This window comes from Peribacillus sp. CSMR9 (assembly GCF_033141925.1).
GTDB classification, from domain to species: Bacteria; Bacillota; Bacilli; order Bacillales; family DSM-1321; genus Peribacillus; species Peribacillus simplex_A.
In genome coordinates this window covers 1-57,671 of the sequence record NZ_JAOPHO010000023.1, presented here as the reverse complement: position 1 = coordinate 57,671, position 57,671 = coordinate 1, and the positions used below count along the sequence as shown (strand labels likewise).

The window sequence follows — 57,671 nt, the reverse complement described above, 5'->3', positions numbered from 1 at the left end:
TGATGGAAGAACTTTTCGAGGAACAGTATGGCCAAAATGATAATGATGAGTTCTTTAATTTGGTTGATGCTTTTACGAGCGATCGAAATGATGATGCACTTCAGAATATAGTTCGATCGCTGTATGATTTTTCGCAATCAAATCCTGATCCGGACAGATGGCTCAATGGTGCAGCAAGCATGTATGAGTTGGCTGATGATGATGGGATTGATGACCTTTCGTTTATCGATTCATTGAAATTCGATATTGGTTTACAACTGGACACTGCCAGGGATTTATTGGAACGGTCGCTTGCGTTGACAAAAGTCCCTGGGGGGCCGGCACCAAGGGCTGAGAACTATTTAGCCGATTTGACCCTGGTTGCTAAACTTTCGGAAGTGAAAGACCAATCCTGGAATTCTCTTTATGAAGAAATCCAAAACGTGAAATTTGGAACGGCAAAACGGCTTACTGGTGAAGATTTTATCAAGGAAGTATCGGATGAGGCTACCAAGTATCGCGATAAGGCGAAGAAGATCATCAAATCGTTACAGGAAGAGTTATTTTCCCGAAAACCGGAAAGCTATCTGCGCGATATAAGGGAGCTCAAGGGTTATGTCGATACACTTGTAATGCTTGTTAAACAGTTTGACGATCGATTCTTTGCTGCAAAAGCAGAAAAGAACTTAGTTGACTTTGCTGATTTGGAACATTATTGTCTTCGGATTTTGACAGGGGAGATTGTGGATGGCGAACGAAAACCTTCAGCGGCAGCTATCGAATACAGGAATCAGTTCAAGGAGGTTCTCGTAGATGAGTATCAGGATACGAACCTTGTTCAGGAATCCATTTTAAAACTGGTGACGGCTGACGGCGAATATAATGGGAATCTGTTTATGGTAGGCGATGTCAAGCAGTCCATTTACCGCTTTAGGCTTGCGGAACCGAATCTCTTCCTTGGAAAATACACACGTTTTACCCATGATGGTGTTGAGTCCGGACTTAAAATAGATTTAAACCGCAATTTCAGGAGCCGAAAGGAAGTTCTCGATGGGACGAACTTCTTGTTTCAACAGTTGATGGGCATTACAGTCGGTGAGATTGATTATGATGAAGATGCCCAATTGAAGAAAGGTGCCCCATATCCCGAAGACGATCCAAACCCAATTGAACTCCATTTAATTGATGGAACAGCCGATTCGGGAACTCTTTCGGACATGGAAGGATCGGATGGCGGGTTTGAGGCTGAGGAACTTGAAAAAGCGCAGCTTGAAGCAAGGCAAATGGCTAAGCTCATTAAAAAGGCTATAGGCGAAAAGCATCGGATATATGATACGAAAACCAAAAAGTACAGATCTGCCACATATCGTGACATGGTCATTCTTCTTCGCTCGATGCCATGGGCACCGCAAATCATGGAGGAATTTAAAAAGCAGGGGATTCCAGTCTATGCCAATTTGTCGACAGGGTATTTTGAAGCGACCGAAGTGGCCATCATGATTTCCTTATTGAAGGTGATTGATAATCCGCAGCAGGATATCCCATTGGCTTCCGTTCTCCGTTCACCTATAGTCGGGCTGGATGAAGAAGAAATGTCACAGGTGCGTTTATTCCATACAGGGAGCTACTACGAAGCATTAGCTGATTTTTACAGAAAGAGTGACCCGGAAGAACATCCCGGGCTATATGAAAAAGCCTCAACTTTTTATAAAAAGCTAGTAAAGTGGAGGAAGCTTGCCAGGCAGGAAGCATTATCAGATTTGATCTGGCTTCTATATCGCGAAACGCAGTTTTATGATTTTGCAGGAGGGATGCCAGGTGGTAAACAGCGCCAGGCCAATTTAAGAGCTTTGTATGACAGGGCAAGGCAATATGAAGCAAGTTCATTCCGCGGTCTGTTCCGTTTCTTGCGTTTCATAGAAAGGATGCAAGAACGTGGAGATGATCTAGGGGCAGCCCGGGCTTTAGGGGAACAGGAAGATGTAGTCCGCCTGATGACGATTCACTCGTCAAAGGGTCTTGAGTTCCCGATCGTGTTTCTTGCCGGTCTTTCCAAGCAATTCAATATGATGGATATACGCAAGCCGTATTTACTGGATAAGGATTATGGCTTTGCGGCTAAGTATGTGAATTCCGAATTACGGATAACTTATCCATCCCTCCCTCAATTGGCTTTTAAGAAAAAAAAGCAGCTTGAATTAATTGCCGAGGAGATGCGTGTCCTCTACGTGGCACTTACTAGAGCTAAAGAAAAGCTTTATTTAATTGCCAGCATCAATGATGCAGAAAAAACGCAGCAGAACTGGGAAAGTAATGCGGCACATGGAGATTGGCTTTTAAAGGACTATGTACGGGCAGGTGCAAAAAGCTATCTTGATTGGATTGGTCCATCCCTTGTCCGGCATCGGGATTCCCTTGGTGCTGCAGGCCTTGGCTTGGAAATGGAGTCGCATCCATCGAATTGGTCCATTTCCGTCATTCCGAGTGAAGAACTTGCTGTCCTGGATGAGGAAGAGGCACTGGTACAGGAGCAAATACTCGATCATGTCCAAAAATCAGAGAAGGTCGCGATGGTTTCCGAATTTTATGATGATATCAAAAAACAGCTCGAATGGGAGTACCCCGAGCATGAGGCGACGGTGTATCGTTCCAAACAATCCGTTTCTGAACTAAAACGTCAATATGAATTGAAGGACGAGCAAAGCTCCACGGAGTTGTTACGTAAATTTAAACGTCCCATCACGAAGCGTCCGACTTTCATGCAAGAAAAGTCACTGACACCTGCTGAAAGGGGTACGATTACACATTTAGTCATGCAGCATATTGATCTATCTAAAGAGATTACCATTCAATCGATTCAGGAACTGATGGTAGACTTGATTCAACGAGAGTTGTTGACGGAGGAACAGAAAGAAGCTGTGGATCCGGAAACGATTGTCGATTTCTTTGACAGTGAAATCGGCCAAAGAATGCAGAGGGCCGGGAGCATTCGCCGTGAAGTGCCATTTACGATGTCGGTGCCTGCAAAAGAGGCTTACAGCGATTGGGCAACTGGCGAAGAGGAGATCCTTATCCAAGGTGTGATTGATTGTATCTTTGAGGATGAACAAGGTCTTGTGCTACTCGATTATAAAACGGATACAATCACTGGCCGTTTTGCTAGCGGGTATGAAGGGGCTAAAGAAATCCTTGCCGATCGATACCGGATGCAGCTTCAGCTATATACGAGGGCTGTTGAAGGGATATTGAATAAGAAAGTAACCAGCCGTTACTTGTTTTTCTTTGACGGATCGCATTTATTGGAATTATAAGAGAGACAGAGTGTCCCATTTATGCGGGACACTCAGTTTGTAGACAAAAGGGGTTCGGAATTAAAACATTCCGAACCCCCTTTTGAAATTCCCTTTGAATTTTGCTCAATATTAAGGAATTGGATCTCTACGAGCCTACTATGTTAGGCGATTTTTGGACATTGCCATGTCCAATTGGCCATCTTCTTTTTATTCATGGCAGCGAAAGTGAGCATCGCCTGCATCGACAATTTTTTAAGTCCCCTTAAAGTAGTCCAACGCATGCCATGGTTTTCTTTTGCATCTGCGAAAACACGCTCAATCGTTTCATTACGTTTCGCATAGATAGGTTTTACATCTTGATGATGACGCAGATGATCTGCTTCTTCCATATAATCTTGCCAAATATGACGTGTCACTACTTTTTGATGGTCTTTACTTTGGGTACACTTTGATAAAAATGGGTTTTGGTGATTTGTACTCACGATAGCCCTCTTTATTCGTTGTTGTGTACTTTAATATCTCGCCCGATGGGCAAAGGTAACAATCAAAATGTTCATCGTAAACATAGTCATATTTGCAGAAGAATCCTTCTTTTGTTCGAGGACGTGTATACGGTAAAGCCGGTGTTATTTTATTACCAAATAGATAGCTTGTAATCGCGGGTGTTTTATAAGCTGCATCTGCGGCAAAAGCTTTTGGTTTTCCAGCTTTTTCAATTACTTGTCCAACAAGTGGCTCTAAGATGTGACTATCATGCGTATTTCCAGGTGTTACAATTGTCCCCAGTACAAAACCGTTGCTGTCGGTAGCCACAAATGAATAGGCAAACTGTTTTGTTCGTTCATCTTTGACATAGTAGCCACTCTCACGGTCAGTTGTACTTTGTTTAATTTCTTTGGTTTCTTCCTTATTAAGTTTATCCGGTGGAAAAGGTTTTTTATTATGGTTTTCACGGTTTGATATATTTCTTCTTGAAGTCGTCCTTGATACGCACGTGTTTCCTTGCGAACGATTTTTTTTTCAAATTTCCGCTTATTCGCACTGGCGCATTTCAAATTGATCTCGCTGAATAAAATCATGTTTAGAAAGCATCCTCATCACCTTAAGTTTTAATACTCAAAGTTGATTGGAGCGGAAGGTACGAGACTCCTGCGGGAAAAGCGCGTCTAGGGGAGACCACACAGGCGCAAGCCGAGGAGGCTCACTGACCGCCCGCGGAAAGCGAGTGCCTGGATTGGAAATCAACGTTCAAATTGTACAAGCAAAAAAAACTGTAGACAAACTCGATTTTCACCAAATAAACAGAATAGTTTGAAAAAATACAAAAAATTACTATATACTAGAGGAGAAAAATACCTTTTAAAGGAGTAGAGAAGAGTATGACGAGTGAGATCAAGAGCAGGGGATACTTTGGTGAGTTCGGTGGGAGCTTTGTACCGGGTGAACTACAGGAAGTTATGGATATTTTAGAAACGGAGTTCCTGAAATATAAGGATGACCCGGAATTCATTGAGGAGTTTCAATATTATCTGAAAGAATATGTCGGACGCGAAAACCCGTTGACCCTTGCACAGAATTTAACGAAAAAGATTGGCGGGGCAAAAATATATTTGAAGCGTGAAGATTTGAATCATACAGGTGCTCACAAAATTAATAATGCGATTGGACAGATCCTGCTCGCTAAACGGATGGGTGCTAATCGCATCATCGCAGAAACTGGCGCTGGACAGCATGGTGTAGCGACTGCAACAGCATGTGCGATGTTCGGCTTAGAGTGTGTAATCTATATGGGTAAGCTGGATACGGAGAGGCAGGCATTGAATGTCTTTCGGATGGAATTGTTGGGGGCAAAAGTTGTAGCGGTCGAAAAGGGACAGGGGCGATTAAAGGATGCCGTTGATGAGGCATTAAATGATTTGGTGCAAAACTATGAAAATACTTTTTACTTGCTTGGTTCAGCAGTGGGCCCGCATCCCTATCCAACGATCGTTAAGCATTTTCAAGCAATCATAAGTGAAGAATCAAAACGCCAGATCGTTAAAAAGGAAGGAAAGCTCCCAACTGCCATCATTGCTTGCGCAGGAGGGGGAAGCAATGCGATTGGTGCTTTTGCACATTATATCAAAGAAGAAAATGTCCGTTTAATTGGTGTAGAACCAATTGAAGCCCCTAGTATTTCGCAAGGTGTCCCGGCAATATTGCACGGATTCAAAAGTTTGACGTTAGTGGATGAGCATGGGCAGCCAAAACCGACATTTTCCATAGCGGCCGGCTTGGATTACCCAAGTGTTGGACCCGAGCATAGTTTTTTGAAAGATAGCGGACGAGCGGAGTATGTGACGGTAAAAGGGGAAGAAGCTCTTGAGGCTTTTCAGGTGTTATCCAAAACAGAGGGGATCATCCCAGCTCTCGAAAGCTCGCATGCTCTAGCTTACGCCATGAAGTTAGCAAAAGAGTTAACAAGAGATGATATCCTGATCGTTAATTTATCAGGACGGGGTGATAAAGATGTGGAGCAAGTATTTAACATGATAGAAAAATAGGCCAAATTTAAAAGTCTCCCGGATTTGGGAGACTTTTTCTTTGACTAATTATTCCCTGCAATGGGTTGGTCGACCCCATTGACATCAAGGACATTGCTTCCATTCAGCCCATTGGCCGTAAAGACGATCGCACCAGTGTTAGATGAACCGGATCCGGTGACAGTTTTGTTGGAAGACTTCGGCGAAATGACGGCTGCATCCCCGAATAACAGGTTTCCATCCGCGACATTGAATATTTGGACTGGACCGACAATAGCTGGCATATAAATTCCTCCTTTTAACATTTAAGGGGTGTGGGTTGAATCCTCAATTGGTGTCTTTTCGGTTTTTTTAGGAATCTCCCGAATGTGTTTCACTCTGGATTCCATACGTATATGACCGACATTCCCCACACCGACAACAGCTGAAGATGATACCCCAATTACGTCGATGTTGCCAACATGAATAAAAGGATTCGGATTTGAAAATCTTGATATGACGGGTTCATTCAATCTAGGGATATAAAATGGTTTCTTAAAAATGTCATAGTCTTCGAAATGAACATCCACTGAATCGAAAGTGTCGCTTTTCTTCTGGAGTGCCAAGGCAAATGAGTTTCCGTCAATATAAGAACAGTCTCCAATCTGCATGGTGGAGCTAAAAAGGACTGTCTTGGCAGATAAAGACTTTACTTTTGATGTTCTTGAAAACATCTCTTTTATCCTTTTGGAGCAAATGGGACGGTTGGTCCGATGATAAGGGATTCCGGAGGTGTATCGAATGCGGAAGATAGTTGGACCGTTTGCACATCCCCTATTAGAAATAAAGCAGAGCTTGATACACCGATAATTTTGATATCACCTACGCAAAGCTGGTGATTGATTACATTAAACTCCATTTGGATTTCCTCCTGTCTCGGTTTGTGAATGGGTAATGAATTGAAATAAAGCAGCTTGAATATCGGATTTTACCTTTTCCCTGACTTTTTCCTTGATATTATCCCGTTGCTCTGGTGCACGTTCCGCATAATTAAGATTATCGAAATACATATTGATTCGTTGATGAAGCTGGCGTTCGACGTCCTGCTTAATGAAGTCATGATAAGAGGGTTCCAATGATACTTTTAACTGGGTTTCCGCATCGTGGATCATATTTTCCAAGTCTGAAAGTATATCGTTGTAAATTTCCTGGACAACGATTTCTCTGCCTGGAAATAGGTTCGGTGCAGGTGGAACGGGTTGGTTGTTGACGGCAAATTCATCAATGTTGTTTAGATCATTGGGGTTTAAGCCGATATTCAACGTTCCATCTAAAGATTCGACTTTTAATTGATCGAATTTATATTCAATTTTATCTACATGGATTGGCGGTTTGCTTTTCAGTTGGGCAAGTTCATCTGTCAGGCGTTTGAGTTCGCGTTCAAGTTTCATGATCCGTTTATCCTGGGCTTCAAGATAACACTGCATTTGGATGGAGTACGAATATAGATCCTGATTCACGATTCAACACCTCACCTTCACAATATGATAAATTCATTTATGACAGTATATGAAAAATATGGAAATAGGTGAATGCCTATGAATTAGGACGATTAAATGGGACGAAACTGGTTAATGGGGTTACATCAGCTTCAATTCCGGGAGCAGGCTCAGTGAATCCACCGGTATTGGCTAATGTGGAATATGGTTTAATCACCCCGGCACTTCCTATTTGAAAAACGGATGAATTGGCGATGCTTTGAATTTTTATCATATTGATTTGTATGGTCTGGTGAATATTGAAGATCATGCTGACTCCTTTCTTAAAAACATTAGAGATTTAAGACCAGTGGCTGATCAATACCATCTGTATCATTTGTATTTGTGGTGCTATAGGCATTATATAGTGATATGGATTCACCTGTATTGAACGAGCCAGCACCCGAAAAAGTTTTCGCAGTGGAATATGGACTAATTTTAAAGACGTCACCAACATGGACAACTCCACTGTTACTGACATTGATGACTTGAACGATTCCTACGATGGCCGGCAAGAAAATCACCCTTTTTTATTCTGGTGTTACCCTTAAATCAAGGCGATGAGCCTAAACTGAAGGGAGTATCAATGTATTGTATGTCAACTCAAGAGTGATGTGATTCATCTGCCTATCAATTTGTTGTTGTATAACAGGTGAGAGTGTCATTGGATGAATGGGAACAGATATGGTAAAATGTTTACTAATTCAGAATTTTTAAATAAAACGAGGGGTGAGGAAATGAACGTACCATTAGTATTATCGCATTTCTTAGATCGAGCAGCCTTACTATATGGCGATAAGAAAGCCATCATTGGAGATGACAAGGTTTTATCCTACTTAGAGTTGAACGGCCGTGTAAACCAGCTTTCAAATGGTTTAAGGGATCTTGGAGTCAAAAAGGGTGATAGGGTGGCATATTTGGCACCTAACTCAATTGAAATGCTTGAAGGCTTTTATGGAGTATTTCAACTTGGGGCCGTAATCGTTCCATTGAATATCCGCTTGAAGCCTGCCGATTATTTATTCATTTTGAACCATAGTGAGTCCAAGGTTCTTTTCGTAGATCAGGAATTGTATCAACTAATTTATCCTGTCAAGGATGAACTTGAATCGGTGGAACACATAATTGTACATTATAAAGGTGAAGAGATAAATGAAATCGATTACAACTATTGGCTGGAAAGTTATGATAACAGGAGTTTTAATCGGGAGTCAGTGGATGAAAATGATGTTTCGAGCCTTCTTTATACAAGCGGGACCACAGGAAATCCCAAAGGGGTGATGCTGACTCACCGCAACAATTACCTGCATGCCCTAGGCGCGATGCATCACTTCAGAGTCAATGACCGCGATACATATTTGCATGTACTGCCGATGTTCCACGTAAATGGTTGGGGTGCCCCATTTTATTATACGGCAAATGGTGCCACTCAAATTTGTTTGAGGAAAACTACACCCGAAACAATATTTGATGCACTTGAAAAGCATAAGGTTTCCATTATGCATATGGCACCAACGGTTCTGAATTCTTTGTTTCAATATTATGAACGGAATGTTCCGGTGATTGAGCAAGATATCCGAATCGTTGTTGCGGGTTCCGCTCCGCCCCCTGCATTCGTTACAAGGGTAGAAAAAGAGTTAGGCTGGGAATTCATTCAAATTTATGGAATGACTGAATCAACACCGGTAACTTTGATATCGCTGATTCGTTCTGAATTCGATGATCTTTCGGAAAAGGAAAAACATAGAATGAAGGCGAAAGCCGGATATCCCATCATAGGCAGTGAGGTAAGGGTTGTACATGAAAATGGTGAGGAAGTAGCCCATGATGGCGTGGATATCGGGGAGCTCATCGTCCGCAGTCATGGTGTGATGTTAGGTTATTGGAAAAATGAAGAAGCGACCAACCAGACACTGAGAAATGGATGGCTGCATACTGGGGATATGGCAACAATCGATGAAAATGGAAATGTTGATATCGTTGACCGCAAAAAGGATATAATCATAAGTGGCGGAGAAAATATCTCTTCCATAGAAGTGGAAGGAATACTCTATGAACATCCGGACATTCTTGAAGCGGCAGTCATTGCCGTTCCGCATGAAAAGTGGGGAGAGACGCCGCATGCCTTCATTGTGCTAAAAAGGGGTGTGGAATTAACAGAGGATGATATAAAGACCTTCACACGAGAAAAAATGGCCCATTTTAAATCAGTCACCAGTGTGTCGTTCGTCGATGAGCTTCCAAAAACGGCATCGGGAAAAATCCAAAAAATCCATCTTCGTAACGATTACTGGGAATCTAAGGGGAAAACAGGCAGATTCGTCAATTGAGCTCGCTAACGCTGATCAGAAATGATCAGCGTTTTTGTCCATTTGATCTGGTGTGATATGGATCCTGACGGGAAATGAAGGTGGGGGGCTCCCTTTGACCATGATGAATGTCCACTTTCGTAATCACAGCCACAGGAACTCATGCCATTGTTTGATAAAGGCCATCATAATCAAATCATTCATTTTGACTTTTTAAGATGATGAATGGAATTTGTTTCGATAAAAAAACTTCCTGTTTAACGATAAAGTGTTACTATTATAAAATATTTCAAATTATTATGATTTTTCTTTTTTCATCATGTTTACTTTTAGAGTTTTTGGATTGTGGGGGAGAACATTGAAACGTATTCATTATAGCTGGGTGATTCTAATCATTACGTTTTTCTCGATTATTGTAGCCGGAATCGTTAGATCATCATCAGGAGTATTCATCGTACCATTTGAAAATGAGTTCGGGTGGGACCGGTCCGTCATTTCTTTAGCCTTTGCTATAAGTCTTTTTCTTTATGGTTTATCGGGTCCATTCATGGCTGCTCTAATTGAAGTGCTTGGATTAAAGAAAATGATGGTGTTGGCCATGTCAACTTTATTGACAGGGATTTTCCTCACTTTTTTCATGGAGCATGAGTGGCAGCTCATTCTAATTTGGGGGATTATCATTGGCTTGGGGTCTGGAGTGTTTTTAACGGTATTGGGCCCATATGTGGCAAATCGTTGGTTCGAGAGGAGGCAGGGGCTGGCAGTCGGGATACTAACGGCAAGTACGGCCACAGGTCAGCTCATTTTACTTCCGGTTTTAGCAATTATCATTGAGAATTACTCTTTTAGATGGGCGATTAGTTTAATTTTGGTCCTTTGCTTAATCATGCTTGTAATCATCCTTTTATTCATGAAAAACGATCCGAAGGAAGCTGGGATTCTTCCATATGGATTAGTAGAGGAAATCCAAGAGGCTGTTCCAGTCCAAAAGAAGAACCCCATCGGTATGGCTTTTCAGTCGTTAATTGAAGCAGTGAGAGTAAAGGAATTCTGGTTATTGGCAGGAAGCTTTTTTATATGTGGACTTTCAACGAGCGGGCTGATCGGCACACATTTCATTTCTTACTGCATTAGTTTTGGATTACCGGTTGTTATGGCAGCGTCACTGTTATCTTTCATGGGGATCTTTGATTTGATTGGTACGACTGTATCGGGGTGGTTATCAGATCGTTTTGATAACCGTTGGTTGTTGTTTTGGTATTACGGTCTAAGAGGTGCTTCCCTCGTATTGCTCCCGTTTGCGCTAAATGAAGGCTCAATCACGCTATTGATCACCTTCTCCGTTTTTTACGGCTTGGATTGGATAGCTACAGTGCCTCCGACCATAAGCATTTCAAGGCAAGTCTTTGGATTGGAGAAAAGCGGGATTGTATACGGTTGGATATTCGCGGCGCATCAGGCGGGTGCAGCAGTGGCGGCATATGGCGGGGGGCTTCTCTTCAAAATATTCAATTCCTATACATGGGCATTCTTCCTTGCAGGAATCTTTTGCTTATTGGGTAGCTTGTTTGTCATACTAATAAAAAAGCAAAAATCGGCAACAGTGGTTAAAGATGAAGCAATGAGGTTATAGAAGTGGTGTTAAATCTGTTATGGATGAGAGAGGTGAATCTATGAAGGGCACGTTTGTACCTATACAGGAAAGTAAACGGATCGTAAGCATCGATATTTTACGTGGGTTAGCCATTTTAGGTATTTTTTTAGTGAATATGCCTTCTTTCCACTCCCCGCTCTTATACATAGATGGTGCTGAACGATGGTCCGAAGGATGGGACGGGATTTTGTACAGATTCAGTGATGTGGCCGCACAAGCCAGCTTTTATCCTTTATTTGCGTTCCTGTTCGGTTTCGGGGCCGTCATACTGGCTATTAAGAGTGAAGAAAAGGGCATTTCATTTCCTATACTATTTACGAAAAGGCTAGGTTTCCTACTGGTACTTGGGTGCATTCATGCCTTCTTCATCTGGCATGGGGACATCCTTATTAATTATGCTGTATTTGGGTTTGCATTTTTGTTTTTTTATAAGATGAAGGGCAGGAATTTAATTCTGATAGGCTCGGTTTGTTATGTTCTGCCTTTTGCTATATTGGGTTCATTATTTCTTATAATGGGCATATTTGATAGGGAAGGAATGGAAATGACGACTGATTCGGCGATGATGAAACAGTCTTTGGAAGTTTATCAATCTGGTACATTTACGGAAATAATGACTCAAAGGGCACTAGATTGGTATATGGTGAACAACCCTTTTAATGCCATTATCCTTTTTTTATCGATTTTTCCGTTTTTTTTAATTGGAGCAGGCGCTGCAAAGCAAGGCTTTCTCCAAAATATTAATCAATATAAACGACAGTTGAAAGTGATATTGATCGTAAGCTTGCTGCTGGGTTTGTCGATTAAGATCCTGCCATATGTGACGGTATACCATTTTGGTACGATATTCGTTCAGGATTATTTTGGCGGACCGCTACTTACGATTTTTTATATCACGGCAATCGCGCTTTTGGCGGAACAAGCAGGAGATTCCCGCCTGTTCCGGCCCCTTTCGTATATCGGAAGGATGTCGATGAGTAATTACTTATTCCAATCGATCGTATGTACGGCCATTTTTTATTCATATGGCCTTGGTTTATATGGAACAGTCTCATATACGACTGGATTTTTTTTCCTTTTAGCCCTGTTTTGCCTGCAAATGCTGCTTTCCTTATTGTGGATGAGTCTGTATAAATACGGACCGGTTGAATATTTATGGCGTTTTGTTACATATGGTAAAAGACCGGTTATGCGTCGATGATGACTAGATGAGAAGAAATGTAAATGATGTTCATTAAATTGTTGATTTTACCTATTCAGCTGAATCCTTAGTTTTGTTTTTTTGTAAAAGCCTATGATATGATGAAATGGAAACTGAACGAGGGGGCAAAAAAATGACTACACATATTCATATTACAGCTTGGGTTATCGGAATCATTCTTTTCTTTGTCACATATTCGATGCTTAAAAGCGGAAATCCGAAAGCAAAAATGCTACATATGATAACACGTTTATTCTATCTATTGATTTTCCTTACAGGCGGAATGCTGATCACGGACTTTGGTGTTTACGCAGTGAAAATGATTGTCGGAATCATCGTGATTGCGGCGATGGAAATGGTGTTGGTCCGTACGAAAAAAGGGAAAAGCACAGGTGCCATGTGGATATTGTTCATCGTTGCGTTTGTATTCGTCCTTTATTTAGGGCTTTCCCTGCCACAGGGAATGGACTTTTTTTAATACAGAATGGAAACGGGTAAATGAGGAAATCTCATTTACCCGTTTTTTTACAAGTTATTGTGAATTCACTTTCTCAATGACGATCCTTTTTCCAGTGTTAAGTGTGAATTCAAAACGATCGTGATCCTTTTTACCATAAGAAAAATGGTGCTGAACGAGACATATTTGGCTCTCGTTATCAAAGGTGAAGAAATTCACGCCGGACTGGTTAGGGACTGCCCTTAAAAAAGTGAGCTGATTATAGCTATATATACAATCATAAATAGAAAAATCAAGTGAATTCAAGGTCGTTACAAATTGGAAAAAGGAATCGTCGTTCAATTCTTCCAATAAACGTTCAAAAGAGTAGAGCAGTTTTTTGCGAATCCGAATGGGCTCATTTTCCCTTAAGAAGGTGATTTCCCGGTGAAGCAGGATTTTCCCCTCTTCTTCAATAACTCCTTGCCGCCAGCGCCCACCCCTGTACACTTCAATGATGCTATCAACGTGGTCTTCAATGGAGCACGCCTCATCAGTTTCATCATCGAAAAAAATCCATTGTTGATTGATATTTTCCACTGTTCCTTCGGTAAAGCCTCTTGTTTGCCTGTTCATTAACTTGATTCGTTGTTGCTGACTCATACATATACCTCCAATAGTGGAATCCTCACCTACTTTTTAGTCAAAATCCAATGAAAATATAACTGTATATTTTAAAATATTATGGACAAATAACCATCTTTCCGTCTTTGCATAGGCTATGTTTAAACACGGGATACTTTGCTCAACAATTCATTAACAACGTCGGGCGTTGTGGCAGGGGGTCTTACGGAATGATGCTGATCGATACTTAAATCTTCTTTGCAATGGTCTTCGAATTTACAAATATGGAACTGTAAATCTTTTTAAGACAGGGAGCCAATATTTTTTTGATAGTCCGGATAGAAAGGATGAATTTTAAAATGTGTGGGATAACAGGCTGGGTGCATTTTCAAAAAGATTTACGGACAAAAACGAAAACACTGGAAAACATGACAAAAACGTTGGCAAAGCGGGGGCCAGACGAGGAAAATGTTTGGTGCGAAGCCCATGTTGCCTTTGGTCATAAACGGTTAACGGTTGTCGATGCGGAAGGCGGAAAACAGCCGATGACGAAATATCACGAAAACGGCAGGTATACGCTTTGTTATAACGGAGAGCTATATAACACCGAGGATATTCGTAAACAGCTATTATTAAAAGGATATTCCTTTAACGGTCATTCTGATACAGAAGTTTTACTAACTTCTTATATAGAATGGAAAGAAAAATGCATTGACTTGTTCAATGGGATTTTTGCGTTTGGGATTTGGGATGAAAAGGAACAGAAATTATTCGTTGGAAGAGATCGGATGGGGGTAAAACCATTCTTTTACGCGGAAAGGGACGGCGGGTTCATTTTTGGATCGGAATTGAAGGCGATTCTAGCCCATCCCGATGTTAAAACGGAGATCGACCGCAGTGGACTATCTGAAGTTTTTGGTGTTGGTCCATCCAGAAAGCCAGGTTCAGGAGTATTTCATAATATCCAGGAGTTAAGGCCTGCCCATGCGCTTACCTTATCAAGGAAAGGCCTCCGGATTTGGAGATATTGGAATGTGAAAAGCGAAGAACATCGAGATACCCTTGATGAAACGGCCGAGAAGGTCCGCTTCCTTGTCGAGGACGCAGTGACGCGGCAACTGGTATCTGATGTTCCACTTTGTACTTTCTTGTCAGGAGGGCTTGACTCAAGCGCCATAACAGCCATTGCAGCAAACGTCTATCAAAAAGAAGGGAAAGGCCAGCTTCATACGTATTCCATTGATTATGAAGATAATGAACGCTATTTTAAGGCAAATGATTTTCAGCCTAACTCTGATGGGCATTGGATTAATAAGATGTCTGAAACCTTTAACACGGTTCACCATTCATCGATCATCACTCAAGAACAGTTAACGGATTATTTAACAGAGGCTGTCCTTGTAAGGGACCTTCCAGGCATGGCGGATGTCGATTCTTCTTTACTTTGGTTTTGTAAGGAAATCAAGCAGGATTTTGTCGTAGGCCTGTCTGGCGAGTGTGCGGACGAAATTTTTGGCGGTTATCCTTGGTTTCATCGTGAGGATGATTTGAATCGTGCCGGATTCCCATGGATGAGATCGACCGATGAGCGGGTGTCTTTATTGAAATCGGGATGGCGTGAGAAATTGAAGCTTGAGGAATATGCGCAGGAAGCCTATTTTACCACCCTTGCCGAAACGCCCAAATTGGAAGGGGAAAATGGTGTGGCAGCAAAGCGGAGAGAGCTTTTCTATGTGAATTTATTATGGTTCATGACGACGCTTCTTGACCGGAAGGACCGGATGAGTATGGGGGCCAGTCTAGAGGTCCGCGTCCCATTTGCCGATCATCGCCTTGTTGAATATGCATGGAACATTCCTTGGGAAATGAAAATGGAAGGCAACCGTGAAAAGGGTATTCTGAGGAAAGCGTTGGAGGGGCTATTACCTGATGAGGTATTGTATCGCAAAAAAAGTCCATACCCAAAAACCCATAACCCTATATATACAGACCGTGTGCAGGCGTTGTTGAAGGACTTGCTGAAGGATAAAAATTCGGTCCTGCATGAGTTCTTTGATAAACAGAAGCTCACGGATATAGTAGATTCCAAAGGTGCCGCTTTTAAAGTGCCATGGTTCGGGCAATTGATGTCAGGTCCACAGTTGCTCGCTCACTTGGCACAAACCCATGTATGGTTCAATGAATATGATATCCAAATAATCGATTGAAAAAAACGGGGCCGATGATTTTCATTGCCCCGTTTTCATTGTCTCAATGATTGAATGCGAGAATTTTATATTGATAACCGCCCAATTCAAATTTACCTTCCAGTGTGGTTTCTTTTGTTCTTAAATCGGTTAGTGTACGTCCTTTCAAATCAAAAGGGAGGGTAAAGGATTGCTGGACATCCGTCGGATTGATGAGGATCAGAACAGAACGTTCTCCATTATATTTTTGGTATGCCACAATATTTTCATTTCCGGCTGTATCAAGGAATTTGAACTTTCCGTCATTGGCAAGTAATCGTTCTTCTTTTCGCAAGAGGATCAATGTCTTAATTTCATTGAAAAGCTCGGTATTTTGTTTTTCTTCTTCCCAGACCATGCATTTTCGGCACCCTGGATCCATGCCTCCGGTTAAGCCTATTTCATCTCCATAGTATATACAAGGGCTGCCATTGAATGTCAAAAGGATTGCGTGGATGAGCTTGGTTCGAGCTAGATCTTCCCCGCAATCCGTGAAAATCCGCGGTGTATCATGGCTTCCAAGAAGATTGAATGTCACGTCAAAAACATTGGTAGGATAACTGTGATAGATGGCTGTCATTTCTTCTGTGAACTCGCGTGCATTGATGGTTTGTGAAGCGACCAAGCGAAAAACTTGGTTGGTAAACGGGTAATTCATGACCGCATCGAACTGATCGCCGCGAAGCCATGGCATCGAGTCATGCCAAATTTCCCCAAGAATATAAAGGTCAGGCTTTATATTTTTCACCGTTGTTCGAAATTCACGCCAGAATGGCTGATCGACTTCATTTGCCACATCGAGCCTCCAGGCGTCTATATCGAACTCCTTGATCCAATAAGCCGAGACCTCGAGCAGATATTCTTTCACCTCAGGATTCGCAGTATTCAATTTTGGCATCGATTCAAAAAAACCGAATGTTTCATAATTTGGCCTTTCCCCTCCTTTAAGAGGAAAGCTGTGTGGGTGGAACCAATCCTTATATTTTGATTTCTCCCCTTTTTCGAGTAAATCCTGAAAAGGGGGGAAATAGTAGCCACTATGGTTAAAAACGGCATCCAGCATGACCCGGATATTCCGTTTGTGGCATTCGATTATTAGTGTTTTCAATGTTTCCTTCGTTCCGAATTGCGGATCGATACTCCGATAATCAATCGTATCGTATTTATGATTGGAGTAGGCATGGAAGATTGGCGTGAAATAAATTCCGTTGATGCCGAGCTTCTCTAAGTAATCCAAATGTTCAATGATTCCTTGGAAGTCCCCGCCAAAAAAATTATCCACGGCCGGTTCTTCACTTCCCCAAGGTATCACACCTTCCGGATCATTGTCTGGGTTTCCGTTCGCGAATCGTTCAGGAAAAATTTGATACCAAATCGTATCTTTGACCCATTCTGGTGCTCCGAATATTTCATTTTGATGTAGATAAGGAATCGCGAAATAGCTCCCGGGATCTCTGGGGGGTTCTTTAAAGAAACCCTTTTCCGTGTAAATGGCACTTTCATCTTCTGAGGATACCTTGAACCCATATCGAATTCTTCTGTAGGGGGGCTTCACATAAATATGCCAATAATCATAACGGTTATCGCTGCCTGATAAACTCATGGGAAGTTCTTCGTACTGCCATTGACCATCATTATCTGAAATGTATGGATCCCCAAAAATCAATCCGGCTGAGGAAATATCTTGTTTTTTCGTACGCAGGCGGATATGTAGGGTTTCCGTGTTGATGGGATAGCTATAATTGTCATTAGGTCTATGGTGTATGGATGAAAATTCCATTGAAAACACTCCAATTCTATAAGTATTTGAGGAAGTGAATTGAAAAAGGGAACTTCAGGCTGTTTATGAGGGAGGGCTCTATGTAGTTATAATTAGCCGGGTTTAAGTGTTTTTTTCAATATGGTCATATACCCAAGTTTAATTGAAAGAAGCACTTATTAACTAAAAAATAACAAAAAGTGTTCATCACTACAAGGAAATAAATACGTCGAGGAAAATGTTGTAAAAAACAAAGCTGTTCATATAATGATAACAATAGGTTTGGTGCCGCTTTCATTTAGGAACTTTGTTTGATTGGCTGAACTGAAAAACAGTATTATTTGGTGCTTTTGGACATGATAAAATAAACATTTTAAAAAGGAGAATGAAAATGAAGAAGCTGATTTTTCATTTTTTCATGTCCATGTTCTTGATCGTTATTGTAAGTGCTTGTGGATCCAGTTCAGATTTGGAAAATAAAGTAGTGAAAGAAAATAAGAAAAACGAAGAAGCCAGTAATGAAGCGAAGCCGAAAAAATTGATCATTTGGGAGGAAAAAGGTAAAGCCGAGGCCCTAAAGCCAGTAATTGAGGCATTTGAAAAAGAATATGGAATCAAAGTTGAGCATAAAGAGCTGGAAATAGCTACTGAGATGTATCACCGGCTTCGTCGTGATGGGCCAATCGGAAACGGAAAAGCCCCGGATGTTGTTACTTTTTCTCATGACAAAGTCGGGCGTATCGTGAAGGAAGGCCTAATTCAGGAAGTGAAGGTGAATGAAGAAGTAATAAATGCCTTCATTGAATCTTCAATCAGGGGGGAAATGTATCAAGATAAGGTATTTGGATTGCCGAAATCCGTAAACACTTCCGTTTTCATTTATAATAAAAAATTGATGGCTAAAGCTCCTGAAACGATGGATGACCTATATAAAATGGCGAAGAAATCAAGAAAAGGGAAAGTGTATGGTTACTATGCCAAATGGAATGATTTCCATGATGCGTATGGAGTGATGGCTGGAATGGGAGGTTATGTATTTAAAGATAAGGATGGAAATCTGGACCCTTCGGACATTGGTTTGAATAATAAGAGTGCAATAAAAGGGGCTCGGTACATCCAAAAATGGTATAAAGCGGATCTGATTCCAAAAGGCGACGAGGCAGCGATCGGGAAGTTATTTGATCAAGGGAATTTGGCTTCTTTCATGAGTGACGGTAACTCATTTTCCAAGAGAAAGGATACAGGAATTGCCCCTTTGCCAAAATTGCCAAATGGTCAGCCAATGAAAACGTTCATGGAAATCAAAGGCTGGCATGTAACAGCATTCACTAAACATCCTTACTGGTCTACGAAGTTAGTGGAATATTTGACAAACGATGATAATGCAATCCAGCGTTATGAAAAAACAGGGGAAATCCCCCCAAATAAGGCAATCAAACAAAACCCAGCAATCAATGAAGATAAAAGGGCACAAGCCTTAAGCATACAAATACAATACGCTGAACCTGTGCCGAATATTCCGGAAATGAATAAGGTATGGGGACCGATGAATTCTGCCATGGATGATATATCCACTGAAAAAGCAAAACCAAAAAGGGCTTTGGATAAAGCTGTGAAGACGATAAAAAAAGAACGTTAAAATCGTGTTCTGCTTATTCCATTCATTAAGCGTAACCAGTATCTCCAATTTGTCCCTTTAGTGTAAAGTTTTTTATAATTTGGATTTGACGTTAAGGGGGCAAAAGGCTAATCTTAAAGGCGTAAAGAGATAGCTAGGAGGAGAGCGGATATGAGAAAAAGAGTGTTATCACTCGCTTTAATTCCGTTGCTTCTTTTTTACGCCATTCCAGTAGGAGCAGCTGAAAAAGAACAACGAACTTGGAAGGATGAAATCGTATATTCATTATTAGTCGACCGATTTTTCGATGGTAATATACAAAATAATGGAGACGCGAATGTCAATGACCCTTCTGCGTTTAATGGTGGGGATTTTGAAGGTGTCACGAAGAAACTGAATTATTTAAAAGATATGGGTTTTACCGCTATCATCCTTTCACCGATTTTCGCTAATGATGAAAATGGTTATCATGGTGATTGGGTGACCGATTTTTATAAAACGGATAAACACTATGGGACAATTAAAGAGTTTAAAAAACTCGTGAATGAGGCACATAAACGCGATATGAAGGTGATCATTGATTTTCAAGCAAATAATGTGGGTCCTGAATCATCATGGCTGACAGACCCTGAAAAACAAGGTTGGTTCCATGAAGAAAAAAAGATTTCCAAGGACGGAAATCAGGATGATTTGGAAACAGGATGGGTTGATGGTCTTCCGGATTTGAATCAAGACAATGATGAAACGCGGAAATATTTACTTGATGCGGCCAAATGGTGGATTACGGAAACCGATATTGATGGATACCGTTTAAATAAAGTCCAATACGTAGCAAAAGATTTTTGGAAGGAATTTGTGGATGCAGTCAAATCTGAAAAATCAAACTTCTATACAATAGGAGATGTACAAGGTGATGCCGATTTGATTTCAAGCTACAAGCAGACGGGTATCGATGCTTTTATGGCTTATCCGCAAAATGCCGAGCTACGGAAAGCATTTGCTGCACCCGATAAAGAATTTAAACCTGTTTTTAATGCATTTGCGAAAAGTGAAGATGAATTTGGGGGAAATGCTCCTCAGGCATTGTTCATGGACACTCAGGGAATGCCCCGATTTACCAAGGATGCAGCCGATCATAACGAAAATCCAGGTTCCAGATGGAAAATGGCTCTGTCATATCTCTATACGGTGCCAGGAGTGCCAATCGTATTTTATGGATCGGAAATAGCCTTAAATGGCGATAGTGCCCCGGATAATCATAAATTGATGAATTTTAAGACAGAACAGGAATTGGTCGAATATATAACAAAGCTTTCCGATCTCAGAGACATGTACCCAGCATTGATAAAAGGGGATTTGGAGCTTTTATATGAAAAAGGTGGAGCTTCGGTTTTCAAGCGTGTGTATGGTGATGAAACGATTGTCGTCGCCATGAACAATACGACTGAAACTCAAACGATAAACCTTACTGAAAAGGAACTTGAAAAGAATAAAGAGTTGAGAGGTATGCTGAATGGGGATCTGGTCCGCAGTAAGGACAACAGCTACTCTATCGTAATCGACAGGGAGACGACGGAAGTCTACACACTTTCACCTAAGTCGATTATTAATATTCCTTACCTGTTAGTTATAGGATTGGTTCTTCTCATTTTTGGTATATTCATTGCTTTGGTTATTAAGCGTTCAAAACGGAACCAACCAAAATAATCATATACCTCTCGATGTCGGTAGCTGCCAAACATTGTCCCTAAGGCTTTGTGGAAAACAGGATCGGGAGGGTACAGCATGAATAAGACCTGGTGGAAAGAAGCGGTTTGCTATCAAATTTACCCGCGCAGTTTCATGGATAGTAATGGTGATGGCGTCGGAGATATAAAAGGATTGATTTCAAAGCTCGATTATCTGCAGGATTTAGGGATAGATGTTATTTGGATTTGTCCATTTTACAAGTCCCCCAATGCTGATAATGGCTATGATATTAGTGATTATCAGGCCGTATCCGATGAGTTCGGTTCAATCGAAGATATCGAACTGTTATTGAAAGATGTTCACGCACGTGGGATGAAGGTGATACTCGATCTTGTTTTGAACCATACAAGTGATGAGCACCCATGGTTCGTCGAGTCACGTTCGTCCCGCGATAATCCTAAACGGGATTGGTATATATGGAGGGATGGGCAGGACGGAAGGGAGCCTAATAATTGGGAAAGTATCTTTTCCGGAAGTGCCTGGAAGTTCGATGAAAGGACCAATCAATACTATTTACATTTATTTGCCGAAAAACAGCCAGATTTAAACTGGAAAAATACTGATGTACGACATGCATTGTATGAAATGGTAAATTGGTGGCTCGACAAGGGAATTGATGGCTTCCGGATTGATGCTATCACTCATATTCATAAGCGTGAGGGCTTGCCCGATATGCCCAATCCTTATTGGCATCAGTATGTACCTGCGTTTGAAATGCACACCAATCAGGATGGGATTCTGGATTACCTTCAGGAGTTGAAAGAAGAGACTTTCTCTAAGTACGATATCATGACGGTCGGTGAGGCCAATGGCGTCAGGATTGAGCAGGCTGAAGATTGGGTTGGGGAATTGAATGGGAAATTCAATATGATATTTCAATTTGAACATCTTGGACTTTGGAATAGGGGACAGAATCACGATGTTGATGTTCAGGGGTTAAAACGCACAATGACCAAATGGCAAAAAGTGATGAAAAACAAAGGCTGGAATGCTTTGTTTTTTGAAAACCATGACCAGCCGAGAAGTGTATCGACATGGGGAAATGATCATCAATATTGGTTGGAAAGCGCAAAAATGATTGGGGCTCTATACTTTTTCATGCAAGGGACACCTTTTATTTATCAAGGTCAGGAAATAGGTATGACGAATGTCCAATTTGATTCGATTGATGATTATGATGATGTTGGAATGAAAAACTTTTACCGGATTGAGACCTCCAAAGGCCGTCCGCATGATGAAATCATGAACATTATCTGGCATAGCGGCCGTGATAATTCACGAACCCCGATGCAATGGAATGAAAATGAAAATGGTGGGTTCACGCACGGAAGACCTTGGATGAGGGTTAATTCCAATTATCGCGCCATTAATGTAGAACAGCAGAAGAATGACCCATCATCCATTTATCATTTTTATAAAAAGATGATTGAACTTCGAAAAAAACATCAGGTCCTTGTTTATGGGGAATATGAATTATTATGGGAAGATCACCCTGAGCTTTATATTTATACAAGAAGTATGAATGAAAATTCAGTGATGGTAGTATGTAACTTTAGTATGAATCACCACCAAATCAACCTTTCCCATTGGGGTAAGATGGAACTTTTACTAGCTAATTATGATGATTGTCCTGAAGGGTCCGTTATTGATTTACGGCCATATGAAACGAGGATTTATCGTTATTGACCTTTAAATGACTTCTTGTATATTACCTTAAAACCCTATGTGGTTAGTCGTCTGACTTCTTTCCTTCCAAAAGACTTGTCTTTTTTTAGAAGCTGATCGAAAATCAGCTTCTTTTTAATTTTAAAAAAAGGGGTGAAAAAAACGTAAAAGTCAGTATTTTCTGAAATATGGACGAGTGGAAAAAAAAAGTATGGATATATCTGTTGGACTGAGTGTATTATGAATACATACAAATGTATAATTATAAAATCTATTAGTGAAGTGTTTATTGGTATTCACCTTTTTTGGAATGAAGTCAATAAAGGCTAAGAGGGGAGAGGGGAAATGCATGGCCATCACGATAAAAGATGTGGCACAGCTGGCGAATGTTGCTCCTTCAACAGTTTCTCGGGTGATTGCAAATAATCCTCGAATAAGTGAAAAAACAAAGGTAAGGGTACGTAAGGCGATGAATAAATTAGGGTACCATCCAAATTTCATTGCACGTAGTCTTGCCAATCAATCAACCAGGATCATTGGCTTGGTCCTGCCAAGTTCGTCAAATGATTATTATCAAAATCCATTTTTTCCAACGATTCTCCAGGGTCTTAGTGAGGGAGCTCAGGAAAACCATTATTCCCTGTTGCTAGGCACGGGAAAAACCGAAGATGAAATCTACGAAGGAGTCGTAAACATGGTGCAGGGGGGGATGGTGGATGGAATAATCCTGATGTATTCCAGGATGAACGATCACATTCTGACCTATTTGAGGGCAAGGGATTTTCCTTTTGTCATCATTGGGAAACCCTATGATTTTCTCGAGGAGATAACATATGTTGATAACGATAATGTCTTGGCAGCCGAACAGGCAACAGATTATCTCATTCAGCTAGGACATGAAAGGATTGGATTCATCGGAGGCGATGTAACCCTTGTGATGACGCTCGATCGCCTATTAGGATATGAACGGGCTTTGAAGAGGGCTGGGATCGATCGAAGGAGGGAATATACCCTGCATGAAGACTTTTTGCATGAAGGTGGACAAGCAGCTGCAAAAAGATTGCTTGCCATTGATGAACCGCCAACTGCTTTGGTGGTTAGTGATGATCTTATGGCACTTGGCATCGTGCATTCACTTCGCGAGATGGGCGTTCGCACTCCAGAAGAAATGTCCATCGTCAGCTTCAATAACGTTATTTTCTCTGAACTATCATTGCCTGCCCTGACTTCTGTAGATATTAATATTTTCGATTTGGGATATCAGGCCGCTAAGGGCATCATTCAAATGCTGCAAACTGGAGATACTCCTGTTGGGTCCATCATTCCACATCATTTCGTGGAAAGGCATTCTTGCAGACCGATCAAGCAAGGTGCGATGGCCTTGACTTATTAAACGAAAGGGCATTACGTAAAAGTAATGCCCTTTCAGTCTGTAGACAAAACTAGATGAAAATCGAGTTTGTCTACAGTTTTTTTATGGCTTGTACAATTTGAACGTCGATTGGAACGTAGGGCTCGCTTTCTGCGGGCGGTCCTCACTTTCGCTGCCATGAATGTAAAGAAGTGGCCAATTGGACATGGCAAGGTCCAAAAATGGCCTAACATAGTGGGCTGAGCAAAATTCAAAGGGAATTTCAAAAGGGGTTCGGAATGTTAATTCCTAACCCCTTTTGCTAGAATTGCACGCTGAAACTTTTGAATGTATGTACACCGGTTCCGTGTCTGATTAAGTTATTATCTCTAAGATATTGAATGGCTTCGAGGACTTCCTCAAGAATCCTTGGTTCGAGGCCGAGCTTGTTGTGTCCGCCATAGATTTTGGAGACTTCCTGGAGCTTAGCGATTTTTTCTAACGAATTCACAAGGTCTTCAGGGCTTGTCGATGGGTAAAATGCATAAACTGGTGTATCTGAATAAAGCAGGTCACCAGTAAATAAATAACCTGTTTCATTATCCAAAATAGAAATGTGGCCAGGTGAATGCCCAGGCGTGTGATAAATGCCTAAACTGCGGTTCCCAAGATCAATGGTTTCCCCATCTGTTAAGAGCTTATCAGGGTACCCTTGGAATGGCTTGTATGTAATAGGGTCGAATGATTCCGGGACGGGTATGGTGATATCCCGAGCCATTTCTTTTCTTATTTGTTCCAAAGACAAACCTTTAATGCCATTGATCAGCCAATCGGCATTATCACCATGAACATAAATTGTATCAAAATCCCCATGACCGCCAATATGATCCGCATGCACATGTGTGGTCAGGACGATAATAGGAAGATCGGTAAGCTGGTCCGTAATTCGCTTAATCGAATCGATGCCTAACCCTGTATCGATTAACGCAGCCCTGGTCTCCCCAAGTAGTAAAAAGGAGTGGACGTTCTCCCAATGACCATATTCACTAATTGCGAACGTTTCTGAGTCCAATTCCTGAACGGTGAACCATGGATCTACAATATTTTTCAAATGGCACAGCTCCTTCTCATACATATATTTCCGTTTAAACTGGAAATATCCTGCTTGAAAAAGTAAAAGCAGTGGATTTCAATTTGCGAAGTCCACTGCTTTTGTCGCTAAGGAAGTTAAGGCCTTATCCATTTACAACGGTCCCGCCGTTTACATGGATGACTTGTCCGCTGACATAAGATGAATCATCACTTGCCAAATATACATAGGCTGGTGCTAATTCCTCAGGCTGCCCTGCGCGACCCATTGGAGTATCCTGACCGAATTTGGCAACATCCTCTTCACCGAATGAGGCAGGAATCAGTGGGGTCCAGATAGGGCCTGGCGCAACACCGTTCACTCTGATGCCATCTTTAGAAACGGAGTTCGAAAGGGCTCTTGTAAATGCTAGAATTGCACCTTTCGTTGAAGAGTAATCGATTAGTTTTGGGTTTCCTTGATAAGCTGTGATAGAGGTTGTATTAATGATACTGCTTCCTTTATTAAGGTGCTTTAATGCAGCTTTTGTTAAGTGGAACATCGAGAAAATGTTAGTGCGGAACGTTTTTTCCAATTGTTCAGCAGAAATGTCAAGGATGCTTGTCTGCACATGCTGTTCTCCAGCGTTGTTGACTAGAATGTCCAAACCGCCGAATTCATCCACCGTTTTATTGACGACATCTTGGCAGAAGGCTTCATCACCGATATCCCCGGAAATGAGTAAACATTTCTGTCCTTCTTTTTCGATCAATTCTTTTGTCGTTTTAGCATCCTCGTGTTCATCCAAGTATGCAACTGTCACATTTGCTCCTTCTTTAGCGTAATAAATGGCAACAGATTTACCTATTCCGCTGTCTCCTCCTGTTATGATTGCGGTTTTCCCTTTTAATTTACCGCTTCCTTTGTAGGCAGATTTAACTGAATCAGGGTTTGGTTCCATTTTTGTTTCCACTCCAGGTTGGTGCTGTTGATGTTGAGGTGGAAATCCTTGTTTGTTTTGATTTGGGTTTTGACTAGTCAAGATTAAAACGCCTCCTGTTTAATTATCTACACTATTTCTATTCCTTCTTTTCGGAAAAACAAAACATGTAAAAAATGGTTAAAATTGTCCTTAGGTATATTATTTAATGTTTTAACTGAGGGGAACATGACTAGTCTTTCCATGTTCTATGAAGGAGATTCATTTGAGGGGAAAGAGGGTATTAACAAAAAATAGAGGCAGCAGCTGCATATAAAAAAAGGCCTACCTGAGCAGGTGAGGCCTTATTACTACCGGTAATTTAAGAATTGTACATCAATGGACAGATCAGCGCCTCGTATCGCGGAAATAATTCCTTGCAGATCATCCCGGTTCTTGCCGGTAACCCGGATTTGATCATCCTGGATTTGGCTTTTCACTTTAAGACCGCTATTTTTAATGATGGTATTGATCTTTTTTGCTTGTTCCTTATCGATGCCTTGAATTAACTTGGCCCGTTGGCGGACGGTTCCACCAGAAGCACCTTCTAGCTTACCATAGTCCAGATTCTTGATCGGTACGTCACGTTTAATGAGTTTACCAATGAGGACATCCTTCAACTGGTCAAGCTTATATTCATCGTCTGACACTAAAACCAGGTCTTCTTTTTCAATGGTGATACTGCTTATGCTCCCTTTAAAATCATAGCGGGTCTTTATTTCCTTCATAGCCATGGTAACTGCATTCGTTACCTCTGAAAAGTCTACTTTTGAAACAATATCAAATGAGTTTTCCTTTGCCATCACTTACCTCCAGCAGGGTTTATTTCCTTTATTATAGAGAAAGTGTGATAGGAAGACAACTATATAAATCATATGGTAAAGCGGTGACAGCCTATTAAAAAAGCAAGGGGACTAGCCCCGCGCTTCATTTATGGTCCGTTTTCTTCGAATAGGAATGCTTGCCTGCAGCGAGGTTTTCCTGAAATGCGCTATTTTTTTCAGCATTTATCGCTTGGTTATCTTTTGGCCTTTTATTGTTATCAGTTGTTTTTGACAAAGTGAAAACTCCCTTCCATTATCATGATCAATATATATTGTTCACAATAATGGAAGGGAGTATGTATGTTTATGATTTCTCAGGGGTATCGTTTAAGAAGAAGAGGGCAATTGTACCAGGACCGGCATGTGCACCGATGACGGAGCCAATTGTATGGATCATGAAATCGGTTGTCCCGAATTCATTTTGAATGGCTTCCTTCCATTCCAAGGCCGTTGCTTCATCATCACCATGACTGATGGCAATCGTTTGGGTTGTTAAATTTTTGCCTCTTTCATGCATTAATTCGATTACACGTTTAATCAATTTCTTTTTGCCGCGTATCTTTTCAAGCGGAACAAGCTTTCCGTCTTCAACATGCAATAACGGTTTAATGTTTAATAAACCGCCTACAAGGGCAGAGGTCTTGGAGATGCGACCGCCACGCGCCAAATATTCAAGATTATCTACAGTGAATAGATGCTCCATATGTCTGGTGCGTAATTCGATGTCAGCTAGGATTTCTTCTTTAGAGGCACCGTTTGCTGCTAGGTCGGCTGCTTTCTTTACAATTAAACCGACTCCCATCGAAGCGCATTTGGTATTGACGATTTCTATGTCAAGGTCAGGGTATTCTTCCTTCACCTGATTAAGAATCATCACTGCCGTTTGATAAGTTCCTGATAACTCAGAGGAAAAGGCTATATATATTCCTTGTTTTTTCTCCTTAGCAAATTGTGTGAAGAGTTCTATAAAGTATTCTGGAGAAGCTTGCGATGTTTTCGGGGCTTTTCCCTCAATCATTGCCTGATAGACTTCGTGAGAATTAATAGTAAGTAAATCTTCATAATTTCTCCCATCAAGATGGACTTGTAGAGGGATTAATGATACATTGTTTTCCTTATAGAAAGACAATGGCAAATCACATGCACTATCTGCAAGAATTGTGATAGCCATAATACACCTGCTTTCTTTTTACAATTTTTAGAAAATGAGTGACCACTCTACTTTTTAGTGTAGCACGTAACGGTAAAAATTCAATCTCTACATAAATAGAATAAATAATTAAGGGTAAAAAGATAATAGGATAAGGGTGAAATGGAGGTTTTTAGGATGTACAGTGGTGAAATGAAGAAAATTATCATAGTTGTGGTCGGAGCATTACTAAATGCTATCGCGATGAACTTTTTTCTAATACCGGCAAACGTATATGCAAGCGGCTTTACAGGAGTGGCTCAGCTACTATCGAGGATGATAGGTTCTTTTGCACCTTTTGATGTATCGACAGGCATTCTATTGCTTTTATTGAACGTTCCAGTAACGATCATTGCTTGGCGAAAAGTTGGGAAGTCCTTTACCTTTTATAGTTTTCTCAGCGTTGTCTTGATGTCCTTTTTTATGGAAATCATTCCGATTACTCGCTGGTCACCTGACATATTATTGAATGCGGTGTTTGGCGGAGTCATAGCTGCAGTAGGTGTGGGAATCACCTTGAAGTACGGGGCATCGACTGGCGGAATGGACATTATCGCCATGCTTCTATCACGGAAGAAAGATAAACCTGTAGGTACTTATTTATTTCTGCTGAATGGTGTGATCATTGTTACGGCAGGCGCTGTTTATGGACCTGAAAAAGCTTTGTATACACTCGTTACCCTTTACACATCGACCCGTGTTGTGGACGCGATACATACTCGTCATGAAAAGCTTACAGCGATGATCATTACAAAGAAAAGCGAAGAACTTAAACAGGCAATCCACGCGCAGTTAGTCCGTGGAATTACAAGGATTCCGGCAAAAGGGGCGTTTACTAACGAAAATAAGGAAATGTTATTGATTGTCATTACAAGGTATGAACTTTATGAGCTTGAAAAGATCATCAAGGAAGTGGATCCACACGCTTTCACAAACATAATAGAAACTTCAGGCATCGTTGGTACCTTCCGCAGGGAATGAAATTAACAATTAAGGCCATTACACTACTTTTACAAAAGGAAAGTTTTCGGCGTTTTAAGTTTATTGCGTGTACAAATCGGCTAAATCTTATATTGAAGCGCCAAATTAAAACCTTATGAAGAAGTGACAAAAATGGCTAACGAAGAAAAAATGAGAGACAAGAAGAAGGACGTAAAGGCGGGGAAGGACTATAAATCACTACAAGCCGGGAAATTGGACAAAAAGGCGGAAAGGAACAAAATAACAATTCACGTTTAACATAATGAAAGCCTCCAGGAATCCTGGAGGCTTTCACTTTATTTCGAGTGGTTTTCCAGGTCATCCTGGAGTTCTCGCAGTTGTTCTTTTTCGGCCTCGGTCGTATTGGCAAAGGCCGATGAAAGAGCGTTTTTAGCGACATCCTCAGTCTTATGCTGGTCCCCATCATGCTCAGAGTGGAGAGCTTCTTCAACAAATTCTCTAGCTTTCTGGAATAATTTGTTTCCCATTAGAAGCCACCATAGCTTTGTTCAGACATAATTCTCAACCTGTCTTTTTCAGCTTCTTCAAACGTAGTGTGATAAGGGATTTTTTCGGCATGCCTGGCAACACTTTCTTTGCCCTGCTGTACAAATCGTTTAGATTTACTGCTTTTACCCATACTTATCTCCTCCGATTCTGAGCGTTGTCGACAACAGAAGGAAGCTGCTGTCCATATTAGTTTGAACTTGTAAGAGAGATATTATGAAGGTAAAAAATGTCGTTTTACGGTTTTATATTGAATTTTTCTTCGAGGAAGACTGCTATGCCATCTTCTTCATTCGTCAATGTAGTTGTATTTGCTACCGTTTTTACTGGTGAGATTGCATTCCCCATAGCAACCCCGGTTCCCGCGTAATCGAGCATTTCCAAATCATTATCTTCATCACCGAAAGCGATTATCCTGTTTTGAGGAATTTCCAGATAGTTGGATACCCGTTTTAGACCCACGGCTTTACTTAACCCGCTCTTAATGATTTCGATGATATGAAAAGGCTCTGCCCAGCGGCGATGATCGACCAATTCTGCATGGACATCGGATAAATGCTGGCGAATCTGGCCTACAAATTCACTATCTGTATGAATTAGCATCGAAGTTGGGGAATCCTGAAGGAAATTGCGCAAGTCACCCGTCTTCATGTTGGGGTTTCCTACATTGAACATGTCCATCAACTTTTCATCATGATAATGGACATAAACGTCATCACGGACTTCGGCGATGATATTGTGATATTGAAAATGATCGCACGCTTCAACAATCTCTTTCGCAACATTTATATCCAATGGGGAGTGATACAGCCCCCAGCTTGTCAGCAATGGGTGATGGACGAAAGCGCCATTGAAATTAACGATGGGTGTAGTCAATCCCAATTCCCGGTAATAAAGTTCACTTGAGCGAAAGGGACGACCGGTGGCGATCATAACTTCATGCCCATCTTTTTTTAGTTTCAGTAGTGTTTGTTTAGTCCTTGGAGAAATTGTTTTTTTATCTGTAAGTAAAGTACCATCAAGATCCAAGACGATTAAATGTTTCTCAGTCATGTAAACACCTTCTGTTCTTTTTATTTCATTATATGCGAATATTGTTAAGGCTATTTTAAAGTAAATGTAAATCTTTTTCATTCTTTATGCATTCCTGTATGATATTACTATATATGCAGGATTATAATACTTAAAGCGAAGTATAGGTTTAAAGGAATGGAATGAGGAAACCTAAGCCTTTTTGAGAAGGTAGTGAAACTTCTTTAGGTAAAGATCGTAACAAAGCATCCGGAGGGTTTAAATTGATAATAATTGAAAATGAGCAAATTGGACATATTCCTGTATTACACTTAAGTGAGCAAACCACTTTCCATCAGGAATTGCCGCTTATTATTTTTATACATGGTTATCAAAGTGCAAAGGAACACAATCTTCACTATGCTTATTTATTGGCTGAGAAGGGGTTTCGTGTTCTTCTTCCCGATGTAATTCATCATGGGAAAAGGGGAGCTGGTTTGAGTGATTCTCAAATGATGCCCCGGTTTTGGGAAATGGTTTTACAAACCATCCAGGATATATCTTTGATGAAGGATGATTTATTATCCAGAAAATTAATTGATCCTGACAGAATTGGTGTAGCGGGTACCTCCATGGGGGGAATAGTTACGAATGGGGCTATGGCTGCTTATGAATGGATATCCGCCGGAGTAAGTTTAATGGGGAACCCATCATATGTCGCGTATGCAGAGCTCCAAATGGAGGAAATTAAGAAAAGGAAAGTTAATTTCCCCGCTACTGATGAGGAAGTAGCCAAAGTGATTGAACAGCTCAAGCCATATGATTTGAGTCTTAATCAAAATAAGCTTTCCAACCGCCCGCTTCTTTTTTGGCATGGAGCTAAGGATCCAGTTGTGCCTTATCAACATGCATATCACTTTTATGAAGGGGTCAAAGCAGGGTATAATGATACAAATGAAAGAATTGATTTTATCCTCGACCCTAAGGCAGGACATAGGGTCAGTAGAGAAGGCGTGCTTATGACTGCAGACTGGTTCGCGAAATATTTGCTGCCAACAGTGCAAAAAGCTTAAGTGCTCATTCAAAATCTGTTATGATTCTAATATGGAGATAGGTTAAGGTCCAAATGGACAACGACTATCTAAAACGGAAGAAATTTTCCATAAAGGAGTGATTGAAGTGGATCAAGATACAAAAGACATTATTTTGGGGGCTTTGGAGCAGGTAATTGACCCTGAGCTTGGTATAGATATCGTGAATTTAGGTTTGGTATATGATGTGGATATGGATGAGGAAGGTTTGACTACAGTATCGATGACATTGACTTCAATGGGCTGTCCACTTGCTGGGACGATTGTCGATCAAGTGAAATTGGTTCTGGAAGATATTCCAGAGGTCAAGGAAACGGATGTGAAGATCGTCTGGAGTCCGCCATGGTCGAAAGACATGATGTCCAGGTATGCTAAAATTGCATTAGGAATCAAATAATGACCATGTTGTAATAGAAATATAAAGCCAGTCAAAAAACAGTGAATCCATTCAATGGAGCCACTTTTTATGGTCTGGTTTTTTTCTAATACTTATGGCTAGGAGTGGTTAATTGAACAGTCATATAAAAGATTCATTGGACAGGCCACTAAGGGATTTAAGAATTTCAGTCATAGATCGGTGTAACTTTCGCTGTCAGTATTGCATGCCAGCTGAAATTTTTCATGAGAATTTTCAGTTCCTGCCTAAAAGTGAGCTTTTATCTTATGAGGAAATTGTAAGGCTTTCAAAGATATTTGCAAGCTTAGGAGTGAAAAAACTAAGATTGACAGGCGGGGAACCATTACTCCGGAGAGATCTTGCCACACTGATTTCAGAGCTCATTAAAATTGAAGGTATTGAAGATATAGGATTGACCACGAATGGTGTGTTCCTGAAAAAACATGCCGCGAATTTGAAGGCAGCTGGTTTACAGAGGGTGAATATCAGTTTAGACAGCCTCGATGATGAACTTTTTAAGAAGATGAACGGCAGAGATATCGGGATAAAGCCGGTTATTGAAGGCATAGCTGCTGCCAAAGAAGCAGGGCTTGGCGTTAAAGTGAATATGGTAGTGAAAAAAGAAGCCAATGAATCTCAAATCCTGCCGATGGCCCGTTTTTGTAAAGAAGAGGACGTCCAATTACGCTATATTGAATTCATGGATGTCGGACATACAAATGGCTGGCAGCTGAAGAATGTCATTACGAAAAAAGAACTTCTTGAGATGCTCCAAACCGAATTCGAGCTTGAACCGGTTGAAGAAGATTATTTCGGAGAAGTGGCAAAACGCTTTCGTTATAAGGGCACTACTGCAGAAGTGGGCTTCATAACATCCGTATCAGAGTCTTTTTGTTCCAGTTGTACACGTGCACGCCTTTCAGCTAATGGAAGTTTATATACATGCCTGTTCAATGGAAAGGGGCAGGACTTGAAGTCATTAATCCGTTCCGACATGACAGATGAAGAATTGACTGGATTCATCATAGCGCTTTGGAACCATAGGGACGACCGCTATTCAGATGAGCGTGAAGCCGGGACATTGAAGAAACATGCAAAAATCGAAATGTCATTCATTGGAGGGTAACAAAACAATAAGGACTTCCGTCTGAATGAATGTAAAAAAATGAAGGGATGGCACTATGCCATCCCTTCATTTAATATGTATAGTCGATAAGAGCAACTGATGCTTGCCAAATTGCTTAAAAGGATTTTTATGCTTATTTTATGCATTTTTAGATGATTGTGAAATTATTTTATTCGAATCCCATAATAATGAAAAAAATTCAATGGTCCTAGGGATGAATGAGCCTGAAAATTAATCCGATCATTTTAAGATCGTAAGGCATTATGTATTTCGCTGCTTATTATGGGAGGATTTAATCGATGGTACAGTTTTCTATTGGACAGTTTTCACAATCGATTTCCTGTTTCAAATAGTCTAAGTCAAGAATCGTAATGCGGCCCTTTTTAATGGAGATGACATTATTTTTCCTTAATTGAGCGAGCATCCGATTGACTACCTCGCGGGATGTGCCGCAAAAATTGGCGAGTTCTTGATTTGTAAATGGAAGATTGATAACTTTACCGTCTTCAACTTCAGTTCCATGGCTATTTGATAAACGGATGAGGGTGGAGTATAATGCACCTTTCTTACCGTGCAGGAGCATATCGCGGAATTTAGCCTGGTTTTTACGGTTTTGAGCGGATAACCATGTCATCATTTCAACTGCAAGCTGGCTATCGGAGGCGATTTTCCCCTCTAATGCCTCTTTGGAAATAACCGCAACAGTTCCATCTTCCAACATTTTTGCATTCACCATATATTTAGGATTTGGAGAAAAAAGGACTGTTTCCCCAACCAAATCATTCTCCGAACAAATTCGTATAGTTAATTCCCGGCCGTCGGGAACAACCTTACTCAATTCTACTTTGCCTTTCAAAATATAATACAAATCACTTGCTGGGGTGCTTTCCTGAAAAAGGAAGCACCCTTTTTCCAAATGTTTAATTTGCTGTCTATTATCTAAAATTGCATGCAGCCGATTAGATAACGAAAAACCATTCATGTGTATGACCACCTTTCAGATACCGTTATTACACTACCTTTGATTTAAACGGAAAAAACACTAGTAGTCAACAACTTTGGATAATTATAGAAGTTGAAATAGGTAATTTTTCATTTGGAAGTTAAGTTTAGAAATTTATAAAAATACATTTGATTTTATTTTTATTCAGTCATATAATAGTATAATCAAAGAATGACAGGTACTTGAAATATAGGAGATGGTTTTATGAACGTATCAATAGTAGGTGCAACGGGTTATGGAGGAGTGGAACTAATAAGGTTTTTGAATAATCATCCGCAATTCAAGATAAAATCATTGCATACTTCATCCCAATTTGGTCGAAATTTATATGAAGAAAATGCACATTTAATGCATATGAAAGATAAATTAGAAGAAATTGATCCGGAAGCGATTGCAAAAAAATCCGATATTGTATTTCTTGCAACTCCTTCTGGTGTTTCCTCACAATTGATTTCGGAATTTTCGGACCTTGACATTAAAGTAATCGACCTATCAGGAGACCTGAGGCTTCAAACCCCAGGTGAATATGAACACTGGTATAAAAAAACAGCCGCGCCACAGCATATTATTGAAGAAGCAGTATACGGTTTGGCTGAATGGAATGCTGAAGCGATAAGGCAAGCGGCGATTGTTGCAAATCCAGGGTGCTACCCAACCGCATCACTTTTAGGCCTTGCCCCTCTATTCACAGAAGGATTGGCCGGAGCAGCTGCAGAAGTGATCATCGATGCAAAATCCGGGGTTTCAGGGGCGGGTAAATCACTTTCGGCTGTTACACATTATAGTGAAATGAATGAGAACTTTAAGATATATAAGGTAAATCAACATCAACATATACCGGAAATCGAACAACAGCTTGGACGATGGTCAGCTGATTTACAACCTATTACCTTTAATACCCATCTGGTTCCAATGACACGAGGTATTATGGCAACGATGTATATAAAGGTAAATCGGGAAACCTCAAATGTTGAATTAAAGGATTTATACGAAACAGTATACGAGAAACATCCTTTTGTCCGGGTACAGCCGCTCGATCGCTTCCCATCCACGAAACAGGTATATGGATCGAACTTTTGCGACATTGGTGTCGCATATGATGAAAGAACAGGTAGGGTAACGGTAGTTTCGGTTATTGATAATTTAGTGAAGGGTGCTGCAGGGCAGGCCATTCAAAATGCAAATATATTAATGGGACTAGAAGAAACGGCAGGACTATGGAACAGTCCGCTATATCCATAAACTTTGGAGGGAAATAATGAATACACTACAGCCAGTTGAAGAAATCAAACAAATTCAAGAAGGAAACATTTTAATGCCTCAAGGATTCAAAGCGTCAGGTGTCCATGCAGGATTGCGCTACTCCAAAAAGGATGTTGGCATCATTTTTACCGATGTTCCAGCGTCGGCCGCCGCGGTTTATACACAAAACGTTGTTCAAGCCGCTCCAATCAATGTAACGAAAGATAGCATTGCCGCTTCTGGAAAACTTCACGGCATTGTAGTGAATAGTGCTTGTGCGAATGCTTGTACAGGAGTTCAGGGTCTAAAAGATGCATATGAAATGAGGAAGCTTGCGGCTCAAAAGTTCGGTATGGAGGATTATTCATTTGCAGTGGCTTCTACCGGAGTAATAGGGGAATTCATGAAAATGGAAAAAGTTAGAAAAGGGATAGAGTCATTGCAGCCAGAAAATTCACCTGAAGCTGCCGATGATTTTGGTAACGCCATTTTAACAACGGATATTGTAACGAAGAGCTGTGGTTATGTAACAATTATAGACGGTAAAACCGTGAAAATGGGCGGAGCAGCGAAGGGTTCGGGAATGATTCATCCAAACATGGCAACAATGCTCGGTTTCATTACAACGGATGCCGTCATCGAACCGAATGATTTACAGCAAGCACTATCTTCCATAACCAACGATACATTCAATCAAATTACGGTTGATGGTGACTGTTCAACGAACGACATGGTGTTAGTGCTTGCGAATGGAGAAGCGAAAAATGAACCTTTGACAGCTAACCATCCAGAATGGTCTGTCTTCTTGGAATTATTAAAACAAACATCCGAAAATTTGGCAAAACAAATTGCGAAAGACGGAGAAGGTGCCACAAAACTGATAGAAGTGAATGTTCATGGCATGCCTACGAAGCAAGATTCACAGATGATGGCGAAGACGATCGTTGGATCAAATCTAGTGAAAACGGCAGCTTTTGGCGCGGATGCAAACTGGGGACGAATCATTGCGGCGATGGGAAGAAGCGGAGTGGGATTCAATCCGGATCAAACGACGATTGTTTTTGGTGATATTGTCGTACTTAAAGATGGTGAGCCAGTACTGTTTTCTGAGGAAGAAGCCAAAGCATATTTGGAAAATGAAAGTATCATCATTCATGTTTATTTGAAAGATGGCAATGAATCCGGAACGGCATGGGGCTGCGATTTAACCTATGATTATGTAAAAATAAACGGAAGCTATCGTTCGTAAGGGGGGGAAAATAATGAACATATTAGTCATAAAGTGCGGCGGCAGTATCATCAATGAGTTATCGGAGTCGTTTTTCAATAGTGTTATAGAGTTACAAAACCGCGGCTACCAAATTGTCTTTGTTCATGGAGGCGGCCCTGATATAAACTCGATGCTTGAAAAATATGAAATTGAACCAGTCTTTGAAAATGGTTTAAGAAAAACGACCTCTGAAGTGATGGGAATTGTGGAACTTATGCTGGCAGGCAAATCTAACCGCAGTCTCGTTCATAAATTGGAAGCACACGGAATTAAGGCTGTCGGTTTAAGTGGTTCTGACGGCGGGATTCTCACAGGTGAGTATATCGATGAACAGAAACTTGGAGCTGTAGGCGAGATACAAAAAGTCAATACTGAATTACTTGGGATATTATTCGAAAATGGTTATTGTCCCGTATTGACGCCAATTTCAACTACCGAAGAAGGTACTAAATTAAATGTGAATGCTGATATGGCCGCTGGGTCTGTAGCGAAGGCGCTATCTGCAGACATGTGTTTATTTGTGACCGATGTTAAAGGGGTCTTAAAGAATGAACAGATCATTGAGGAATTGACTGAAACGGAAACGAAGGATTTGATAAAGGATGGAAGTATCCATGGAGGAATGATTCCGAAAGTCAATACTGCGTTATCGGTGCTGAATAAAGGGGTTGAAGAAGTGATGATCGTTAGTGGAAAAGATCATTTTTATCAAGGCGGACAATTCATCGGTACGAAATTTCTTCAGGAAGAAGGGGTATTTCAATGAGTTCTTTATTTCCAACATATGCAAGGTGGAACATTGAGCCTAGAAAAGCGTCAGGAATGAAGATTACGAGTACAACAGGTAAAGAGTATCTGGATTTCACATCCGGAATCGGGGTTTTGAATCTTGGTCATTGTCACGAGTTGGTAAAAATGGCAGTCACCAAACAGCTTAATAAATATTGGCACGTATCGAACATGTTTCAAAGTTCCATACAGGAACGGACAGCACAAATGCTGGCAGATGCCTCCGGTTTAAGCCAGGTATTTTTTGCTAACAGTGGAGCCGAAGCGAATGAGGCAGCTATCAAACTAGCGCGTAAAGCTACTGGGAAAAGCAAAATCGTCACATGTCTGCAGTCTTTCCACGGCCGTACGTTTGCAACGATGGCAGCAACGGGACAGGAAAAAATAAAGTCTGGTTTCGGACCGATGCTAGCTTCATTCGAGTATGTTCCATTTAATGATAATGATGCTATGGCAGCAGCCATAGATGAAAATACGGCGGCTGTAATGATTGAAATAGTTCAAGGTGAGGGCGGCATCCATGTTGTACAGCAATCCTATCTGGATGCGATTCAAACTCAATGCCAAGAACACGGAGCTCTTCTTATCATTGATGAAATTCAGACTGGGATAGGACGTACAGGGAAACCATTTGCATTCCAGCATTTTAATATCCAACCCGACATCATCACTTCAGCAAAGGGGCTGGGAAATGGCCTGCCAATCGGCGCGATGATTGGAAAGGAAAGGCTGTCGGATTTCTTTAACCCTGGAAGTCATGGATCCACATTTGGAGGTAATCCCATTAGTGTTGCAGCAGCAGAATCCGTTTTAAAGGAAATTTTCCAATCAGGGTTTTTAAAAGAGACCGTGAAAAAGGCTGAATACCTTGAGAGTGAATTGACAAAAGCGTTAAAGGAATCGGAAGAAGTTAAAGAGATTCGCGGACTGGGGTTGATGGTCGGGATTGAATGCAAACAGGATGTTCAGGGGTTTTTAATGGAACTTCAAGAAGAGGGCTTACTTGTGTTGAGTGCAGGTCCTAAAGTGCTTCGTTTACTCCCATCTCTGACAGTTACTGAATCGGAAATCGATATGGCGATAAGTAAAATTGAAAAAATATTGGCAATAAAACAAACTATTTAAATTTAATGAATTTTTATAGAACAAAATGAATAATTATGCTATTCTATATATAAATATACAGCATCTAAAGAGGTGAAGATCATGAAAAACTTTCTATATTTAGAGAATGGTTCCGTCTTTGAAGGGGAACTGCTGACTAAATCGACTGAAAAAGCAATCAATGGAGAGATTGTCTTTTTTACAGGGATGACCGGATATCAAGAAGTATTGACAGATCCTTCATATAAGGACCAAATTGTCGTTTTCACATATCCTCTAATCGGAAATTATGGAATCAATGAAAATGATTTTGAGAGTAAGAAGCCACATGTTGCCGGTGTTATTGTATATGAAGGGAATATGAGCCATTCCCATTATCAAGCTAAATATTCACTTGGTGAATATTTAGACAAGTGGAACATTCCGCTTTTAAGCCATGTTGACACAAGAGCGGTCGTTAAAAATATAAGACAGGAAGGTTCCATGCAGGCTGTCATCACAGCCGAAGAAAAATTTTCTATCAAACCTGGCCAGGTTTGTTTATCAGCCCATGTATCTGAGGTATCCACAAAGGTGGTCGAGAGCTTTGGAGAAGGCGACAAGCATGTGGTGATGATTGATTTCGGTTATAAAAAATCCATATTGGATTCTTTGATTGAACAAGGCTGCCGAGTTTCAGTCGTTCCATTCGATACTGAGTTCGAACAAATCAAGGACTTGAAGCCGGATGGTATTTTGCTTTCAAATGGGCCTGGGGATCCAAAACAGCTTGAATACCTTTTAGGAAACATAAAGAAGGTCATTACGAATTTCCCAACGATGGGCATATGTCTCGGTCATCAATTAACGGCCCTAGCCTTTGGGGGAAATACAAAAAAAATGCTGTTTGGACATCGGGGTGCGAATCAGCCCGTGGTCGATTTGAAAACGAAACAGGTGTATATGAGTTCTCAAAATCATAGTTATGAGGTTGATGAACCGAGCTTACAAGGAACATCTCTTCAAGTGAGATTCAGGAATGTGAATGATAGCACAGTTGAGGGGCTTATGCATGAAAACCTGCCAATATTCACTACCCAGTACCATCCGGAGGCTAATCCAGGACCCATCGAGAGTTCACTTCTTTTTAACGACTTTTTACAAATGATAAATGATTATAGCGGGAGAGAAAAAGCCTATGCCTAAGGACAACACGATACAGACCATTTTAGTGATTGGTTCGGGGCCAATTGTCATCGGGCAGGCCGCCGAATTTGATTATGCAGGTACACAGGCCTGCCTCGCTTTAAAAGAAGAAGGATATAAAGTCATACTGGTCAACAACAATCCGGCAACAATCATGACTGATGATATGAATGCGGATGCTGTCTATTTCGAACCTTTAACAGTTGATGTACTGGAAAAGATCATTTCCAAAGAAAAGCCGGATGGCCTGCTGGCTACATTAGGCGGTCAAACAGGATTGAATCTTGCTTATCAATTGGATGATGCTGGAGTACTTGAAAAATATAAAGTCAAATTATTGGGAACTCCGATCGACTCCATCAAAAAAGGGGAGGATCGTGAACTATTCCGTGAGCTGATGTTTGAAATAGGTGAACCCGTTCCCGACAGTACAATTGTCCATACTCTTGAAGAAGCGATAGCTTTTGCCGAAAAAATCGGTTTCCCGATCATCGTTCGTCCCGCTTATACACTCGGCGGCACTGGCGGTGGGATTGCTGATTCATTGGATACCTTTAAGGAACTTGTCCGGGGCGGACTCCAAGAAAGCCCGATTACACAATGCTTGATTGAAAGAAGCATAGCTGGATTTAAAGAAGTCGAATATGAAGTAATGCGAGATGGCATCAATACGTGCATCACTATCTGTAATATGGAAAATATTGATCCGGTAGGGATCCATACTGGTGATTCCATCGTTGTGGCACCATCACAGACCTTATCGGACGATGAGTTTCAGATGCTTCGTTCCGCTTCAATTAAAATCATCTCTGCTTTAGGTATCATAGGCGGCTGTAATATTCAATTCGCACTTGATCCGAAAAGCAAACAATATTATCTAATTGAAGTAAACCCACGCGTCAGCCGTTCATCGGCATTAGCTTCCAAAGCAACAGGCTATCCCATAGCACGCATAGCTGCAAAGCTTGCTGTCGGCTACCATTTATCAGAAATCGTCAATCCTGTAACGAAAAGCACATATTCAAGCTTTGAACCTGCTCTTGACTATGTAGCGGTGAAGTTCCCGAGATGGCCATTCGATAAATTCAAGACCGCCAACCGCAAATTGGGAACACAAATGAAGGCGACAGGTGAAGTGATGGCTTTACACCGCAGTTTTGAGGGGGGAGTCCAAAAGGCCGTCGATTCTTTGGAATTAAAAACGAATGGACTGCAGCTATCATCGCTGAAAAATAAAACCGTTCCTGAGCTTTGGGTCAAGCTTGCCGAAAAATCTGATGAGCGAATATTTGTCATTTTTGAAATGCTTAGAAAAGGCGTGACGATTGAAGAAATCCATGAAGCCACAACCATAGATTATTTCTTCCTTAAATCCTTTGATTCATTGATCCAAAACGAAATGAAGATTGAAGCTAGGAGAATCGATCAGGTAACAAAGGAAGAACTGCAGTCATATAAGGAAAAGGGCTTTTCAGACCGCTATCTTGCTTCCGTATGGAATGTTAGCGAGCTGGAAGTGAGAGCACACCGGAAGTCACTTGGTCTTACGGCTGTCTACAAAACGGTTGATACATGTGCAGCCGAGTTCGAATCACATACTAACTATCACTATTCAACATATTTCGGTGAGAACGAACAGAAAAAAACGGATAAAAAGAAAGTCTTGATGATTGGCAGCGGCCCTATCCGGATTGGACAGGGAATAGAATTTGATTACTGTTCCGTTCACGGGGTTTATGCACTCCAGGATGAAAATGTTGAAACGATCATGATTAATAATAACCCGGAAACGGTAAGTACGGATTTTGCCACGGCAGACCGCCTTTATTTCGAGCCGTTAACTCTGGAATACGTTCTTAATGTAATAGAAGCGGAAGGTATTGAAGATGTTATCGTCCAATTTGGTGGGCAGACTGCGATAAACCTGGCAAAAGGCCTGGAAGATTACGGTGTCAACTTGTTGGGGACTTCCTTCGATACACTCGATCAATTAGAAGACCGTGATCGTTTTTATCAGCTTCTTCAAAAACTGGATATTCCTCATGTACCCGGTTCGATGGCTAATGGTGAAGAACAATTAATTGACCGTGCAGAGGCTATCGGTTTTCCAGTACTCTTACGCCCATCATATGTAATTGGCGGCCAAGGAATGGAAATCATCCGCTCCAAGGAAAGCTTATTGAATAGAATGGAAAATGGGACTGCACTTGCATACCCCGTATTGATCGATTCTTATATTCCAGGGAAAGAAGCCGAAATCGATTTGATTGCTGATGGAAATGATGTATATATTCCAATCATTGCGGAACATGTAGAAAAAGCAGGCGTCCATTCAGGGGATAGCATGGCATTACTGCCAGCCCAATCATTAACCAATGAAATCAAAGATAAAATGACCCAATATGCGAAAAAACTAGTAATCGAGCTTGGTTATAAAGGACTTATGAACATTCAATTCGTGATTGAAGGAAATAGTGTATATGTATTGGAAGTAAACCCTCGCGCCAGTCGGACAATTCCAATCATCAGTAAAGTCACCGATGTACCCTTGGTGCAAATAGCGACAAAAATATTGCTTGGGAAATATTCATTGTCGAATGTGTTCGAAAAAACGGGCTTAATGGAAGAAATTCCATATGCAGTCGTCAAATATCCAGTATTCTCTACATTTGCACTAAGCGGCCTAGATTCGAAGGTAGGTCCGGAAATGAAATCAACTGGTGAAGGAATCGCCATCGGAGTAACGGTAAAAGAAGCATTGACAAAAGTATTCCATGCTCAAAATGCTAATCATAATTCAGGTGTTTATCAATCCAAATCAGTCAAATTAAGCGAAGATTTGCTAGTGCAAATCAGTGAAGCAGGTTTGACACTGGGGGATTCAAATTTTGATAAATGGTTAAATGAAGGGAATGCATCGGTCGTTTTGGCATATGGAACAACAGAAGAAGATAAGAAGCTAAGGTTAATGGCAGCAAAATATCGCCTTCTGGCATTTACGGAAGAAGAGACTTTCAAAGCCTATCTACAATCGTTAGAAAATGCTGATCCAGGGGTTATCTCGCTTCAGGAATGGCTTGTATCATATTCGGAAGGAGTGTCACAAGTATGAGTTCAATGACGACACCGACACAAGCGAAGATTTTAAATGGAAAAGACTTTTTGACCATGAAGGAGTCAACACCCACTGCGATAGCGGATTTATTAAAGCTGGCACAGACCATTAAAGGCAAATTGCAAGCTGGCGAGGAATATACACCTTTAAAAGGGAAAACGCTGGGGATGATCTTTGAAAAATCGTCTACCCGTACCCGTGTTTCTTTTGAAGTTGGCATGATGCAGCTTGGCGGACACGCTTTGTTCTTAAGTGGTAATGACTTGCAAATTGGACGCGGGGAAACTATTTCCGATACTGCAAAAGTCCTTTCCGAATATATTGATGGGATCATGATTCGTACCTTCGAGCATGAAAAAATCCTAGAGTTGTCGGAAAATGCTTCTATCCCAGTCATCAATGGGTTAACAGACCTTGCACATCCTTGTCAGGTACTTGCTGACTTCTTGACGATCATCGAGATAAAAGGGCAGCTAAAAGGCCTGAAGATGAGTTATATCGGAGATGGCAATAATGTTGCCAATTCATTGATGGTCGGCTGCGCAAAAATGGGAATGGATTTTTCCATTGGATGCCCTGAGGCCTACAAACCTGATGAAAAGGTCGTTGCCTATGCTCAAAAAGTGGCAGAAGAGACTGGCAGTGAAATTGTGGTGACAACCTCAGCTTCAGAAGCTATAAAAGATGCGGATATCGTCTATTCCGATGTTTGGACCTCCATGGGGCAGGAAATCGAGAATAGTATTCGCTTAGAAGCCTTTAAAGATTATCAAATCAATAGTGAACTTGTGAAACATGCCAAAGAAGATTATTTATTCATGCACTGCCTCCCTGCTCACAGGGAAGAAGAAGTAACAGCTGAAGTCATCGATGGACCGAATTCCGTCGTTTTCCACCAAGCAGGAAATCGTCTTCATGCCCAAAAGGCGGTTCTAGTGGATTTAATGTCTTAACCAAAAAAGTGTCTGCTCAGAGAGAAGTCGCTCAGTTTGTAGAAAAAAAGGTTTCGGAATGGTCCCATTCCGAAACCTTTTTGATTTTATTTGTAGCAGTTAGAGAAATAATAACTGGATGGATCAATACTTGGGTCTACCAGTCTAAGTGTCTGCTCAGAGAACAGACGGTTTTTTAATTCAGCCGAATTTCCTGTATTCCTTAATTTTTCAGACATGAAAGAAAGTAACCTGGTAATAATAACAAGGAAAGCATGTAAAGGGGTGAAATCTATGGGGCAAAATCGTCAATTTAAGCCAGGCCAGAAGGCACCTAATAATGGGACCTATGTAGAAATCGGTGAAACGGGCAGCACGGTAGTGAATCCGAAAATGGTTAAGCTTGATGCAGGGGATGCCTTTCCTGAAACGTCTAATCATAACCGGATATGGACATATCAGCGAAAGCCATGAAAAATTAAAAAGCAGGAAAAAGGAATGATCGCCATCCTTTTTCCTGCTTTTTTCTATTCAGCGGTAAAACCGAAAATTTTCGAAATTTCCAAATAGCTCTTTCTTAAATAATGGCTTAAGGGATCTTCGTAATGATTTGGAATGCTTTCAGTGAATCCAACGGCAGTGATCGCTCCCAATAATTCTGAATTATAATTAAAAACTGGAATGGACATGGAGGAAACAGATGGTACAAGAGGCTCTTTGGCAAAAGCTATTTTGTATTTCCGAATTTCATCATATTCATTTGTTTCTTTAAGGAACGAGCCTGTAACATGACGATCTTTTTCAATCCAGTCCGCTGTCAAGGAAGGATCTTGAAATACTGTGAATACTTTTCCTGAAGAGGATGATGGGGGGAGACGCGTACCTAACTGGGCCCCGATGTTTAAGTTTTGGTTGGAATTCCATATTTTTGCCGTGATTGGTCCATCGTATGTCCAGACGGAAAAAAGGACTGTGCAAGAGGTATGGTGACTGATTTCCTGTAAATAAGGGGTTATTCTGTTCGTGACGTCCTCATTTCCGATGGCTGCCATGCCGTATTGAATCAATTTGCTCCCAAGGTGATACATACCTGTTGTCTTATCACGATAAAGTAACTCGAGTTGAGTCAAAGTATTCAAATATTTATAGAGATTACTCTTCGTTATTTCCGTTAATTCTTGAATATCAGAGAATCTTAAAGGATTTCTTTGGGAAGCAAGTAAATCTATAATGCCCATACCTATTTGTAATGATTGGATTGTCGAACCAGATTTTACGATTTCCATATGTCAATCTCCCTAATCAGTTTAATTTAGGTCTAGTATATCAGAATCTTTAAAATTTAAATGAAATTTAGCAAGAAAAACCGGAGGCTGCTTGAAGCTATCAATATACTTTCCTTTTAAATAAATAACTTTAGCGGACCATTTTATTGATTCCGAAGTAGTCATAATGGTGTAGATGATAACATTTGCACAAAAATTTGCAATACTTTCTTGACAATATTCCGAAAATTAAGTTATTATTTATATAAATAGTGAACAATGTTATCTATAAGTGAAATTTGTAGATGCACAGTCATTCATATTCTGGTTTGTGAAGTAAATATAAAAGAATTATCCCGCAAATTAGGATCGTGGCATCAAGAAGAGGTTTTTTAAAAAATCGAGATTAATAAAGGAGAATGAAATATGAGATTAGTAACTTTCAGCATTCAAGGATTTAAACGTATTGGTGCAATTTACCCGAATAATGTAGTAGTTGACTTGAACTATGCCTATCAAGCGCTTCTGGAAAGCGAAGGGAAACTTCGCAGTGAACAAATCGCTGAGGCATATGTACCTGCAACAATGGAGGCATTTTTAGAGGGAGGGAATGAAAGCCTTTCCATCGCTAAAAAGGCTGCTGACTACGCAATTAACAATCGTGATTCATTCAGACATAAATTGATACATCCAATTGAAGATATAAAGCTTGAGGCACCTGTCCAAAAGCCAGGTAAAATTATTTGTGTAGGACATAACTACCGTGAGCACATTGCTGAAATGGGCCGCGAATTACCGCCATTCCCTGTGGTATTCGCAAAGTTCGCCAATGCAGTAATCGGTCCGCAGGATGACATTCCGTTTTTCCCGATTTCTGAACAACTGGATTATGAAGCGGAATTCGCTTTTGTAGTCGGACAAAAGGCACGTAATGTTTCACAAGAAGATGCACTTGATTATGTAGCGGGTTATACAATTGCCAATGATGTTACGTATCGTGATATCCAAAGGCGTACACTTGAATGGCTTCAAGGGAAAACGGTTGAAGGAAGTGCTCCGATGGGTCCTTGGTTAGTCACATCCGATGAACTATCCGATCCATCTGGCTTAAATGTCCGATTAACTGTAAATGGTGAGGAACGCCAAAAAACGAATACATCCAACTTCGTATTCGATGTGAAATATTTAGTTGAATTCTTATCGAATTTAATGACGCTTGAACCTGGTGACATCGTTCTTACAGGAACACCTGGTGGGGTAGGAGTAGCCCGTGATCCACAAGTGTTCTTAAAAGATGGTGACGTTGTCAAAATCGAAATCGACAAAATAGGTTATCTTGAAAACCGTGTTCGACGTGTCGGGGAGGGAAAATAAAATGGCTTATCAAGAGATCGGGATATCAATCCAATCGGTTCAACAATCAATCGACCACATTCTTGAGACAGCCGCAAACCTTCCGGAAGGGACGATCCGATTAAAGCCTACAGAGGAGGAATGGTCCATCATGCAGATACTTTCCCATTTAGCTGAAGCCATTCCTTATTGGTTAGGTGAAGTGGAAACGGTAATAGCAAAGCCTGGGGCCAAATGGGGGCGTGGATTGCAAGATCCAGCCCGATTGGCAGCAGTCGGTGATATTGACAAACTTGATGTTGATGATGTCTTGAAGCAAGTGGAGGAGCTTAAATATGAAGTAGAGAGCAGGCTTGGGAATTTAGAAGAAGAAGCACTCTCTAAAGAATCGCCACACCGGAATTTCGCTAAATTCGGAAACAAACCAGTTTCTTATATTGTGGATCACTTCATCGATGAGCATGTTTCAGGACACTATGATCAAATCAAGCGAAATCTTTCTAAAATCAAGTGAGGAAAGATAAAAAAGAAAGTAGGGATTAATATGGCTGAAAAATCGGAATACATGAACAGTACAATCGTAAAAGATTTTACAAAGGATATCCAGCAGTATAACCTTGGGCCTCTGTGGGAAGCCATTCCCGCCCTGATGGACCATGAACCTAAACCTCATGCCCATGCTTATTTATGGAAAGAAGAGCTTTTGACAAAAAAGTTGATGGAAGCAGCAGAAATCTTCACACCTGATCGAGGAGGGGAGCGCAGGGCCATTTATTTTCAAAACCCTGGCTTAACTTATCGTCAGCCATGGGGATGGGCTTCGACAACACAAACGCTTTACGCAGCTGTTCAGCTGTTGTTGCCAGGTGAAGTGGCTCCTTCCCACCGCCACTCTCAAAGTGCTCTTCGTTTCATTACGAATGGTGAAGGTGCCTACAGCATCGTGCAGGGAGAAAGGATCTTCATGGAAGAAGGAGATTTCTTGATCACGCCGAAAAACCTATGGCATGGTCATGGTCATGTTGGCGAAAAACCGATGATTTGGATGGACGCCCTTGATATTCCAACTATCTATTCCATAGGTGGCACTTTCTTTGAACCATACCCAGACCGGATTGAAACGCCTAAACGGCCGGATAATTTTTCGGAGCTCCGTTATCAAGGCGGGATGGTTCGTCCAGTATCCGATCGTTATTCACAAGTGGCACCGCTTGCCAACTACAAGTGGAAAGGAACCAAAGCAGCGATAGAAGGATTAATGAACTTTGAACCAGATCCATATGAAGGTTTTGCAGTGGAATATATCAATCCTTCAAATGGACAAACGGCCAATCCGACGATGGGGGCATGGATGCAGAAACTTCCAAAAGGTTTCCATACCAAAGCACATCGCCATACCCATTCCACAATCTATCAAGTGCACCAAGGTTCAGGCTATACGGTCATTAATGGAGTGCGTTTTGACTGGTCCAAGGGAGATTATTTCGTCGTTCCGAATTGGGCTTGGCATGAGCACATTGCAGAAGCGGATTCTTACTTATTCTCGGTAAACGACCTACCGATAATGGAGAGATTCGATTTAGAACAGCAACAGGCATTTGACGCAAACAATGGTTACCAAAAGGTTGAAAGTGAATTCAGGCCGGTTTTGGTTTGAAAATAATCTGTTTGCAGCTTTCATCTTGTTCCTGATGAATATATATGCCAGTCGAATGAAAACGCTTACTTATATATTGTTTCGCAACTTTGGCTAAAAGCAACTAATTTAGGGGGAATTGAAGATGAACACAGAAAAAAAACCATTCATCGTTATCGGTGGGGGAATTGGCGGATTGGCAACTGCTTTAGGAATCGCAGAAACAAAACAGTATGTAAAAGTCTTGGAGCAAGCTCCCGAATTTGGTGAAATTGGTGCAGGGATTCAGCTTGCAGCAAATGCCACCAACGTTTTACAGCGTTTAGGCGTCATGGATAAAATCAATGAAATTGCAGTATTTCCAAAAAGATTGGTGCTGATGGATGCCTTTTCCGGCAAAGAGCTTTCCGCTTTGGATTTAGGTGATGTTTATAAGGAAAGATATGGAGCACCGTATGTTGTTTTGCATCGTTCCGATTTGCATAAAGTACTGGCTGAAGCCTGTGAAAATAACCCGTATATCGAACTGGTAACGAACCAAACGATTATTGATACAGTGGAAAATGAAGGGGAAGTGACGGTTACTTCTGCCAATGGGTCCCAACATTCAGGAACGGCTGTCATCGGAGCTGATGGATTATGGTCCAAAGCACGGAAACTTTTTGTCGAAGATCAACCGGCCTGCTCGCAATATGTTGCATACAGAGGAGCGATCCCGATGGAAGAGGTTACGAGCCATGGAGATTTAGATGATGTATATATGTGGATTGGACCAAACCTTCATCTTGTTCAGTACCCGGTTAGAAGGGGGGAACTATACAACCAAGTAGTCGTGTTCAAAAGTTCTCAATACACGGTAGAAAACGAAAAAACAGATCAATGGGGAACCCCGGAAGAAATGGACCGTATATTTGCCGGAACTTGTGAGCTTGTTCAGAATGCGATTTCATTTATTCAACGACAACGCCGCTGGCCGATGTATGACCGATTCCCAATTGATAATTGGACAAAAGGAAGAATTACGCTTACGGGCGATGCTGCACACCCGATGCTTCAATACTTGGCACAAGGGGCTTGCCAGGCGTTAGAAGATGCAGCTTATTTGTCGGATATGCTTCATAAGCATGGAAATAACATTGAACAGGCATTTTTGGAATATCAAGAGGAACGCATTCCGCGTACGGCTAATGTTCAAACAAGCGCAAGAATGTGGGGGGAAATCATTCACAATACGACCGATGCAGGCATTCTGCTCCGAGATACGATTCTTACAGGTCGCACGGACAAGGATTTCCAATTCGTCGATCAATTTCATGGTTACAATAAAACGGCCGTGAAAGCATAATCCGTTTTGTTTCATCTAAATACTGTGCTAAGGGATTTTATGCATTTTACAAATGGGTCTGCCTTTCTTCTATATGAAGAAAGGTTTTTTTCGTTTATCCTCCATACCTCCCTGCATTTTTTATAACTTTCCTTTACATGGGGGAAATTAGAAGTATAATGAAAATATAAAGGTCAAAGTTGGTCAAACCAAGTGTGAATTCGTTCATGATATAGATGAATGGGAGGTTTTAAGATGGATATGAATAAAATGACGGAGAGAACCCAACAGGCATTCATTGGCGGCCAGGAACTAGCCAAAGATAGAGGGAATCCCGAGCTGACGGAGCTTCATTTATTAAAGGCCTTAATGGAACAGGACGAAAGTTTATTGATCAGGATTTTATCGGAATCTGATAAACCGATGAATCAGTTTGATATAGGGCTTAATAGAGAATTGGATCGATTACCGGAAGTGAGTGGGAGTGTTTCCGAGGTTTACATGTCATCCTCCTTACAAAAAATTTTGACGGTTGCCGAAAAAGAAATGCAGAAGTGGGAAGATGAATATTTATCTGTGGAACATTTGCTGCTGGCGTCCTTGAAAGGCAATAACACGAATATAAACAGACTATTCTCATCACATGGAATCGATTACGAAAAAGCAAAACGGATTATACAAGATGTAAGGGGGAATCAGCGGGTGACTAGTCAAAATCCTGAAAGCACATATGAAGTACTGAAAAAATACGGCAGAGATCTTGTTGCTGAAGTTAAATCAGGGAAGGTCGATCCAGTCATCGGTCGTGATGCGGAAATCAGAAACGTCATCCGGATCCTATCACGTAAAACAAAAAATAACCCCGTATTAATTGGAGAACCTGGTGTTGGTAAGACAGCGATTGTCGAAGGATTGGCGCAAAGGATCGTCAGGAAGGATGTCCCGGAAGGATTAAAGGACAAAACCGTTTTTTCACTAGATATGAGTGCACTTGTCGCAGGGGCAAAATTCCGCGGTGAATTTGAGGAACGTCTTAAAGCGGTATTAAATGAAATTAAGAAGAGTGATGGAAAAATTCTTTTATTCATCGATGAACTGCATACAATTGTCGGTGCTGGCAGAACGGATGGCGCACTTGATGCAGGGAATATGTTAAAGCCGATGCTTGCGCGTGGCGAGCTGCATTGTATCGGTGCAACAACCCTTGATGAATATCGACAATATATTGAAAAAGATCCGGCTCTAGAACGTCGTTTCCAACAAGTTCTGGTTCCGGAACCAGATGTGGAGGATACGATTTCAATTTTGCGTGGGCTAAAAGAACGGTTTGAAATTCACCATGGTGTCAGGATTCATGATCGGGCGATCGTGGCTGCCTCTGTCCTTTCGAACCGATATATAACGGAGCGATTTCTGCCGGATAAAGCAATAGATCTTGTGGATGAAGCCTGTGCGATGATCAGAATGGAAATCGATTCAATGCCATCTGAGTTGGATGAAATCACGAGAAGGGTCATGCAACTTGAAATTGAAGAAGCGGCCTTGAAGAATGAAGAGGACCCTCAAAGCAAAGCTAGACTGGAAGTGCTTCAAAAAGAACTCTCAGAACTCAAGGATCAAGCGAATGGCATGAAAGCCAAGTGGCAAATGGAAAAGTCGGCGCTTCAAAAAGTGCAGGATCAACGTGAGGAACTTGAGAAGTTGCGTCATGAACTGGAACAGGCAGAGAATGACTATGACCTTAACCGAGCAGCGGAACTTCGGCAATGAAGGATTCCACAGCTTCAAAAAGAGTTGGATGCCATGGAAGATGAATTGGAAAAGGAAAAACAGGAATCACGGTTGCTTCGCCAAGAAGTGACGGAGGAGGAAATTGCCTCGATCGTTGCAAGGTGGACGGGGATTCCTGTAAGCAAGCTGGTGGAAAGTGAAAGGGAAAAGCTGCTTCGACTATCTGAGATCCTTCATGAACGCGTAATAGGTCAAGGGGAAGCGGTGGAACTCGTATCCGATGCTGTATTAAGGGCAAGGGCGGGAATTAAAGATCCAAACAGACCGATTGGTTCATTCATTTTCCTGGGGCCGACGGGTGTGGGTAAAACAGAACTCGTAAAAGCTTTGGCAGAAACGTTATTCGATAGTGAAGAACATATGATTCGTATCGATATGTCGGAATATATGGAGAAACATTCCGTGTCCCGTCTTGTTGGTGCACCTCCTGGATATGTTGGATTTGAGGAAGGAGGCCAACTAACGGAGGCAGTTAGGAGAAACCCATACTCGGTCGTATTATTGGACGAAATTGAAAAGGCGCATCCGGAAGTCTTCAATATTTTGCTGCAAATGTTGGATGACGGGAGGATAACAGACTCCCAAGGTAGAACCATAAACTGTAAAAATACAGTGATCATCATGACTTCAAATATCGGTTCCCATTTCTTGTTGCAGTCCAACCGAGTGGATGGTGGAATTGAAGAAGAGATAAAAGATCAAGTCTTTAAAGAATTAAGAGGGCATTTCCGTCCGGAATTTTTGAATCGGGTAGATGATATTGTTTTATTCAAACCGCTTACTAAACAAGAAATCGTTGAAATCGTAGAAAAAATGGTTTTTCAATTACAGGTAAGGTTAACTGAACAAAATATAAACCTTAATGTCACTGAAGCGGCCAAGGAATTCATTGCGGACCAGGGATATGATCCTGTATATGGGGCCAGACCGTTGAAGCGATTCATCCAAAAGCATCTGGAAACGAAGATCGCCCGTAAAATCATAGCTGGCACAGTTGGACTGAATGAAGAAGGAATAACGATTGATTATGATGATGATGAATTGGTCCTCATATAAAAAATTTGAAATGGAGTTTAACCGTAAGCAAAGTACGGTTAACAAAAAGGACATCCTCAATGGATGTCCTCTTTTGCTTCTTAATGTTGATGAGAGTCTTTTGCTGGCCCAGCAGGCAAAATAGCAGGGATGATGCAAATCAGGATAGCAGCAGCTAATCCTAAAATCGTTCCCTGTTTAGCATCGTATGAAACTCCGATCATGGAAGAAACAACATATACAGTCATATGCACTAATAAGAATGTCCAAAAAATTGCCCAAGCATAACGCATCGAATTTCACCTCATTCCACTACATTCATTTTTATCTTACCATAATTAATATACAGTTAAAACGTGTTTTTAATAATAACCTTTAAATAATTCATACATTAAATCATAAGAGAACTTTTCAGGCACAGTCCAGTTGGTAGCAAACGTCAAATGGAAAATCATAGGACCCAATATAAAACAAAATCATCACCATTTGGTTAATTTGGGATAAGAAGTTAGGTATTTCCACTGACCCTTTCTATTTTTCATCATAAATTAATATAGTAGTAGTAATATTCCTTAAAGGAGTTTGACCGATGGAACAACGAACTTTTCAAATTGATGACCAATGGAATATCATCTATTATCCAGAGCGGCCCAGTGGTTTTTCCGTATTGGTAATTGGAGACCGTAGTCATTTTGTCGAAAAAGACAGCAGCTTTTGGCTGCAGCATCCTGGCAGGTTGGAGATATTGGAATATTTAAAGGAATACGGATACACGCTATTTTCATCCAATTTTTACGGAGCCAACTGGGGAAGCCCAAAAGCATTGAACCTTTCCCTTAACCTATATATTCTCTTCATGAAAAAAGAAATAGTCAATCAAAGGGTTCATATATTGGCAGAGGGGTCAGGAGCGCTCCTTGCCTTAAAGCTAATGAATGAACTTGGAAATAAAATACGTTCAGTTGTATTGATTGATCCGGTTTTTTCCTTGAAAGCACAACTGGAGAAGGAAAAGGAAAATAAGTTCTTCTATAAAAAATGGCTGTCCGAGGTCGCTGCTGCATACGAGCTCGATCCACCAGAATGTGAACAGCATATTATGGACACTGAAGATCCAGTGATTGCTGAGAAAATCCCCATGAAAGTTATTCAGGTTTTTGGAAGCATGCGGAAAGAGCAAGCCTCCCTTTATCGGCAAATCCAACTGGCTAGAAAAGCAGACTTGCAGCTGACGTATTTATTACCGGAAAAACGGTATAAAATACCCTATCAAATACAGAAGTTTTTCAATGAGAATGAAGAGTCTTTATGAGAATGGATATATTTCTACAATAGTTTGCATACGATACAGCATCTAAAAAAACTAGACGTGCCGGATGAAGTGGGCTGGATGGCATACGAGGGGGCTGTATTTATGCAAACATACATTGTAATAGGCGCTTATCAATTTGTGGGATTCTATGTGGCTCAATACTTTTTGAACCAAGGGGAAGAAGTAATCGGAATTGATTGGACTGATTCCGAAGCAAGTAAATATATTATGGAAGAAAAGGAACTTGAAATAGGTAGAAGTTCAAATTATATTTACTTTCCGATAAATAAACTTAAATTATTGGATATTACAAAGCAGGACACTGTGTTCATATCTTGTTACGATATTCAAAGCGGAAAGATGGGTAAAATCGATTTTCTTATAGACGAAATCGTTTTCTTTATTGAGAAATGCAAAAAAAATGGCTCGAATGAAACGCCAAATTTTGTTGTTTTCATGCCAATTGAAGAAGAGATCAGTATTTTTCAATCCATATTAAGCTCGATTCGTGGAATTGATTCTGCAAAAATCATATTTTTACCCACGATTTATGGACCTTGGCAATCGGAAGGCATGAGCTTTGAAGCTGGGATCAATCAACTTGGTCAGTCTGATATCAAACCGGCGATTGCTAACGAATATACTGGGGATGCTCTCTTCATCACTGATTTTGTGAATGCTTTGGAAGAAGTGCTTGCTTCTTCTTCCGATAGGGATATCCAATTGTGCAGCAGTATAGATGATCATTGGAATAAATGTGCCAAGCTAATATTTGGTGAAAGTTTGGGTTCATTCAATTCCCGATCAACAACTAAAATCAATAAAGGATCAATATTTGAGGTGCCTAGCAAAATAGATCCAGAAGAAGGCATTGCTTTACAAAGAAAACATAATAAACGATTAAACTTACTTAAAAAGTGGAGAAAGCGTGATTGAAGAGGGAATGGCTGGTTAATCCGGATAATCAAATTTGAGGGCAATTATTAACAAAGAACATTCGAATCACAATTTTTTTGTGATCGAGAACTTTCGTTATTTAAGAAGGTCAAAACTGTATATTTGCCTCTAACTTATATGTTTTGTACTATAATGTTCAAGGACCGAAATTAATATCAAATGATATTCATGATTTTATATTTATGCCCTTTACGAAAGGGACATCTGGAATTATGATAATATTGATATTCAAATGATAGGGGGAAACACAAAATGAGTTCAGATAAAACTCTTGAATTTATGGGGATCGCCATGAAGTACTTCCCTGAGGCTAAAGCGAAGCTTGAAGCAAACGGGATTCCATTCTCAATGGAGATGGCAGAGCCATTCATGGAGCTCTTTAAAAACGTAATGCAAGAAGCTTATGAGCTTGGGAAACAAGATGCTCAGCGTTAATTAAACGTAGGCTGTCCAAATAAAAGGACAGCCTGCATTTGTTTATTCTTTTTTCAAGAACTTGGCGATCAAAGGGTTCAGATTAATTTTATCAATGGCCGGTTTGTATTGACCGTATAAGCCCATCAATGTTTCAACGCTCTCCATCAATTGCATGTAATCAACATTCGATTCCTCTTGTTGGGGTTCACTTTTCCTGCCAAACATCAAATTCGAAAAATGATCATCCTGGTTACTCCGGTTGTTGTGATTGAAGATGTCCACAATAATTCCTCCTTTTCTCCTTTTATTTATAATGTATGTCCCTAAAATCCCTTGGCATAGGCATTTGTCCGACTTCAGTAACGGATTCTTTTATCCTTTCAAACTGTTATCTCTTGCAAGGAGGTGTTTTTTTATATAAAATTAGTACCAGGTAATAATAGATGCTTATAATAACTCATTAAAATATAAGGGGATGGCAAAATGAACGCTGGAATACTAGGGCTTGGCCGCTACTTACCCGATAAAATCGTTACAAATGCGGATTTAGAGAAAATGATGGATACCTCTGACGAGTGGATCCGGACTAGGACAGGTATAGAGGAAAGAAGAATTGCCAATGATGACATTGAAACATCAGATATGGCTTATGAAGCCGCAAAAGCTGCATTGGCAAATGCAAAAATTTCGGCTGAAGAGATAGATTTAATTCTTGTAGCTACTGTTACACCGGATCAGTCGTTTCCTTCTGTCGCGTGTATGATTCAAGAGAAATTGGGAGCGAAAAGTGCAGCTGCAATGGATGTAAGTGCTGCATGCGCTGGTTTTATGTATGCAATGATCACTGCACAGCAGTTCATTAAGACAGGTGCATATAAGCATGTATTGATTATCGGTGTTGAAAAACTTTCGAAGGTAACCAATTGGGAAGACCGCAATACTGCTGTACTATTTGGTGACGGAGCGGGTGCAGCTGTACTTGGACCTGTTTCGGAAGGCAAAGGGATCCTTGCCTTTGAATTAGGCGCAGATGGAACTGGTGGGAAGCACTTATTACAGGATGGAGATTTCATTCATATGAATGGACGTGAAGTATTTAAATTTGCTGTCCGTCAGATGGGGGAATCCAGCCTAAGTGTGTTGGATAAAGCTGGATTAACAAAAGAAGATGTGGATTTGCTTGTACCGCATCAAGCAAACATACGCATTATGGAATCTTCAAGGGAACGCTTGGGTCTCCCGATTGAAAAAATGACAAAAACGGTTCATAAATATGGAAATACTTCTTCAGCGTCCATTCCAATGGCCCTTGTGGAAGAAATGGAAGCAGGAAGAATCAAGGACAACGACCTAATTATCATGGTCGGTTTTGGTGGTGGCCTTACATGGGGCGCTATCGCTCTTAGATGGGGTAAATAAAAAAAGAAGAAGCAAAACATAAAAGCTTTAAAAAAAGGAAGGAGCCATTTCTAATGACTAATCGTCGTGTAGTTGTAACAGGTATTGGAGCAATATCACCAGTTGGTAATGATGCAGAAACTGGATGGAAGAATATAATCGAGGGGAAATCAGGAATAGGTCCTTTAACTCGTTTGAATGCTGAAGAATTCCCTGTTAAAGTTGCTGCTGAAATCAAGGAGTTTGATATAGAGACATATATTAATCGTAAAGAAGCGCGTAAGATGGACCGTTTTACCCATTATGCAATTGCTGCGTCCGTTATGGCATATAATGATAGTAAGCTGGAAATAACGGATGAAAATGCAGCACGTGTCGGAGTCTGGATCGGTTCGGGTATCGGTGGGTTGGAGACACTTGAGACACAGCATGAAAACTTTTTAAACAGAGGGTATAAGCGGGTGAGCCCATTTTTCGTACCAATGATGATTCCGGACATGGCTGCTGGCCAGGTGTCTATCTTACTGGGTGCTAAAGGAATCAATTCATGTACGGTAACAGCCTGCGCAACAGGAACAAATTCAATTGGTGACGCGTTTAAAGCCATTCAACGGGGCGACGCCGATGTGATGATCACAGGCGGAGCAGAAGCGCCAATCACAAAAATGTCGGTTGCGGGCTTCTGTGCAAATACGGCTTTATCGACCAACCCTGATCCACAAACTGCTAGCCGTCCTTTTGATCTGAATCGTGATGGATTCGTAATCGGGGAAGGTGCAGGGATTATCGTTCTGGAAGATCTGGAACATGCATTGAATAGAGGGGCCAAGATTTATGCTGAAATAGCTGGGTATGGATCAACTGGAGATGCTTTCCATATTACGGCTCCGGCACCTGGTGGGGAAGGCGGGGCAAGGGCGATGAAAATTGCTATTGAGGATGCAGGTTTGAATCCGGAAGACATCCAATATGTGAATGCCCACGGAACGAGTACGCCATACAATGACAAATATGAAACAATGGCAGTCAAAGAAGTCTTTGGCGATCATGCTAATAAACTAGCATTAAGTTCAACTAAGTCCATGACAGGCCATATGTTAGGGGCAGCCGGTGGGGTCGAAGCAATATTCACGATTCAGGCAATCAGGGACAGCATATTGCCTCCAACGATCAATATTGAAACACCAGACCCTGAGTGTGATTTGGACTATGTTCCGAATAAAGCAAGGAAGTGCGAAATTAATGCCGCCATCAGCAATTCACTTGGATTCGGTGGACATAACGCTACTATTCTTTTCAAAAAATATTAATAAATTAAATTGAAGTAAGAGCAGATCTCTTGGGATCTGCTCTCAGACTGTAGACAAACTCGATGAAAATCGAGTTTGTCTATTTTTGTGCGCCCGGCATGGGTGCAATCTATAGGGTGAAAGTCCCGAACCATGAAGGCAGTAGTAGTGGTTAGCT

General features: G+C 41.0%; 53 protein-coding genes and 2 pseudogenes (1 of these 55 running past the window's edge). 34 read left to right on the top strand and 21 right to left on the bottom strand.

Annotated elements, in window-relative coordinates; all coding sequences use genetic code 11:
* Positions 1-3,290, top strand: the 3' portion of a protein-coding gene (gene addA, locus N9I19_RS12755; RefSeq protein WP_317777982.1) for a helicase-exonuclease AddAB subunit AddA. Its footprint begins 445 nt before the window's first position; 3,290 of the gene's 3,735 nt are visible here — the last part of the coding sequence; its start codon lies beyond the left edge, outside the window; its stop codon occupies positions 3,288-3,290.
* Between the two features lie 143 nt (positions 3,291-3,433).
* Here addA and N9I19_RS12750 read toward each other — a convergent pair.
* Positions 3,434-4,318: pseudogene (locus tag N9I19_RS12750) on the bottom strand (transposase); the annotation flags it as partial.
* Positions 4,319-4,651: 333 nt separating this feature from the next.
* Between N9I19_RS12750 and trpB the strand changes: the two are divergent.
* On the top strand, positions 4,652-5,815 hold the full coding sequence (trpB, locus tag N9I19_RS12745; RefSeq protein ID WP_317777981.1) for a tryptophan synthase subunit beta: 1,164 nt from the start codon (positions 4,652-4,654) through the stop codon (positions 5,813-5,815).
* Between the two features lie 44 nt (positions 5,816-5,859).
* Here trpB and N9I19_RS12740 read toward each other — a convergent pair whose 3' ends face one another.
* The 6 genes from N9I19_RS12740 to N9I19_RS12715 all read right to left on the bottom strand — a co-directional run bounded on the left by N9I19_RS12740 (position 5,860) and on the right by N9I19_RS12715 (position 7,826).
* Positions 5,860-6,078 (bottom strand): spore germination protein, encoded by a 219-nt coding sequence (locus N9I19_RS12740; protein WP_061462050.1) that lies wholly within the window; start codon positions 6,076-6,078, stop codon positions 5,860-5,862.
* A 21-nt stretch (positions 6,079-6,099) separates the two neighbouring features.
* Positions 6,100-6,507 carry a spore germination protein GerPE gene (locus tag N9I19_RS12735; protein ID WP_284471486.1) on the bottom strand — a complete coding sequence of 136 codons (408 nt, stop codon included), beginning with the start codon at positions 6,505-6,507 and terminating at the stop codon, positions 6,100-6,102.
* Positions 6,508-6,512: 5 nt separating this feature from the next.
* Positions 6,513-6,692: a hypothetical protein gene (locus N9I19_RS12730; protein WP_061462052.1), complete on the bottom strand. Its 180-nt coding sequence runs from the start codon at positions 6,690-6,692 to the stop codon at positions 6,513-6,515.
* Complete coding sequence (gene gerPC / locus N9I19_RS12725) at positions 6,682-7,293, bottom strand: spore germination protein GerPC (protein WP_284471485.1); 612 nt, start codon at positions 7,291-7,293, stop codon at positions 6,682-6,684. The genes N9I19_RS12730 and gerPC overlap by 11 nt, the downstream gene beginning before the upstream one ends.
* Before the next feature lie 76 nt (positions 7,294-7,369).
* Entirely contained in the window at positions 7,370-7,582 is a 213-nt protein-coding gene (locus N9I19_RS12720; RefSeq protein ID WP_284471484.1) for a spore germination protein GerPB, read from the bottom strand.
* Positions 7,583-7,604: 22 nt separating this feature from the next.
* Entirely contained in the window at positions 7,605-7,826 is a 222-nt protein-coding gene (locus N9I19_RS12715) for a spore germination protein (RefSeq protein WP_061462055.1), read from the bottom strand.
* Between the two features lie 222 nt (positions 7,827-8,048).
* Between N9I19_RS12715 and N9I19_RS12710 the strand changes: the two genes are divergently transcribed.
* The 4 genes from N9I19_RS12710 (at position 8,049) to N9I19_RS12695 (ending at position 12,953) form a co-directional block, all read left to right on the top strand.
* The gene (locus N9I19_RS12710; RefSeq protein WP_317777980.1) at positions 8,049-9,641 is read left to right on the top strand and encodes a long-chain-fatty-acid--CoA ligase; all 1,593 of its coding nucleotides are present in this window, start codon (positions 8,049-8,051) and stop codon (positions 9,639-9,641) included.
* Between the two features lie 337 nt (positions 9,642-9,978).
* Positions 9,979-11,253 carry an MFS transporter gene (locus tag N9I19_RS12705; RefSeq protein ID WP_317777979.1) on the top strand — a complete coding sequence of 425 codons (1,275 nt, stop codon included), beginning with the start codon at positions 9,979-9,981 and terminating at the stop codon, positions 11,251-11,253.
* Between the two features lie 40 nt (positions 11,254-11,293).
* Positions 11,294-12,475 (top strand): DUF418 domain-containing protein, encoded by a 1,182-nt coding sequence (locus N9I19_RS12700; protein WP_317777978.1) that lies wholly within the window; start codon positions 11,294-11,296, stop codon positions 12,473-12,475.
* Between the two features lie 133 nt (positions 12,476-12,608).
* Positions 12,609-12,953, top strand: coding sequence for a YisL family protein (locus N9I19_RS12695; RefSeq protein ID WP_284471480.1), 345 nt, complete (start codon positions 12,609-12,611; stop codon positions 12,951-12,953).
* A 54-nt stretch (positions 12,954-13,007) separates the two neighbouring features.
* Here N9I19_RS12695 and N9I19_RS12690 read toward each other — a convergent pair whose 3' ends face one another.
* Entirely contained in the window at positions 13,008-13,574 is a 567-nt protein-coding gene (locus N9I19_RS12690) for a DUF2777 domain-containing protein (protein WP_089363648.1), read from the bottom strand.
* A 320-nt stretch (positions 13,575-13,894) separates the two neighbouring features.
* Between N9I19_RS12690 and asnB the strand changes: the two genes are divergently transcribed.
* The gene (gene asnB / locus N9I19_RS12685) at positions 13,895-15,742 is read left to right on the top strand and encodes an asparagine synthase (glutamine-hydrolyzing) (protein WP_317777977.1); all 1,848 of its coding nucleotides are present in this window, start codon (positions 13,895-13,897) and stop codon (positions 15,740-15,742) included.
* Positions 15,743-15,785: 43 nt separating this feature from the next.
* Here asnB and N9I19_RS12680 read toward each other — a convergent pair whose 3' ends face one another.
* Complete coding sequence (locus tag N9I19_RS12680; protein WP_317777976.1) at positions 15,786-17,540, bottom strand: alpha-glycosidase; 1,755 nt, start codon at positions 17,538-17,540, stop codon at positions 15,786-15,788.
* A gap of 370 nt (positions 17,541-17,910) precedes the next feature.
* Here N9I19_RS12680 and N9I19_RS12675 point away from each other — a divergent pair, with 370 nt between their 5' ends.
* The 4 genes from N9I19_RS12675 (at position 17,911) to N9I19_RS12660 (ending at position 23,944) form a co-directional block, all read left to right on the top strand.
* Complete coding sequence (locus N9I19_RS12675) at positions 17,911-19,158, top strand: extracellular solute-binding protein (RefSeq protein ID WP_317777975.1); 1,248 nt, start codon at positions 17,911-17,913, stop codon at positions 19,156-19,158.
* Positions 19,159-19,308: 150 nt separating this feature from the next.
* A complete protein-coding gene (locus tag N9I19_RS12670) occupies positions 19,309-20,844 on the top strand; it encodes an alpha-amylase family glycosyl hydrolase (protein ID WP_317777974.1) in 1,536 nt (511 codons plus the stop codon).
* A 78-nt stretch (positions 20,845-20,922) separates the two neighbouring features.
* Complete coding sequence (locus N9I19_RS12665; RefSeq protein ID WP_284471475.1) at positions 20,923-22,572, top strand: glycoside hydrolase family 13 protein; 1,650 nt, start codon at positions 20,923-20,925, stop codon at positions 22,570-22,572.
* A gap of 328 nt (positions 22,573-22,900) precedes the next feature.
* Positions 22,901-23,944: a LacI family DNA-binding transcriptional regulator gene (locus N9I19_RS12660; RefSeq protein ID WP_089363654.1), complete on the top strand. Its 1,044-nt coding sequence runs from the start codon at positions 22,901-22,903 to the stop codon at positions 23,942-23,944.
* Positions 23,945-24,224: 280 nt separating this feature from the next.
* On the opposite strand, the gene N9I19_RS12655 is transcribed toward N9I19_RS12660, so the two are convergent.
* The 5 genes from N9I19_RS12655 to N9I19_RS12635 all read right to left on the bottom strand — a co-directional run bounded on the left by N9I19_RS12655 (position 24,225) and on the right by N9I19_RS12635 (position 27,945).
* Positions 24,225-25,013 carry an MBL fold metallo-hydrolase gene (locus N9I19_RS12655; RefSeq protein WP_317777973.1) on the bottom strand — a complete coding sequence of 263 codons (789 nt, stop codon included), beginning with the start codon at positions 25,011-25,013 and terminating at the stop codon, positions 24,225-24,227.
* 124 nt (positions 25,014-25,137) lie between these two features.
* Positions 25,138-26,013 carry an SDR family oxidoreductase gene (locus N9I19_RS12650; RefSeq protein WP_317777972.1) on the bottom strand — a complete coding sequence of 292 codons (876 nt, stop codon included), beginning with the start codon at positions 26,011-26,013 and terminating at the stop codon, positions 25,138-25,140.
* Between the two features lie 248 nt (positions 26,014-26,261).
* Positions 26,262-26,753, bottom strand: a complete 492-nt coding sequence (locus tag N9I19_RS12645) for a YajQ family cyclic di-GMP-binding protein (RefSeq protein ID WP_061462067.1) — start codon at positions 26,751-26,753, stop codon at positions 26,262-26,264.
* Between the two features lie 124 nt (positions 26,754-26,877).
* Positions 26,878-27,009 (bottom strand): DUF3941 domain-containing protein, encoded by a 132-nt coding sequence (locus tag N9I19_RS12640; RefSeq protein WP_081108721.1) that lies wholly within the window; start codon positions 27,007-27,009, stop codon positions 26,878-26,880.
* 69 nt (positions 27,010-27,078) lie between these two features.
* Complete coding sequence (locus tag N9I19_RS12635) at positions 27,079-27,945, bottom strand: DegV family protein (RefSeq protein ID WP_061462068.1); 867 nt, start codon at positions 27,943-27,945, stop codon at positions 27,079-27,081.
* Between the two features lie 156 nt (positions 27,946-28,101).
* Between N9I19_RS12635 and N9I19_RS12630 the strand changes: the two genes are divergently transcribed.
* Entirely contained in the window at positions 28,102-28,944 is an 843-nt protein-coding gene (locus tag N9I19_RS12630; RefSeq protein ID WP_284471472.1) for a YitT family protein, read from the top strand.
* A gap of 132 nt (positions 28,945-29,076) precedes the next feature.
* The gene (locus tag N9I19_RS12625) at positions 29,077-29,202 is read left to right on the top strand and encodes a hypothetical protein (protein ID WP_317777971.1); all 126 of its coding nucleotides are present in this window, start codon (positions 29,077-29,079) and stop codon (positions 29,200-29,202) included.
* Positions 29,203-29,240: 38 nt separating this feature from the next.
* Here N9I19_RS12625 and N9I19_RS12620 read toward each other — a convergent pair whose 3' ends face one another.
* From N9I19_RS12620 to N9I19_RS12610, 3 genes are all read right to left on the bottom strand, one after another.
* Positions 29,241-29,432 (bottom strand): DUF3813 domain-containing protein, encoded by a 192-nt coding sequence (locus N9I19_RS12620; RefSeq protein ID WP_061462070.1) that lies wholly within the window; start codon positions 29,430-29,432, stop codon positions 29,241-29,243.
* On the bottom strand, positions 29,432-29,584 hold the full coding sequence (locus N9I19_RS12615) for a hypothetical protein (RefSeq protein WP_164468789.1): 153 nt from the start codon (positions 29,582-29,584) through the stop codon (positions 29,432-29,434). The genes N9I19_RS12620 and N9I19_RS12615 overlap by 1 nt, the downstream gene beginning before the upstream one ends.
* A gap of 104 nt (positions 29,585-29,688) precedes the next feature.
* Positions 29,689-30,504, bottom strand: a complete 816-nt coding sequence (locus N9I19_RS12610) for a Cof-type HAD-IIB family hydrolase (RefSeq protein ID WP_061465998.1) — start codon at positions 30,502-30,504, stop codon at positions 29,689-29,691.
* Positions 30,505-30,746: 242 nt separating this feature from the next.
* Between N9I19_RS12610 and N9I19_RS12605 the strand changes: the two genes are divergently transcribed.
* From N9I19_RS12605 to moaA, 3 genes are all read left to right on the top strand, one after another.
* Positions 30,747-31,535, top strand: a complete 789-nt coding sequence (locus tag N9I19_RS12605) for a prolyl oligopeptidase family serine peptidase (protein WP_317777970.1) — start codon at positions 30,747-30,749, stop codon at positions 31,533-31,535.
* 106 nt (positions 31,536-31,641) lie between these two features.
* Positions 31,642-31,950 (top strand): metal-sulfur cluster assembly factor, encoded by a 309-nt coding sequence (locus tag N9I19_RS12600; RefSeq protein ID WP_089363659.1) that lies wholly within the window; start codon positions 31,642-31,644, stop codon positions 31,948-31,950.
* 112 nt (positions 31,951-32,062) lie between these two features.
* Positions 32,063-33,076 (top strand): GTP 3',8-cyclase MoaA, encoded by a 1,014-nt coding sequence (moaA, locus tag N9I19_RS12595; RefSeq protein WP_317777968.1) that lies wholly within the window; start codon positions 32,063-32,065, stop codon positions 33,074-33,076.
* Between the two features lie 292 nt (positions 33,077-33,368).
* On the opposite strand, the gene N9I19_RS12590 is transcribed toward moaA, so the two are convergent.
* The gene (locus N9I19_RS12590; protein WP_317777967.1) at positions 33,369-34,058 is read right to left on the bottom strand and encodes a Crp/Fnr family transcriptional regulator; all 690 of its coding nucleotides are present in this window, start codon (positions 34,056-34,058) and stop codon (positions 33,369-33,371) included.
* A 225-nt stretch (positions 34,059-34,283) separates the two neighbouring features.
* Here N9I19_RS12590 and argC point away from each other — a divergent pair, with 225 nt between their 5' ends.
* From argC to N9I19_RS12550, 8 genes are all read left to right on the top strand, one after another.
* Entirely contained in the window at positions 34,284-35,321 is a 1,038-nt protein-coding gene (argC, locus tag N9I19_RS12585) for an N-acetyl-gamma-glutamyl-phosphate reductase (protein WP_317777966.1), read from the top strand.
* 16 nt (positions 35,322-35,337) lie between these two features.
* Positions 35,338-36,570, top strand: a complete 1,233-nt coding sequence (gene argJ, locus N9I19_RS12580; RefSeq protein WP_317777965.1) for a bifunctional ornithine acetyltransferase/N-acetylglutamate synthase — start codon at positions 35,338-35,340, stop codon at positions 36,568-36,570.
* A 13-nt stretch (positions 36,571-36,583) separates the two neighbouring features.
* Positions 36,584-37,357, top strand: coding sequence for an acetylglutamate kinase (gene argB, locus N9I19_RS12575; RefSeq protein WP_089363663.1), 774 nt, complete (start codon positions 36,584-36,586; stop codon positions 37,355-37,357).
* Positions 37,354-38,505: an acetylornithine transaminase gene (argD, locus tag N9I19_RS12570; protein WP_317777964.1), complete on the top strand. Its 1,152-nt coding sequence runs from the start codon at positions 37,354-37,356 to the stop codon at positions 38,503-38,505. The genes argB and argD overlap by 4 nt, the downstream gene beginning before the upstream one ends.
* 81 nt (positions 38,506-38,586) lie before the next feature.
* On the top strand, positions 38,587-39,669 hold the full coding sequence (locus N9I19_RS12565) for a carbamoyl phosphate synthase small subunit (RefSeq protein WP_317777963.1): 1,083 nt from the start codon (positions 38,587-38,589) through the stop codon (positions 39,667-39,669).
* A complete protein-coding gene (gene carB / locus N9I19_RS12560; RefSeq protein ID WP_317777962.1) occupies positions 39,662-42,781 on the top strand; it encodes a carbamoyl-phosphate synthase (glutamine-hydrolyzing) large subunit in 3,120 nt (1,039 codons plus the stop codon). Before N9I19_RS12565 ends, carB begins: the two co-directional genes overlap by 8 nt.
* 5 nt (positions 42,782-42,786) lie before the next feature.
* Positions 42,787-43,737 carry an ornithine carbamoyltransferase gene (gene argF / locus N9I19_RS12555; protein WP_061465999.1) on the top strand — a complete coding sequence of 317 codons (951 nt, stop codon included), beginning with the start codon at positions 42,787-42,789 and terminating at the stop codon, positions 43,735-43,737.
* A 273-nt stretch (positions 43,738-44,010) separates the two neighbouring features.
* Complete coding sequence (locus N9I19_RS12550; RefSeq protein WP_061462081.1) at positions 44,011-44,190, top strand: YjzC family protein; 180 nt, start codon at positions 44,011-44,013, stop codon at positions 44,188-44,190.
* Positions 44,191-44,243: 53 nt separating this feature from the next.
* On the opposite strand, the gene N9I19_RS12545 is transcribed toward N9I19_RS12550, so the two are convergent.
* Positions 44,244-45,002 (bottom strand): IclR family transcriptional regulator, encoded by a 759-nt coding sequence (locus tag N9I19_RS12545; RefSeq protein ID WP_317777961.1) that lies wholly within the window; start codon positions 45,000-45,002, stop codon positions 44,244-44,246.
* Between the two features lie 405 nt (positions 45,003-45,407).
* On the opposite strand from N9I19_RS12545, the gene N9I19_RS12540 reads away from it, so the two are divergent.
* The 5 genes and pseudogenes from N9I19_RS12540 to clpB all read left to right on the top strand — a co-directional run bounded on the left by N9I19_RS12540 (position 45,408) and on the right by clpB (position 52,141).
* Positions 45,408-46,355: a fumarylacetoacetate hydrolase family protein gene (locus N9I19_RS12540; protein ID WP_284471462.1), complete on the top strand. Its 948-nt coding sequence runs from the start codon at positions 45,408-45,410 to the stop codon at positions 46,353-46,355.
* Position 46,356: 1 nt separating this feature from the next.
* The gene (locus tag N9I19_RS12535) at positions 46,357-46,848 is read left to right on the top strand and encodes a DinB family protein (RefSeq protein ID WP_317777960.1); all 492 of its coding nucleotides are present in this window, start codon (positions 46,357-46,359) and stop codon (positions 46,846-46,848) included.
* Positions 46,849-46,878: 30 nt separating this feature from the next.
* Complete coding sequence (locus N9I19_RS12530) at positions 46,879-47,991, top strand: cupin domain-containing protein (RefSeq protein WP_317777959.1); 1,113 nt, start codon at positions 46,879-46,881, stop codon at positions 47,989-47,991.
* A gap of 124 nt (positions 47,992-48,115) precedes the next feature.
* A complete protein-coding gene (locus tag N9I19_RS12525) occupies positions 48,116-49,315 on the top strand; it encodes an FAD-dependent monooxygenase (RefSeq protein ID WP_317777958.1) in 1,200 nt (399 codons plus the stop codon).
* Between the two features lie 234 nt (positions 49,316-49,549).
* Positions 49,550-52,141: pseudogene (gene clpB, locus N9I19_RS12520) on the top strand (ATP-dependent chaperone ClpB).
* A gap of 80 nt (positions 52,142-52,221) precedes the next feature.
* Here the strand turns inward: clpB and N9I19_RS12515 are convergent.
* Positions 52,222-52,413: a YjzD family protein gene (locus N9I19_RS12515; RefSeq protein ID WP_061462088.1), complete on the bottom strand. Its 192-nt coding sequence runs from the start codon at positions 52,411-52,413 to the stop codon at positions 52,222-52,224.
* A 296-nt stretch (positions 52,414-52,709) separates the two neighbouring features.
* Here N9I19_RS12515 and N9I19_RS12510 point away from each other — a divergent pair, with 296 nt between their 5' ends.
* The 3 genes from N9I19_RS12510 (at position 52,710) to N9I19_RS12500 (ending at position 54,824) form a co-directional block, all read left to right on the top strand.
* On the top strand, positions 52,710-53,432 hold the full coding sequence (locus tag N9I19_RS12510; protein ID WP_061462089.1) for a hypothetical protein: 723 nt from the start codon (positions 52,710-52,712) through the stop codon (positions 53,430-53,432).
* A 102-nt stretch (positions 53,433-53,534) separates the two neighbouring features.
* The gene (locus N9I19_RS12505) at positions 53,535-54,368 is read left to right on the top strand and encodes a Rossmann-fold NAD(P)-binding domain-containing protein (RefSeq protein ID WP_061462090.1); all 834 of its coding nucleotides are present in this window, start codon (positions 53,535-53,537) and stop codon (positions 54,366-54,368) included.
* Positions 54,369-54,641: 273 nt separating this feature from the next.
* Positions 54,642-54,824: a ComZ family protein gene (locus N9I19_RS12500; protein ID WP_061462091.1), complete on the top strand. Its 183-nt coding sequence runs from the start codon at positions 54,642-54,644 to the stop codon at positions 54,822-54,824.
* 42 nt (positions 54,825-54,866) lie between these two features.
* Here N9I19_RS12500 and N9I19_RS12495 read toward each other — a convergent pair whose 3' ends face one another.
* The gene (locus N9I19_RS12495) at positions 54,867-55,088 is read right to left on the bottom strand and encodes a hypothetical protein (protein ID WP_089363674.1); all 222 of its coding nucleotides are present in this window, start codon (positions 55,086-55,088) and stop codon (positions 54,867-54,869) included.
* A 201-nt stretch (positions 55,089-55,289) separates the two neighbouring features.
* Between N9I19_RS12495 and N9I19_RS12490 the strand changes: the two genes are divergently transcribed.
* Positions 55,290-56,225, top strand: coding sequence for a beta-ketoacyl-ACP synthase III (locus tag N9I19_RS12490; RefSeq protein ID WP_317777957.1), 936 nt, complete (start codon positions 55,290-55,292; stop codon positions 56,223-56,225).
* A 53-nt stretch (positions 56,226-56,278) separates the two neighbouring features.
* On the top strand, positions 56,279-57,514 hold the full coding sequence (gene fabF / locus N9I19_RS12485; protein WP_317777956.1) for a beta-ketoacyl-ACP synthase II: 1,236 nt from the start codon (positions 56,279-56,281) through the stop codon (positions 57,512-57,514).
* The last annotated feature ends 157 nt before the right edge of the window (positions 57,515-57,671 follow it).

Excerpts from the sequence above, each read along its gene's own strand:
- N9I19_RS12505 (WP_061462090.1), top strand. The coding sequence starts at position 53,535 with ATGCAAACATACATTGTAATAGGCGCTTATCAATTTGTGGGATTCTAT.
- argB (WP_089363663.1), top strand. The coding sequence starts at position 36,584 with ATGAACATATTAGTCATAAAGTGCGGCGGCAGTATCATCAATGAGTTA.
- N9I19_RS12645 (WP_061462067.1), bottom strand. The coding sequence starts at position 26,753 with ATGGCAAAGGAAAACTCATTTGATATTGTTTCAAAAGTAGACTTTTCA.
- argF (WP_061465999.1), top strand. The coding sequence starts at position 42,787 with ATGACGACACCGACACAAGCGAAGATTTTAAATGGAAAAGACTTTTTG.
- N9I19_RS12525 (WP_317777958.1), top strand. The coding sequence starts at position 48,116 with ATGAACACAGAAAAAAAACCATTCATCGTTATCGGTGGGGGAATTGGC.
- N9I19_RS12515 (WP_061462088.1), bottom strand. The coding sequence starts at position 52,413 with ATGCGTTATGCTTGGGCAATTTTTTGGACATTCTTATTAGTGCATATG.
- asnB (WP_317777977.1), top strand. The coding sequence starts at position 13,895 with ATGTGTGGGATAACAGGCTGGGTGCATTTTCAAAAAGATTTACGGACA.
- fabF (WP_317777956.1), top strand. The coding sequence starts at position 56,279 with ATGACTAATCGTCGTGTAGTTGTAACAGGTATTGGAGCAATATCACCA.
- N9I19_RS12710 (WP_317777980.1), top strand. The coding sequence starts at position 8,049 with ATGAACGTACCATTAGTATTATCGCATTTCTTAGATCGAGCAGCCTTA.
- N9I19_RS12565 (WP_317777963.1), top strand. The coding sequence starts at position 38,587 with ATGAAAAACTTTCTATATTTAGAGAATGGTTCCGTCTTTGAAGGGGAA.
- N9I19_RS12630 (WP_284471472.1), top strand. The coding sequence starts at position 28,102 with ATGTACAGTGGTGAAATGAAGAAAATTATCATAGTTGTGGTCGGAGCA.
- N9I19_RS12700 (WP_317777978.1), top strand. The coding sequence starts at position 11,294 with ATGAAGGGCACGTTTGTACCTATACAGGAAAGTAAACGGATCGTAAGC.
- N9I19_RS12590 (WP_317777967.1), bottom strand. The coding sequence starts at position 34,058 with ATGAATGGTTTTTCGTTATCTAATCGGCTGCATGCAATTTTAGATAAT.
- N9I19_RS12530 (WP_317777959.1), top strand. The coding sequence starts at position 46,879 with ATGGCTGAAAAATCGGAATACATGAACAGTACAATCGTAAAAGATTTT.
- N9I19_RS12545 (WP_317777961.1), bottom strand. The coding sequence starts at position 45,002 with ATGGAAATCGTAAAATCTGGTTCGACAATCCAATCATTACAAATAGGT.
- N9I19_RS12510 (WP_061462089.1), top strand. The coding sequence starts at position 52,710 with ATGGAACAACGAACTTTTCAAATTGATGACCAATGGAATATCATCTAT.
- N9I19_RS12665 (WP_284471475.1), top strand. The coding sequence starts at position 20,923 with ATGAATAAGACCTGGTGGAAAGAAGCGGTTTGCTATCAAATTTACCCG.
- carB (WP_317777962.1), top strand. The coding sequence starts at position 39,662 with ATGCCTAAGGACAACACGATACAGACCATTTTAGTGATTGGTTCGGGG.
- N9I19_RS12540 (WP_284471462.1), top strand. The coding sequence starts at position 45,408 with ATGAGATTAGTAACTTTCAGCATTCAAGGATTTAAACGTATTGGTGCA.
- N9I19_RS12730 (WP_061462052.1), bottom strand. The coding sequence starts at position 6,692 with ATGGAGTTTAATGTAATCAATCACCAGCTTTGCGTAGGTGATATCAAA.
- N9I19_RS12550 (WP_061462081.1), top strand. The coding sequence starts at position 44,011 with ATGGGGCAAAATCGTCAATTTAAGCCAGGCCAGAAGGCACCTAATAAT.
- trpB (WP_317777981.1), top strand. The coding sequence starts at position 4,652 with ATGACGAGTGAGATCAAGAGCAGGGGATACTTTGGTGAGTTCGGTGGG.
- N9I19_RS12670 (WP_317777974.1), top strand. The coding sequence starts at position 19,309 with ATGAGAAAAAGAGTGTTATCACTCGCTTTAATTCCGTTGCTTCTTTTT.
- N9I19_RS12500 (WP_061462091.1), top strand. The coding sequence starts at position 54,642 with ATGAGTTCAGATAAAACTCTTGAATTTATGGGGATCGCCATGAAGTAC.
- argD (WP_317777964.1), top strand. The coding sequence starts at position 37,354 with ATGAGTTCTTTATTTCCAACATATGCAAGGTGGAACATTGAGCCTAGA.
- N9I19_RS12720 (WP_284471484.1), bottom strand. The coding sequence starts at position 7,582 with ATGATCTTCAATATTCACCAGACCATACAAATCAATATGATAAAAATT.
- N9I19_RS12675 (WP_317777975.1), top strand. The coding sequence starts at position 17,911 with ATGAAGAAGCTGATTTTTCATTTTTTCATGTCCATGTTCTTGATCGTT.
- N9I19_RS12610 (WP_061465998.1), bottom strand. The coding sequence starts at position 30,504 with ATGACTGAGAAACATTTAATCGTCTTGGATCTTGATGGTACTTTACTT.
- N9I19_RS12635 (WP_061462068.1), bottom strand. The coding sequence starts at position 27,945 with ATGGCTATCACAATTCTTGCAGATAGTGCATGTGATTTGCCATTGTCT.
- N9I19_RS12535 (WP_317777960.1), top strand. The coding sequence starts at position 46,357 with ATGGCTTATCAAGAGATCGGGATATCAATCCAATCGGTTCAACAATCA.
- N9I19_RS12735 (WP_284471486.1), bottom strand. The coding sequence starts at position 6,507 with ATGTTTTCAAGAACATCAAAAGTAAAGTCTTTATCTGCCAAGACAGTC.
- N9I19_RS12625 (WP_317777971.1), top strand. The coding sequence starts at position 29,077 with ATGGCTAACGAAGAAAAAATGAGAGACAAGAAGAAGGACGTAAAGGCG.
- N9I19_RS12695 (WP_284471480.1), top strand. The coding sequence starts at position 12,609 with ATGACTACACATATTCATATTACAGCTTGGGTTATCGGAATCATTCTT.
- N9I19_RS12490 (WP_317777957.1), top strand. The coding sequence starts at position 55,290 with ATGAACGCTGGAATACTAGGGCTTGGCCGCTACTTACCCGATAAAATC.
- N9I19_RS12740 (WP_061462050.1), bottom strand. The coding sequence starts at position 6,078 with ATGCCAGCTATTGTCGGTCCAGTCCAAATATTCAATGTCGCGGATGGA.
- N9I19_RS12615 (WP_164468789.1), bottom strand. The coding sequence starts at position 29,584 with ATGGGTAAAAGCAGTAAATCTAAACGATTTGTACAGCAGGGCAAAGAA.
- N9I19_RS12680 (WP_317777976.1), bottom strand. The coding sequence starts at position 17,540 with ATGGAATTTTCATCCATACACCATAGACCTAATGACAATTATAGCTAT.
- N9I19_RS12690 (WP_089363648.1), bottom strand. The coding sequence starts at position 13,574 with ATGAGTCAGCAACAACGAATCAAGTTAATGAACAGGCAAACAAGAGGC.
- N9I19_RS12660 (WP_089363654.1), top strand. The coding sequence starts at position 22,901 with ATGGCCATCACGATAAAAGATGTGGCACAGCTGGCGAATGTTGCTCCT.
- argJ (WP_317777965.1), top strand. The coding sequence starts at position 35,338 with ATGAATACACTACAGCCAGTTGAAGAAATCAAACAAATTCAAGAAGGA.
- argC (WP_317777966.1), top strand. The coding sequence starts at position 34,284 with ATGAACGTATCAATAGTAGGTGCAACGGGTTATGGAGGAGTGGAACTA.
- N9I19_RS12620 (WP_061462070.1), bottom strand. The coding sequence starts at position 29,432 with ATGGGAAACAAATTATTCCAGAAAGCTAGAGAATTTGTTGAAGAAGCT.